Source organism: Paraburkholderia sp. BGA-UO-ETr-F12 (genome assembly GCF_059567945.1).
This window is the reverse complement of sequence record NZ_JCAQOZ010000064.1, coordinates 57,363-115,033: the sequence shown is the minus strand read 5'-3', so window position 1 is coordinate 115,033 and position 57,671 is coordinate 57,363. Positions and strand designations below refer to the sequence as shown.

Here is a 57,671-nt window from a genome sequence, read left to right as displayed (position 1 = left end):
CGCCCATCACGACCATCGTGCCGAGTACGACCAGCGTCAGGACGATGTTGAACCAGAAGTTTTTCGGCCGGCGCAAGGCTTGCTCCTCCGGCGTCAGCTTGCGCTCCGGCATCGGTATCGAAGCGCTCGCGGCGCTAAGACCCAGGCGCTTTTCCTCGCGCCGCCCGAGCCAGAATGCCACGCCGAAAACGAACACCAGCCCGATCAACTGCACGGGAATCAGCGGATTGAACAGCGCCGAAATCGGCAGATGCAGCGACGCCGACGCGCGGATCATCGGCCCGGTCCACGGCAGAAAGTTGATACCGGCAGCCATCGAAACGGCCGCGGCCAGCACGCGCCGGTCCATTTTCAGACGATCGTAGAGCGGCAGCATCGCGGGAATCGTGACGAGAAAGCACACTGCGCCGGAGCCGTCCAGGTGAATCAGCAGCGCGAGCAAGGTGGTGCCCATCACGATTCGCGTGGGCCGCGTACCGACCGCGCGCAGGATGCGGTCGATGATCGGATCGAGCGTGCCGGCGTCGGTGATGGTGCCGAAGTAGAGAATCGCGAAGACGAACATGCCGACCACGGGCGCGAGGCTCTTGAGCCCGTCGATCACGAACTTGCTGGTCTGAAAGCCGAAGCCGCCGATGAGCGACGCCGCAATCGGCACGATGATGAGCGCCACCAGCGGCGACATCCGTTTCGACAGAATCGCGCCGAGCAGCACGACGATGGTAGCCAGCCCCAGTAGTGGCAGCATGTGCTTGTCTCCTATGTTGTTTTTTACTGCGATCGAGCGTAAGTTCGGGGCAACAATAAATCAATTGAAATGAATTGATCGCAGCAATCACAAACCATTATGGATCTGAATCTTCGGGACATCCGCGCGTTCATCGCCGTCGCGCAAACGGGCAGCTTCACGCGTGCGGCGGCACGCTTGCACCTGTCACAGCCGGCCTTGACGGTGCAGATCCGCCGGCTCGAGGAAACCGTCGGCATGCGCCTGTTCGACCGCAACAGCCGCAATGTCGCGCTGACGCCGACCGGCCGCGAACTGCTGCCGCTGCTGCAAAAGTCACTGCACGATATGGAACATGTGCTGATCGACGCACGTGCGCTCGGCGAGGGAACCAGCGGTACGGTGCGCATTGCGTGCCTGCCGACTTTCGCGGCCAGCGTCCTGCCCGAATTCGTACAGGACATGAAGAAAGCCGTGCCGCGCGTGAGCTTCCATGTGCGCGACGTGGTGGCCAGCGTGGTCAATACGCTGGTGCGCAACGAGGAGGTCGATATCGGCCTGACTGGCGGCGCGCTGGACGATAGCGCCTTCGAGGTACTGCATGCGGGTATCGATCGTCTGGTGGCGGTTTTTCCGAAGCGCCATGCGCTGGCGCGGCGTCGGCGCATCACGCTGGCCGACCTCGCCGCGGTGCCGCTCGTGCTGACGGCCGCAGGCACGAGCGTGCGGGCCGTGGTCGACAGCGCCTTTGCCAACGCCCGCTGCGCGCCGGAGATCGCCTGTGAGCCGACCTACATGATGAGCGCCGTCGCGATGGTGCGCGCCGGGCTCGGTGTGACCATCCTGCCGGCTTCGGCTCGCGAGGTCAGAGCGGAGCCCGAGTTGGTGGTTCGTCCGGTTGACGATCCCGCCTTCACCCGTCCGATCGCCCTCATCAAGAAACGCGGCCGAACCCTGCCGCCCGTCACGGAAACCTTCGTCAGCATCTTGCTCGACAGGCTCGATTGACCCCCATGCGTATTCAATGATTCAATCGACCATGCAACCGGACTGAGACAAAGTCCTATGCCGCACGCCGGCTCTGAACCGGCCATCCAGGGGGAGTCAGGCACGTGTCGAATGGACAGGTTCTTAGCTTGCGGTACCGCTCGGCCAGATGGTTTGGGGGGACCCGCAAATGGATCGCCTGGACGATCGGCCGGCATCCCCTGTTGGCTGGCCTGTCCGGCATGCTTGCCGCCACCGTCATGGCCGCTCTGACTTTCGTCGCGCTCTATAACAGCCGCGAAGACGAATTCCGCCACGCCATGGACAATTCGCGCAACCTCGTCGCGATTATCAGCCGCGACCTTGCGCGCAATGTCGCGCTGTACGACATGTCGTTGCGCGGCGTGGCGTCGGACGCCGAGCGCCCGGAAACGTGGACCCTATCGCCCTACCTGCGCCAGCGCGTACTGTTCGATCGTGGACTGGGTTCGCCGATCTCCGGCGACGCTTATGTTCTCGATGCGCAAGGCCGTGTCAAAGCGTCGAAAAGCGGCAACACCTACCCCGGGCTGTCGTTCGCCGACCGCGACTACTTCACCGTGCAGCGGAACAACCCCTCCGTGGGCCTCTACATTTCGCATCCCTATCCGTCGCAGGTCCGCGGCGGCGCGCTGGCGGTTGGACTGTCAAGGCGTATCGACACGGCCCAGGGCGCATTCGACGGCATTGCTCTCGTCAGCATCCGGATCGAGTACTTCGAACATCTGCTCGACAATATCGATCTCGGCCCCAACGGCGGCGGCTTTATCGTGCTCGACAACGGTACGCTCCTCGCGAGCCAGCCGCCGGCGCGCCGCGGCATCGGCTCGAACTATGCGGGTACGGCAAATTTCGCCGGCATCGCGAACCACCCGTCCGGCAGCTTCGTCTCGGACGGTTCGCTGGATGGCGTCTCGCGCCTGTACACCTATGCCCACGTGCCGGGCACACCCCTGATCGTCGGCATCGCGCCCGCCGTGGAAGATGTGCTGACCGACTGGCGCAAACGCAACATGCTGGCCGGCGCGATGACGGTTCTGTTCGGCGGCGCTTACGTGATCGTGGCGTGGCTGTTTGCCTTCGCGCTGCGCGACAAGGTGCGCGCCGAGGCCGAATTGCAGCGTATCGCCGAAACCGATGCGTTGACCGGCTTGAGCAATCGCCGCGCTTTCGACCAGCGGCTCGCGCAGGAATGGCTGCGTGCGCAGCGCGAGCAAACGCCGCTCTCGCTGCTGTTCATCGACATCGATCACTTCAAACGCCTGAACGATACCTACGGCCACGCGACGGGCGACGAGGTGTTGGCCGAGGTAGCCGCGCGCATCATGTCGGGCACCCGGCGCGCAGTGGATGTTGCCGCACGCTATGGCGGCGAGGAGTTCGCGGTGGTGTTGCCGAATACATCGCTCGACGGCGCGGTCAAGGTCGCGGAAACGATCCGTGAGCGCATCGAGGCGGCAGGGCTTGCGAACAAGGACACTGAACGCGGCCACGTGACGATCAGCGTGGGCTGCGCATCATGCATGCCGCCCGGGGGCGGCAGCGCGGCCGCTCTGCTTGCCGCGGCCGATACCCAGTTGTACGCCGCAAAGGCCGCTGGACGCAACCGCGTGGCATGGCAGCCAGGTGCTGAATAATATCCGGCTTGAATATCGCTGATTTTCCGGCAGGCGATCTTTCATTTTCAAATAGAACCCGAATCGCCTCGCTATTCGTTTGTTTTAATCGAACAGACTCAAGCTAGTATTAACATCGCGTGGACGCGAGGATAACGTTCGCGCGCATTTTCCAAAAATCGCCGAAGACCAAAAAATGATAATCAGTCAATTTCGAATGCTCGTGGTGGCCACTGCCTCATTCGCCGCGGTCGTTCCAGCATACGCAGGGTTGGGCGGCGCGCCGACCTACCCCGTCACCGCCAGCAGTACCAGTGCAGGGGCACTGAGCCTGGGCGACGCCGCCGTGGCGCGCTACGCGGCAAGCGGCAATACGGCCGCGCCGGCTTACACCGTGAGTCAGACCACGCTGCCGTCGGGCACGGTGGTGAACGAGTACATCACGGCGGCCAATACCGTATTCGCGTTGAGCTGGGAAGGCCCGACCATGCCGCCGCTCAAGACGCTGCTCGCCACTTACTTCCCGTCTTACGTGCAGGGCCTCACCGACGCACATGCCGTGCAAGGCGGCGGCTACGGAGCAGCCGTCGTGCATCAGTCGGCGCTGGTCGTGGAGACCGGCGGCCATATGGGCTCCTTCGTTGGGCGAGCCTATCTCCCGCAAGCGTTGCCGCAAGGCGTGAGCGCTGACGACATCAAGTAAGTCTATTAAAAATCAATCGAGAGAATAAAAGTGCGCAAAATCGCATGGATCATTGCCGCGGCGCTCGGGCTCAGTCTGGCTGCCTGCGGTGGCGGCGGGGGCGGCAGCAGCGGTAACAGCAACACGGCGGCAAACGCACCGGCCGCCGCCAGTTCGCCCGCCCCGACGAACACCGTCAATTCGACACCCAACGTCCTCGCGGCGGACGCTTCGGCGGTGCCTACCCTCGTCGGCCCCGGCAATACGATCGGGGTGACCGTCAGCAAAACGGGCATCCACAATCAGCCCATGGTCACCGTCACGCTCTGCACCCCAGGAACCAACGCCAGCGGAAACTGCGTGAGGATTCCGAATGTGATCGTCGATACCGCGTCGTTCGGGCTGCGTCTGGTCAGCTCCGCGATTCAGTCATCCACCTTCAGCACGTTGACGCCTGAAGTCGTGGGTGGCCAACCGCTCGCCGAATGCGCGCTGTTCGGCAGCGGCTACGCGTGGGGGACGGTCCATTACGCGGACGTGTCGCTTTCGGGTGAAACCGCCCAGAACGTGCCGATCCAGGTGATCGGCGACAGCACACTGACGACCGCCGCCCCGTCCGAGTGTCAGGTTGGCCGTCCGCTGGTCACCACGGCCGATCTCGGCGCGAACGGCATTCTCGGCATTGGCGTGAGCCCGAACGACTGTGGCCTCGCGTGCCAGCAAGGACCGGTGTCGACGTTCTATTACACCAACGCCGGCGTCGGCACTGCGGTGCCCATCAACGGACAGGTCACCAATCCGGTCTCGATGTTCGCGCAGGACAACAACGGCGTGATTCTCGAGATGGCGCAGGTGTCCGACACCGGCAGCCCGAACGCTCAGGGTACGCTGGTGTTCGGCATCGACACCCAGGCCAACAACGCGTTGGCCGGCACGAGCGCCACATTGATGCGGACGAATGGAAACGGCGACTTCACGTCGATGTACAACGGAACCGCGCAAACCAAGACGTTCTTCGATTCCGGCTCGACGGTCATGTTCTTCCCGGACCTGAGCATCCCGATCGACAGCGCGAGCGGCTATTACGCCCCCACGACGACGGTGGGCCGAACCTCGATACTGGTGGGAGCCAGCCCGGCGAGCACGGTGCTCGGTTTCAATATTGCAAACGGCGTGACGCTGAATGCGTCGGGAAATAACGCGTTCAACAATCTCGGCATCTATATGACGCGGCAGTTCGACTTCGGCATGCCGTTTTTCTATGGCCGGCACGTGTACTACGGGATTTCGGGCAAGGGATCCACGGGTGGCGGCACGGGGCCGTATGTCGCGTACGTTTCGAGCTGAGGAGTAGTGCTTCTGCGCGATGGATATCGGTGCTGATTCTGACATCCATCGCGCGAATCCGCAGTTGACCCGGCGTTCTCAAGTTCTTCATTTTCCTGCCGATATGAATGCCGGGGCGCAGAATCATTTACGCAGCGCCGGCCTCTTCACCACTCGAATATGAAAATGAAGAACACCGCAAGCCGACGCGCAGCAGCCGTCGTTGCCGCATTGTGCATGAGCGCGTGCGCGCATAATCCGACGCCGGTCTCCACGGCGGCAAAAAATACAACAACCGCTCCGCAGTCCGGGCCGTCCGCGAACATCACCGCGAATGTGCCGCCGGACGTGCTCGCCACCTGCCAACACAGTGCGGGTGAAATGGCTGCAGGTCATCTGGCGGAGGCCGCACGTCTCGCGAACGAATGCCTTGCTTCGCACAGCCTGCCGGTCGCGATGCGGACGCAAATGCTGCAAGCGCTAACGTTCATCAATATCGGGCTTCGGGACAACCAGGCCGCGCTCGATTCGCAGCTTGCCGCGATCGAACTGACACCGGTCCCGAGCGATCAGCAACTCGTGCTGCTCGCGCATCTATATGGAATCAATCAGCGCAACGACGAGAGCCGCGCAACGCTTGAGCGGGTCCGGATAGCACACGAGGCCAAGCACGACCTCGATCAGACGGTTGGCGCGCCCTACTATCAGGAACTCGGCTCCGCGTTGGCCGCGGAGAAACGTTTTCAGGAATCCATCGACGCGTTCTCCAAGGCCGTCTCACTTGAACCCGCTCTCGCAGAGATATATCGCAGACGCGCCGCCGTTCGCGAGGCATCGGGCGACGCCGTTGGAGCGCGGACGGACTACGTGCAGTTCGCGCGTTGGGCACTCGACCAGGAAATCGATTCACCAATGCGCGCCAAACTGACTTCACTCGGCATCAACCCCGCTAGCGAGCGACACCATCCGTTCGGCGACGCCAATCCGCTGCGCGAGATGAACGCTGAACTGCTCGAGCAGGGTCGGCAGTCGTTGAAAGCCGCTACCACGCCCCAGTCGAAGGCCGAGGCATACGGCGACATTTCCGCGTTCCTGGACGACACCGGCCAGCATGCCGAGGCACTGACGGCGATCGACAAAGCGATCGCATTCGCACCGGACAATACAAGCTATAAGCAATCGAAAGTCACGACCCTCGTTTCGCTGAATCGCATCGACGACGCGCTGAGATTGGCCGCACCGATTCGCAAGCAGGCGCATGAAGAAGCCGCAACGGCGACCACCCCGTTCGCGGTCTACAAAAAATACGGCGAGGTCTCGGGCTCGGCCGCAGTGGCCTATATCCAGCAGGGAAAATGGTCCGATGCGATCGACGCGCTGGTCGATCGCGCCAAGGGTGCGGAGGTCTACGATCAGGACTACATGGCGACGATGTACCTTTACGTACGAGCAAAAAGCGCAGGGGTAGCGCCCGCTAGTCCCTACTTCGATGACTACATTCGGCGCGCCGCGCAACCGGTAATCGGAAATTATCGCCGCGAGCTACTGCTGTACATGCAGGGCAGGCTCACGATCGACCAGGTATATATCCAGGTCGTCTCGCTCGGCAATCAGGCCACTATCCAGAATGCGCTTGCCGAAATCTGGTTCATGGCCGCCGGCTATGCGCGGTACGTGAAACACGACGACGACGCAGCGCGCGCTTTTGTCGGCCGCCTGAACGACCTGCAACCCTATGGCACCAACGAGTGGATGCTGGCCCGGCGAGGCGGTGCGTGAGATTCGCGTTCGTCAGCCGGTTTCATCGCGCGCCGCCACCCCTTCCGGGCATGTTTTCGGTGCTTTTGTCGCTCGCGCTAACCGCGGCCGTGACGCCGATAGTCGCAAGCGCCATGCCGCTGATTGTTCAGGACGCCGGCCGGCCGACGTTTTCGTTCGCGAGCACACCGTCCACCTCGTTCAGCGATCCAACGACGCCTTGCGTACTGCGCTTCGGCGCGGGCCAGGAGTGGGCCGCCTCACCGCTCGCGAAGCCCGAGCAACTACTCGCAATGTGTCGTGCAGATGCCGCCGCCGGTAATCCGGATGCGCGCATTGTCTACGGACAGATGGTGCTGTTCGGCTTCGCGATGCGGCCCAACGACGTCGGTCTGGCCATTTTGAAGCAGACCGCGGTGGACGGCTCCGCAGCCGCGCAACGCGTCGTCGGCTCGCTTTACCGCGACGGCTTGCGCGTGCCGAAGGACTATGCCGCAGCCCGGCACTGGCTCGCGCTCGCCGCGGACAACGGCGACGGCGCCGCAGCCGATACGCTCGGTCTGATGGACTACAACGGTGAAGGCCGTGCGGTCGATCCGGCCTCCGCGTACGCGGAGTTTGTGCGTGCCGCTGGACACGGCGACCCGCATGGCGCAACCAATGCCGGCCGACTGCTGATTAGCGGCCGGCCAGGCGTGTCGCGCGACGTCCAGGGCGGCGTTACGTGGTTCATGCAAGGCGCGGCGCACGGCGACCCCGACGGAGAATTTCTGCTCGGCACCTCGCTATTGCGCGGCTGGGGTGTTGCGCAGGATACGCACAACGCAGCCGGTTGGCTCAACGCGGCAGTCGCGCAGGACCATATCGAAGCGCGTGCCGCACTCGCCGATCTGTATCTGACCGGCACGGGCGTCCCACGTGATCCCCAACGCGGCTTTGCCTTGATGTCGACTGCGGCTCGCCGCGGGTCGATCTACGCACAACGCCGGCTTGGAGAGCTGTACGCGAGCGGCGCCGGTATCACGCGCAGTGCAGCGTTGGCACGCGCATGGCATCGAAAGGCCGCGCTCGAGGGCGATGCCATGGCGCAATTCGAACTGGCGGTCGAGTATCGCTTCGGGCTTGGCGGCCCCATCGACCTGGATGCTGCAATCGGCTGGATGCGGGGCGCCGCGCGGGCAGGCGTTGCCCCGGCGCAAAACGATCTCGGCGTCATGCTGCAGCATGGCGAGGGCGAAACGCGCAATCTCGTTGAAGCAAAACAGTGGTACGAACGCGCGTCCGCGCAGGGACTCGGGGTCGCGTCGTTCAATCTCGCGTCGCTCGCCGACGCTGGGCTCGGCATGCCGAGAGACCCGGCGCTCGCCTTCCAGCTCGCGCGTACGGGCGCGGACCGCGGCTATGCGCCGGCCGCAGTGATGGTGGGCAGAATGCTGTTCTCCGGCGACGGCGTGCCCGCCGACAAAGCGCAAGCGTTGATTTGGTATCGCAAGGCGGCCGATCTCGGCAACATCGAGGGCGAACGCGTAACGGGATGGCAGTACCTGTACGCTATCGGCACACCGCGCGACGATGCACTTGCCGAGCATTATCTGGAACTCGCCGCGCAAGCCGGCGACCCACAGGCACAGACGATGCTCGGCGTGGCTCTCCTCAATCGTCCGTCGCCGGTCAGCAAGGGCTCCGGCAAGGCATGGCTGGTCAAGGCGGTCGCGCAAAAATTCGGCCCGGCTTACGCCGCAATGGGAAGTCTCTACGCCAGGGGCGAAGGCATGACGCCCGATCAGGCGAGCGCGGTCAAATGGTTCACACGTGGCGCGGAGTCAAACGATCTCGTATCGCAGCGTGTGTTGTGTCTCACCTACGCGAACGGCGCGGGTGTCGCGCGCGATGCGCCGATGGCGCAGCGCTGGTGCCGCGCTGCCGCGCAGGCGGGCGATGCAATCGCGATGCGTCAGTTGGCTGCAGGCATCACACCCGACCGCGACACAGCAGCCCGCGAGCGGGTCTACTGGCAATGGCGCCTCGCCAGTACCGGTGACGCCGTCTATGAATCGATCCTCGGCGACTCGTACGACCGGGGCTACGGCGTCACGGCTGACTTCGGTGCGGCGATGTACTGGCTGCGCCGCTCGGCAGCGCAGGGCAACGCCGCGGCGCAGGCCTCGCTCGCGTGGCACCTCTTCACCGGACTCGGCGGTGAACGGGACGAGCAAGAGGCCTTTGCGTCAGCGAGCCGTGCAACGGCCGGCAGTTCGGCTGCGATGGAAATGGTGGGAAAGGCGTATCTCACCGGACACGGCGTTGCGCGAGATGCGACCCTTGCACGCGCATGGCTCGAGAAGGCTGCGGCCGCCGGCTCGTGTGAAGCGGCGAGCGACCTCGCGAATCTGCACGAGACCGGCACCGGTGTGCCGCTTGACGACACGCTGGCGCTAAGCTGGCATCGCAAAGCCGCTGCATTGGGATGCGATGAGGCGACGATCGCGCTCGCCCTGCGTGCTCAGGCGGCAGGAGAGACACGTTCGCTCAATCAACGATCGACGTACTGGCTCGCGCTAACCACCGACGAGACACGGTGGAGTGCGGGCAGCGGCTTGCAGACATCTGCTGCAGACAATAGCGAAGCCACCTGGAACGCACTCTCGACCCTCACCGAAGCGTTGGAGGGCGAGCCATTGCGGCAATACGAAACTGGTATCCGCTACCTTTCGGGCGACGGTGTGACGCGCGACAAAGCACTCGGCGACGCGTGGCTTCAGCGCGCGCAGGCGAGCTTTGCTGCCAAACCTGGCTTGCGTGCCTATGCTGACGCCACTCGCGTTGTCGAGCAGCGCGTCGGCGCGAGTCTCACTGCGGCAGAGAAGGAGCGAGCTCAACAGTTGGCGTGCCATCTGATCGCGACGGTTCCTGCTAGTCTGACCGGGTTGGAGACTCACTGAAATCGAAATCGCAGTCGGCCGGTCACGTTGACACCGCCCGAGCGCCGTCCAGGCGCGAAAATTCGTAGCTTTGTTGATTTTCTGATGGCGTCACAGGCAACGTGACCGAACTTTCAGTTACCGAACTCACCGGGAAGGCACCCTTCATGGAATTCCACGACGACGACCTCGCCCATTTCGAAGCCCATGGCGCTGCCCCGCTGCCGGTTTCGAACAGCCAAGGCCACATCGAGCACGAAGGCGCGCGAATCTGGTACGCGTCATATGGGACCGGCAAACCGGTGATCCTGCTGCACGGCGGTCTGGGGCACAGCGGCAACTGGGGCTACCAGGTCCCGGCGCTGGTTGGCGCGGGGCATCGCGTGGTGGTGATCGACAGCCGCGGCCATGGCCGTAGCACCCGCGACGCACGCCCCTATAAATACGAGCTGATGGCCACCGACGTTCTGGCCGTGATGGACGCGCTGCAACTCGAGCGCGCCGCGATGGTCGGCTGGAGTGACGGCGCCTGCGTCGCGATGGTGCTGGGCAGCCGGGCTTCCGAGCGGGTTGCGGGGGTATTCTTCTTCGGCTGCAACATGGATCCGAGCGGGACCAAAGAATTCGTGCCGACGCCGATCATCGACCGGTGTTTCGCGAGGCATGCCAAGGACTACGCGCAGCTCTCGGCCACGCCCGACGACTTCGATGCCTTCGTTGGCGCGGTCAGCGAAATGATGCGAACCGAGCCCAACTATTCCGCGCGCGATCTGGCCGCGATTCGCGTGCCGGTTGCCATCGTGCAAAGCGAGCACGACGAATTCATCAAACCGGACCACGCCGACTATCTCGCCCGCAGCATTCCCGGCGCGGCGCTGATTCTCCTGCCCGGCGTGAGCCATTTCGCCCCGCTGCAACGGCCGGCGCAATTCAATCACGTAATGCTCGCTTTTCTGAAGCGCGTGCTTCCCTGAACCGGGCGATCAGGCGCGACGTTTGGCTGTGCGGCGAATGCATGGCGCCCCACTATGTGGCCAACACGCAAAAATTTCACGATGTGGCATGAGCCCTTGCTTCGTAAAAAATCGTGGTGCGTGGCACAAATTTGCCATTTCGCAATGTCGCCTCACGTTGCACATCGCGAAATGTAGAACCTAACCATATATTTTTAAACGATATTCTTTTATCGAGAGAACCGTCTAACACACTCTTGCGCCACGACCTGCTGACGTAGACTCTTTTACAAGAGCCGACGCTTCAAAGGACGCAGCGAAAAGGGTGCAGCGAAAGACGGGACGAAAGCGCAGTCGCAGCGAGTCCCCTGCCCCTACCTGAAGCCGCCACGGCATCGCGGTTTTTAATTGGCAATTGGGAGACTAAAAATGAAAGGCTTTCGCTTTGGATCGACCCAGGGAGCGTTCTACATTTTGCCGGGCCAAGGTGGCTGGGAGGCCATTTACGGCAACGAGACGCTTGGTGAGTTTTCCTGCCCGGAAAAGGCCGCCGACGAAGTCGCACGCGGCCTCACCTGCCCGCAACTGACCGAAGTCGACACGTCGACACTCGAAATTCCTGAGAAGCTCAGCGATTGGGAAATCGTTCACGTGTGAAGGCAGGCATGACCGATTCGGCACGCGTAGAAACGACGATGGCGCTCCTGAAGAGCGCCATCGTCTTGCTTACGGCTTATTTCCGTACTCGTCTCGCCACCGTGAGCGGCGGTTTCAGTACCGCATTCAGCACGTCATTCAATATCTTAAGCAATCGCGTCCACGATCTTGTTCAGCGTCGCGCTCGGGCGCATGGCCTTGCTCGTCAGTTCGACATTCGGACGGTAGTAACCGCCGATATCCACCGGCTTGCCTTGCGCCGCACCCAGCTCTTCGATGATCTTCGCTTCGTTGTCGGCCATCGCCTTGGCCACGCCGGCGAACTGCGCCTGCAAGGCTGCGTCTTCGGTTTGCGCAGCGAGCGCCTCAGCCCAGTACATGGCCAGGTAGAAGTGGCTGCCGCGGTTGTCGATACCGCCAACCTTGCGCGCCGGCGACTTGTCGTTGTCGAGGAACTTGCCCGTTGCCTGATCCAGCGTCTTGGCCAGCACCTGCGCCTTCGGGTTGTGATACGCACCGCTCAGGTGTTCGAGCGAAGCCGCCAGTGCCAAGAATTCGCCGAGCGAATCCCAACGCAGGAAGCCCTCTTCAACCAGTTGCTGAACGTGCTTCGGCGCCGAACCGCCCGCGCCGGTTTCGAACATGCCGCCACCTGCCATCAGCGGAACGATCGACAGCATCTTCGCGCTGGTGCCCAGTTCCATGATCGGGAACAGGTCGGTGAGGTAGTCGCGCAGCACGTTGCCGGTGACCGAGATCGTGTCCTTGCCCGCGCGGATGCGCTCGAGCGAGAACTTCGTGGCTTCGACCGGCGTCATGACGCGAATGTCCAGACCGCTGGTGTCGTGGTCCTTCAGGTATTGCTCGACCTTCTTGATGATCTGCGCGTCGTGCGCACGTGCCGCGTCGAGCCAGAAAATAGCCGGCGCGCCGGTGGCGCGAGCGCGGTTGACCGCGAGCTTGACCCAGTCCTGGACCGGTGCGTCTTTGGTCTGGCACATGCGCCAGATGTCGCCGGCTTCAACCGCCTGCTCGATCAGCACCTTGCCGGCTGCATCGGTTACGCGAACCACGCCGCTCGCCGGGATCTGGAACGTCTTGTCGTGTGAACCGTATTCTTCAGCGGCTTGCGCCATCAGGCCGACGTTCGGCACCGTGCCCATCGTGACCGGGTCGAATGCGCCATTCTTTTTGCAATCTTCGATCACCGCCTGGTAGACGCCGGCATAGCAACGATCCGGAATCACCGCCTTGGCGTCGTGCAGCGCGCCGTCCGCGCCCCACATCTTGCCCGACTCGCGAATCATGGCCGGCATGGAGGCGTCGACGATGACGTCGCTCGGCACGTGCAGGCTGGTGATGCCCTTGTCCGAGTTGACCATGGCCAGTTGCGGACGTTGCGCGTACTGCGCCTTGATGTCGGCTTCGATCGCTTCACGCGTTTCGGCCGGCAGATCCTTCAAGCGCGCGTACAGATCGCCGATCCCGTTGTTCGGATTGAAACCGGCTTGCGCCAGCGCATCGGCGTGCTTGGTCAGCACGTCTTTGTAGAACACCGAGACGACGTGACCGAAGATGATCGGATCCGACACCTTCATCATGGTCGCTTTCAGGTGCACCGAGAACAGCACGCCCTTGGCCTTCGCGTCGGCGATTTCCGCTTCAATGAAGTTGCGCAGCGCGTTCTTGCTCAGCACCGATGCGTCGATGATCTCGCCCGCTTGCACGGCCGTCTTTTCTTTCAGGACCCTGGTCGCGCCGTCGGCGGTGGTCAGTTCGATCTTCACGGTGCCGGCTGCTGCGATCAGCGCCGATTTTTCGCTGCCGTAGAAATCGCCGCCGCTCATGTGAGCCACGTGCGACTTCGAGTCCGCGCTCCACTTGCCCATCTTGTGCGGATGCTTGCGCGCGTAGTTCTTCACCGACAGCGGCGCGCGGCGATCCGAATTGCCTTCACGCAGCACCGGGTTCACCGCGCTGCCCTTGATCTTGTCGTAGCGCGCCTTGACGTCTTTCTCTTCGTCGGTCTTCGCTTCGTCCGGATAGGACGGCAGCTTGAAGCCCTGATCGCGCAGTTCGGCAATCGCCGCCTTCAGTTGCGGCACCGAAGCGCTGATGTTCGGCAGCTTGATGATGTTCGCTTCCGGACGCGTGGTGAGTCCACCCAGTTCCGCCAGATCGTCGGAACCCTTCTGTTCCGCGCTCAGGTAGTCCGGGAATGCAGCAATGATCCGGCCGGCGAGCGAGATATCGCGCGTTTCAACGATCACGTCGGACGAGCGCGTGAACGCCTTGACGATCGGCAACAGCGAATAAGTCGCCAGAGCAGGCGCTTCGTCGGTCAGGGTGTAGATGATCTTCGGCGATGTGGACATGTTTGATGCTTTGCTTGGTGAAGTGTTAGACAGAGCGTTGGTGGCGCTGAGCCGCGAGATGGCGGCAAAGCAGCAGGAACGCAGCGCGACCCACGGCACTACTTTTTACGGCCCGACCGTGAGTATATGCGTGTTTTCCAGTACTCGCTGCTAAACAAACATATCGCCGAACCGGTGCGGACAGGGTCGAGCCCCACCAGACAAGGCTTACAACCAATTCGCCTATGTCTTAAGACAGATGTCTTATAGAGGACTTGAGAGACAATCATATTGTTAATGCGAATCAGATGCATTACTATTCATGCGCAGTCGAAGTCTGGACCATCCGTTTAATCATTACTCGCCGAACGATGCCGTCGCGCACATTTCTGGTGCGTTGCGCCGTCCTGCCCAACCGTCCTGCCCAACTCAAACAATATGCAGAATCTTCTCGTCGCCAGCCGCCCAGCGCGGCCAACGCTGATGCGCGGCCATCGCCGCATACCGTCTCTCCTCAGTGCGGGGCTGTTCGTCAGCGTCGGATTATCGTTATCCACGCTATCGTCATCGGGATGGGCGCAGGCCGCGGCAAGCGAAGCCGGCGGCACGCTGCCCGCCGTAAGCGTCTCCGCCGCGAAAGACACTGCCGTGGCACAGGCCGATACGGTCAGCACCGGCGCGCTGGGTACGCGCAAGGCAGTGGACACGCCGTTTTCGACTCGCACCGTGACGAGCGAGGAAGGCAAGGACCTGTTCGCGACGACCGCCAACGATCTCTTCAAGTACGACCCGGCCGTGTCGGTCAGCAGCGAGAACGCGGTCGCCGAGAACTCGATGTTCCAGGTGCGCGGCATGCCGATCGACACACTGAACAGCATCAAGGTGGATGGCCAGACTTTCCCGTCGTGGGACACCGACCTTTCGCTCGAACCATTCGAGCAGGTGGAATTGTTGAAGGGCCTATCCGGTTTCATGTACGGCTTCGGCTCGCCGGGCGGCATCGTCAACTACGTGCTGAAGCGCCCGACCGACGATCCATACCGCAGCATTTCGGTCGGCTACAGATCGGCCGGGGTGTTCACCGAGGCGATCGATCTGGGCGGCCGCTTCGGTAACGACAACCGTTTCGGCTATCGCCTGAACCTCGTCAACGAAGACGGCAACACCGCCGAGCAGAACGGTCATATTCGCCGCCAGGTCGCGTCGCTCGCGTTGGACTTCCGCATCACGCCGGACCTGACCTGGACGGTCGACGCCTTCTATCAGAAGCGTAAAACCAACGGCACGCTGTTTGGCCTCGGCTTCGGCAGCGGTCTGGGGATTCCCGACGCGAGCACCGTCACCCACGCGCTGACGCAGCCGCAGAATTACTATCAGACCGAGATGGCCTCGTTCGGCACGGGCCTCGATTACCGCCTCTCCGAGAACTGGCATGCGAGCGTGAAGTATCGCTTTGCCAAGGAGAATCGCACCAACTCGGATAGCTTCCTGTACGTCACCGACGCCGCCGGCAACTATTCGAACACGCTTTATGCGGCGATGACGCGCTACTTCTATCAGAACGTCGACGCGATGGTGGAGGGCAAGTTCAACACCGGCAGCATCAAGCATGACGTCGTAGCCGGCGCGAGCTACCAGACGCAAACCGCCGAGTACAGCAACAGCACCGGTTGGAACAACGGCTATTTCCTCGGCACCGGCAATCTGTACAACAGCACCTTGCTGACCAACGACGAAGTCAGCATCGGCTCGGATCTCTATCGTCAGCAACGCATCACGCAGGCGGCGTTGTACGCCAGCGATACCGTGCAATTGACGTCGCGTCTGTCCGCGCTGGCCGGTGTGCGTTACACGCAATTCCGCCAGCACCAGTACGATCCGTCGAGCGCCGTCACGTCGCAATACAGTGCGAATCCGGTCACGCCGACCTTCGCGCTCATGTACAAGACCGATCCGTATTCGACGGTCTATGCGAGCTATGTGCAGTCACTCGAACAGGGCGGCGCCGCGTCGAACACCAACCTCAACTATCCGGCCACGTATGGACCGTTGAGGAGCAAGCAGTACGAAATCGGCTTCAAGACGGATCACGCGAAATGGGGCGCCAATCTCGCGCTGTTCCGCGTCGACCAGGGCTACTACTACACGAACACGGCCAACCTGTTCGTGCAGGACGGCACCAAGCGCTACACCGGTATCGACGCGAGCGGCTGGCTCGCGTTGACGAGCGAATGGCGCGTGATGGGCGGCATGATGTGGCTCGATACGAAGGCCGTCGACATCGACGACCCGGCTATCGAAGGCAAGCGCATTTACGGCGCGCCGCGCTTTACCTTCACGGGACGCATCGAGTACAACCCGTCGTATCTGCGTCCGCTGACGCTGGCGTTCGGCGGCAAGTATGTCGGCAACCAGGCCGTGGATGCAGCCAACACGCAGTTCGTGCCCGCCTATACCACCTTCGATCTGAGCGGCCGGTATGAGACGAAGATCGCCGGCAAGGACGTGACATTGCGCGCGGGCATCAACAACATGTTCAACCGCCGCTACTGGACCACCGCGTGGGGCTCATTTGTCTCGCCTTCCCCGGCCCGCACGGCCGTGGCTAGCGCGACGATGCAGTTCTAACCACTACGCGCGAGGCAGGGCGTCCACGCTGGGCGCCCTGACCATGGCGGGAATCTCGGCCACCAGCGCATCGATCGCACAGCGCGTTTTCAAGGGCAGATACCGGCTCTTCGGCCACACTACGTTGATGTCCTGCGAGGGTCGAAAACAGTTCTCCATGACCGCGACCAGTTGGCCCGTCTGCACATAACGTGTCAGCAACCAGCACGGCAGCCACGCCAGACCGAAGCCGGCAATCGCGGCGTCCACGATTCCCTGCATGTCGTCAAAGCCAAGTTGCGGCTCGACCTGCGCGCGGCGGATTTGCCCGTCGACATCGACCACATCCCATGGCTGCACGACGCCGGCCCGCAGGTAGGCGACGCTCGTGTGGCCACGCAATTCGTCCACGTTGCGTGGCATGCCGCGTTGCGCGAGATAGGACGGCGCAGCGCCAATGCTCGCGTACTGCACACCCAGCCGACGCGCCGCGAGACTCGCGCTGTCGGGCAGCGGTCCGATCCGCACGACCAGATCGAAACCCTCCTCCACCATGTCCACGAAGCGATCGCTGATCGAAATTTCGACTTTCAGTTGCGGATGTCTGCGCGCCAGGCCGAGCAGAACCGGCGCGACGCAATAATGGCCAAAGGCTTGCGGCACGCTTACCCGTAGACGTCCCTTCGGTTCGCGCCGGCCTGAATCCAGATCGGCTTCGGCCGCCTCGAGTTCGGCCAATGCCCGCACGCAGCGGTCGTAATAGGCTTGCCCGTCTTCGGTGAGACTCTGGCTGCGCGTGGTGCGGTTGAGCAGGCGCACGCCGAGGCGTTTTTCGAGCCGCACGATCACCTTGCCGACAGCCGAGCGCGTCAGATTCATGCGCTCCGCCGCCAATGCAAAACTGCCCGTTTCGACCACGCGCACGAAGGTCGTTACGCCATCAAGCATGTCGCTCATAGCCTCACCTAATTGGTTCCTTCAAAGACACATTCATTGGATTGAAAGGCGTCAATAGGGACAGGAATTCCCTTCTATATTACACACTCTCTGGTGGCCCAGGCCATCGACAATCGAGGTGAATTCCTATGTCCAGATATCGGAACGCGTCGCCACGGCACGACGAACCGCCGCGCGCCGGTGGCACGGCGGCCACAACAGCCACCACGACGGCCGCAGCCGCCGCCGGTTCCACCACGCGGCAATCGTGCGCCGACCGGCCCACGTCCAACGAAGCGGCGCAAAAAACCCGCTTCTCCGTCCGCAAGAACACGCTGGCGTTAGGCGCCGTGTGTCTTGCCTCACTGATGTTCAGCCTCGAAATCTCGAGTGTGCCGGTGATCCTGCCCACTCTCGAGCGCGTGCTGCACGGCGACTTCAAGGGCATGCAATGGATCATGAACGCCTACACGCTTGCGGTAACCACGGTCCTGATGGCGACCGGCACGCTGGCGGACCGCTTCGGCCGCCGGCGGATTTTCGTCATTGGCATTGCGCTGTTTGGCCTGACTTCGTTGATATGCGGGCTTGCGCAGAGCGTGCCGACGCTGATCGTCGGGCGTTTGTTGCAAGGCGCGAGTGGCGGCGCGATGCTGATCTGTCAGGTCGCCGTGCTCTCGCACCAGTTCAACGAGGGGCCTGAGCGCGCCCGGGCATTCAGCGCGTGGGGCATTGTTCTCGGCATCGGCTTGGGCTTTGGGCCGATCATTGGCGGGATGATCGTGGCGGTGTCGGGATGGCAATGGGTCTTCTGGGTACATGCGCTGCTCGCCATCGCGACCTTGGCGCTAGTCTTTGGCGGCGTGCAGGAATCGCGCGATCCGCACGCGCATACGTTCGACGTGGCGGGCATGGTCACGTTGTCGCTGGCGGTTTTTGGCCTGGTGTATTTCATCACCCAGGGCCCCGCCCTTGGCTTTACCAGTTCGCGTGCGATTTTCATTCTCGTGGCGACGGTGCTTGCCTTCGTGGCATTCCTGTACGCGGAGCGATTCAGCGCACGCCCAATGTTTGATTTTTCGGTATTCAGGATTCCGCAGTTTTCCGGCGCGTTGATGGGTTCCGCCGGCATGAACTTCAGTTTCTGGCCTTTCATGATTTACATTCCGATCTACTTCCAGATCGGACTTGGCTACGACAGCGTGACTGCGGGGCTGGCCTTGCTTGCATACACGCTGCCGACGTTGCTGTTTCCTCCGCTGGGTGAGCGACTTATTTTGCGCTACGGCTCGGGAATCGCGATTCCCGGGGGGCTCTTCGTCATCGGCCTTGGTTTCATGTTGATGAAGTACGGCAGCAGCGTTGCGCATCCGAGCGCGCTGACGATGCTGCCTGGCTGCCTACTCGCCGGGGCCGGTCTTGGCTTGACGAATACACCCGTAACTAACACGACAACGGGTGCCGTTCCTGTGGAGCGAGCCGGCATGGCATCTGGCATTGACATGAGTGCGCGGATGATTACGCTCGCGATCAACATTGCGTTGATGGGTGCGATCCTGATTGCCGGCATCCTGTTCCACCTGAAGGCGAGATTGCCTGCAACGATCGACGCGGGCCTGCTTGCCCGACTTGCCGAGAAGGTTGCCGCGGGGGATGCTGAAGCTGTCAAAGCGGGAATACCGGTGCTAGCGCAAATCGATCCCACGGGAACAGCGGTTCACGCCGCATTAATCGACGGCTTTGGCTGGGTGATGCTATACGGCGGCGCTGGCGTATGGGTGCTCGCGGTGCTGAGTTTTGTGATTTCGGGCAGCGCATCGAGGCGGCCAGGAAAAGTAGCAACCCGTCCTGCGCAACAAGTCGCCCGCTGCGATTCGTGCTGAAGCATCAGACTGACAGACCGCCGAGGTTCATCCGATGACGGCAACACATGGCCCCAAAGAGGTCGAGACCTGAATCGAGATCGGCGGTAAGAAATGAGCGTCGGCGCGCGCAGCGCCGCCGGAAGTATGACTGCCTTGTCACTGAGGCGGAATGTGCGAGGAGACAGATTCCAGATGCACCACTGCCGTGGCTGCGCGGGGGACCCGCTTAAAAATTAGCGGTGTGAGCCGCTTTCTTTTGCCTACTTTTCTTTGCGGCAGGCAAAGAAAAGTAGGTGCCGCCCCGCACAGGGGCAACGCTAATAGACCACTAACAAATCAAGGAAAGGCCACCCCCATCAGCGCACAAAAAAAAAGCACCGCGCACGCCAAACAAACCCTCACCCGGCCAACACAGCCAACCCCTCCTTCAAAGCCGGAAACAAACTGCGATTAAAATTATTCCACCGTAGTTCAAGAATAGTGTCGTCCTCATCGATCTCGGTATTGAGCACATCATGAATCACCTCCCCCGAATCGATCCCTTCATCGACGTAATGAAACGACGCCCCCGTAAGATAAAGCGGCTCCACAGCCACAGTCTCCATGGTCTTCCAGTTCACCACCTTCTTCCCCCGCGCCCCATACAAAGCATCGAGCGTCGCATAAGCTCCACGCCGTTCATACGGCGATTCTTCGCGCGTCACTCCCGGGTGAATATTCACGATCTTGCGATGGAACGGCGCTCCGGGCCGCACCAGCTCATCGAGAATAATCAACAACCCATCCAGCACGACAACATCAGCCTTAAGCTCAATCAAGGTATCGAGCAGATGCTTCTCAAAACGGCTCTTCCCGGCAACCCGCCCCTCCGCCCCAAGCGGCTCACGCCGATACGTAGAGGGAATTGCGAGCAATAGCGCATTGACAGCCTTCCCTTGCACCTGCAAATCCGGCGGATAGAACCACCGCTTGCCAGGTTCGTAGGAAAACCCATACTCCTTGAGCTTCTCGCGATCGAGCGCAGAACCAGCATCATCGTCGTAGATCACTTTCTCAAGCGAGTACTGCTCACCGAGTTCGGTATCGTTAAGCGCTTCCACGAGCGACTCCAGCACCGACTTCATGTAGCGCGTGCCGCTCCTGTAAGCGATATCCTGCCCCGCCTTATCGGCGGCCGCGTTTCTAAGAGACCAGATATAAACGAGCTTTTTCTTCGGCATAGTCGATTCGAACACGTATCAGTAGTTGCAAATGAGATAAAAAAACCAGCGGCGTTCGAACGGCACGTGAAAAGCAGCCCAATCCGTCGCGAACGCCTTCCGCTTACCAGTCGTACTTCGCCGTCGCGATCACCGAGAAATTACGCGTCACGTTACCCACGCCGCTCAGTTCGATGCCGCGCGAGCGCACCTCGCCCGTCTGCACCGACGTGCTGCCTGTCGGATCGAGCGCAAGGTCGGGCGTGACGACGTTGGTCTGGTTGATCTGATAAATCGCCGCGTTCAGCATCAGATTCCTCCTGCCTGTTGCCCACTTCATCTCTCGATGCTCCAGGTTGTGATGCGCCCAACCGGCCGCGCTTTATCAAAGAGCGAACACCATGCGACCCTTGCTCGTCCCGTTTTCTTCTGTTTGTGTCGTCCGGCTGGCCGACCGGCCTTGTGAGGTGTGGTGAGCAAGCGATGCGGCGATCTCGTCGGAGCGCAGCGCGAGAACCGACAGCAACGTGTCGGAGAGCCCGTGGCTGTCTTCACAGCAGCCTTGCAGGTAAATGCGCGGCTTGAAACTCGCGGGTGTGGCGAGCCGGTAATCGCGTTCGACGTTGCCTTGCGCAAGCGCGTCGCCCAGATGCGGCGCAAGACCTTCGAGCAATTCAAAATGCGTGTCGCGGCGATACCCCGTCGCCAGCACGAGCGCATCGAACTGCTCGGCGCGCGCGTGGCCGCTCAAGCGATCGCGCAGCGTGAGTTCGATCTCGCCACTGGCCGTGCGCATCGCCGTCTCGATACCCGTATTCGCCAGCAGCCGGTGGCGCGGTTCCGCGGACACGTTCTGCATATAGAGCATTTCGTAGATCTGCTCGATCAACGGACGGTCGACCACCGCATAGTTGGTATCGCGAAAGCGCTCGATCAACGAACGGCGGCCGTCTCTCGGCTGCGCGTAGACGATGTCGGTAAAAGCCGGGCTGAAAATTTCGTTGACGAACGGGCTGTCGTCGGCGGGCTTGAGCGCGCTCGAACGGATCACGAGGCTCGCGTCGACGTGCGGATAGCGGCGCGTCAGATCGACGAATACTTCGGCCGCGCTCTGCCCCGCGCCGATCACGGCCACCCGTTTGCGCGGACCGCCGGCGTCGCCCACCACGCGGTCGATCGAAGTCAGATACTTGGACGAGTGCACGATATTGTGCGAACCGAGCGCGGCAAAGGCCTCCGGCACGTGTGCGCCACCGCCGATACCAACCGACAGCGCGCGCGTCACGCGCTGCCACTCGCGGCCCTCTTCGTCGCGCGAGAATACACGTAGCGCTTCGACCTCGTTCACGTTACCGATTGCCTTAACCGCTTCGATACCGATCACCGTCTGGCCGTAATGCACGCGTTCATCGAACGATGCGGCCACCCAACTGAGGTAATCGTGAAACTCGACACGCGTCGGGTAGAAGCTCTTCAGGTTCACGAAATCCGCGAGACGTCCCCGCTCGAACAAATAGTTGATGAACGTGAAGCGGCTGGTCGGATCGCGCAGCGTGACAAGATCCTTGAGAAAAGAAATCTGCATCCGGCAATCGTCGAGCAGCATGCCGCGGTGCCAGCCGAACTCCGGCTGCCGTTCGATGAAGCAGTGGGCGATGTCCGCGTGGCGTCCCTTGCCGGCCTCCTCGGCGAGGCGCACGGCAAGCGCCAGATTCGACGGCCCGAAGCCGATGCCGATCAGATCAAATACGGTATCTCTGTGCATGTCGCAGGTCCTTATCGGTGTGAGCCGGCGCGCCGTGGGGCTGGCCGGAGAAAAATGCTGGTCGGGCGGCGCGGGCTTTAGCCGGCATCCCGCGCCTCGATAGCAGCCGATGCCGCCGCCACGATCCGCGCACTCAGACCAGCGAAAGTCGGCGCAGCGAACACGTCGGCAATCGAGAGCGCGTGCCCCGCCGCCTGCGCCGCGTCGACGAAACGCACGACGTCGAACGACGTCGCACCGGCTTCGAACAGATCGTCGTGATGAGCAGGCGTGTTGCCTTCGAAGAGATCGCTCCAGACGCGCTCAAGCGCCTCCGCGTGTCGGGCCGCTTCGTTGTGCAACGCGCCGCGGACGTTCATGTCGGCAAAAACGCCGGGCGTGGCAAGTGCAAAGCGCGCCGGCGACTCACCGAGCGCTTCATGCGGCGCCTCGAGGAACTGCCGCACAACGTTGAGATAGTCAGCGGCCAACGCCTCGACGAAGCGGCCGTCGACCAGCTCGTCCGCATACGAAAACGCCCCCGTCACGCGACCATCCGGATGCTCGACCACGTCGAGTTCCAGTTCGAATACAACGCGATGCCGCACGTCGTTGAAATCGTCGAGCGTCAGGCCGGCCCAGTCGTGTGCCTTGGCGCCAGCCGGGCGCAGATAGTTGAACATCACCGAGAAGAGCGGATTGCCGGGTTCCGGGCGCGGCGCGCGCAACGCGGCGACCACGTCGGCAAAGGGCGTGTCCGCGTGCGAATAGGCGGCGAGGGCGGCGTCGCGAACGTCAGCCAGCAGCGCGGCGGGGGTGTCCGTTTCAGCGAGCCGGGTGCGCACGACCACCGCGTTGATAAAGAGCCCGAGTGCGCGGCGCGCGGCCTCACCCGTCAATTCGCGGGTCGACGCGAGCACGCCGACCGGCTGATCGGTCGCGCCGGTCGCGCGATAGAACGCGACGTTCAACGCAGCGTGCAGCAGCATCGGCAGGGTTGCGTGGACGTCGAGCGCCATTGCGCGGGCGCGCCGCACGACGTCTGGGGAGAAGACAAAAGCGAAGCGGCCTGCGCTCCAGCGCGGCGCCATGGAACGGCCGGACGTCGGCGGGGGTAAAACGTGCGAGGGCGCGTCGGCCAGCACGTCGCGCCAGAATGACAGACGCGCGCGTGGCGCCGCGACCGGCAAAATCAACGCTTGAGGCAAGGACGATGACCGACCCGGCGCTGCCGGTGACGCACCACGCACGATGGCCACATAAATCGTGCGGACTTCCTCGAGCCACAGATCGATCGAATGGCCATCCGACACGATGTGGTGCACGACCAGCGACAACACATGATCGTGTTCGTCGAGACGCAATAGCCGCGCGCGCCAGAGTGGCGCGTCGTCGATCAGGTCGAATGGGGTCAGCGCGTCTTCGTCCGTGAGCGCAACAGCGGCAGACTCTCGTGCGGCGGCCGTCGCTTCGCGCGAAAGCAGATCGATCACCGGCATTTCGAACGGCGTCAGCGCCGCGATCCGTTGGCCCGGCAACGCCCCGTTGCGTTCGACAAGGCGCGTGCGCAACGCCGGATGCCGCGCAGCGGCGCCGGCAAACGCTTCGCGCAATGCGCCGAGATCGAGCGGTCCGCGCAGACGCAGCGCGACAGGAATGTTATAGGCCGCGCTGTGCGGTTGCGCGCGCCATAGAAACCACAGACTCAATTGCGCCGCGGACAGCGGCAACACACCTTGCGCATCGGCCAGCACGCGCGGATGATGCGTCGCTGCTTCGTTTCCGGATCCCGCCTGTCCACCGGACTCGAGATTCGCTTCAACCACCGTCTCACTCGGCGCCGCGGCCATCACCCGCTGCGCGTACTGAGCCAGGACCGGCGCTTCGAAAAGCGCGCGCACCGGTACGTCGCGTGCGAGCCGCTCGGCCACGCGCGTCGCCACTCGCACCGCCGCGAGCGAGTGCCCACCGAGTTCGAAGAAATGATCGCCACGACCGACGCGTTCCACGTCCAGCACTTCGCAGAAAATCGTCGCAAGTGCCGTTTCGAGTCCGGCGGCGGGCGCCTGATAGGTCCGCGCGACGCGCTGCGGCTCCGGCAATGCGGCGCGGTCCACCTTGCTGTTCGTGTTGCGCGGCAACGCATCGAGCACGACGATATGCGCGGGCACCATGTAATCGGGCAACGTGTGACGTAGATGCGCGTCGAGTTCGGCAGCATCCGCACGCGTGGTGCGCTTGCCGGCCTCCGCGCTCAATTCGACATACGCCACCAGCGCCGCTTGTGCCCCCTTGCCGTGCACGATCGCCACCGCTTCGCGCACGTCGTCATGCGCGGCGAGTTGCGCCTCGATCTCGCCCAACTCGATACGCAAGCCGCGTAGTTTCACCTGATGATCGACACGGCCGATAAAGTCGAATACGCCGTCCGCGCGCCGCTTGACGAGGTCACCCGTACTATAGAGCCGCGCTCCCGGCGCCCCGAACGGATCCGGCACGAAGCGCCCGGCAGTAAGCGCGGGCCGATCGAGATAGCCACGGGCAACGCCCACGCCTTCGCCACCCAGATACAGTTCGCCGATCACCCCCACCGGCAGCGGATTCAGCCGGGTGTCGAGCACATGCGCGGAGCGCGCGCCGACCAGCGTGCCGATCGGCAGATACGCACTGTCGGCGAGCTTCGCGACATCCTCCGTGGGATAGAACATCCACAGCATCGGCGTGATGACGGTTTCCGTCGGTCCGTAACCGTTGACGATGCGCGCGTTCGGAAACGCGCGGCGCATCAGCGCGAAGGCCTCGCGCGAAGTCGCCTCGCCGCCGACCGTCAGCGACCGCAGCGTTGGCGGCGCGCCGTGCGCGAGTGCCCATTCAGCAAGCTGCGTCGCACAACCGGGCGGCACATAGGTCATCGTCACGCCCTGGCGGACCATCATCCGGCAGGTTTGCGCGGGCGGCCATAGCGTATCGGCAGTGATCGCCACCGCGGCGCCGGACATGTACTGCGAGAACCATCCCTCGTGTGCGCCGTCGAAATTGACCGACTGGAACAGCAGGAAGACATCGCTTTCCCCTGCGCCGTAACGCTCGGCAATCGCCGCACAATGCCGCGCGAACGACCCGTGATCGACTACCACGCCCTTCGGCTTGCCGGTCGAACCCGAGGTGTAAATCACATAGGCCGCCTGATACGGCGATACGGCCGGCAACGCGATCGGTGTAAGCGAATGATCGTCACGCTGCGGCTCTTCGTCGATCAGCCAGAGATGCAAGCGATCGGACGCCGGCAACGCGGCCAGACTGGCGCGCTCGGTAATGACGTGAGTGATTCGGGCGTCGTCGAGAATCTGGGCGAGGCGTTCGCGCGGATGGCCCGGATCGAGGGGCACGAATGCGCCGCCTGATTTCAACACGGCGATCAGGCCGACCAGCAGATCGACCGAGCGGCTCAACGCCACCCCAACGCGCATCTCCGCGCTCACGCCGGCGGCGACAAGCCGTTGTGCCAGCCGTGTGGCGCGCGCGTCCACCTCGCCGCGTGTGAGCGAGCGTTCGAGATCCGCAACGCCGCGTGCATCCGGTCGTGCGTGAGCATGATCGGCCACGCGCTGATGAACCGGTCTGAAAGCATCCTGACGATCGACCGCTGTGTCGTTGTTCCACGCATCCAGTTGAGCGCGCTCGGCGTCTGGCAGCCATTGCAAATCGCCAACCGGCGTTGCGGGCGCCGCAGTCGCATTCGACAGCAACGTGACGAAACGCGCGGCTAGCCGCTCAATCGCATCCGCCTCGAAAATGTCGAGCGCGTAGATAAAGCAGGCATCCATGGAGCCATCGTCGCGTTCCTCGAAACCCAGCGTTAGATCGAACTTGGCGAACGGCATCCCGGACGGCAATTCGGTCATGCGAACGTCGGCAAGCGAAGGCAAACGACGACGCGCGCCATAGGCTGCCATCACCTGAAACAAGGGATGATGGCTGGCGCTGCGCACCACGCCGAGCGCTTCAACCACGTGTTCGAACGGCACGTCCTGATGCGATTGGGCGTCGATGAGCGTTTGCTGGGTCGCATCGACCAAGGCGGCGAACGATTGCGTGGCGGGAACGGGCGTCGCGAGCGTCAGAGTGTTGACGAAGAAGCCGACAAGGCCGGCCGTTTCACCGCGCTCGCGATTCGCGGCGGGCACGCCGATCTGAATCTGCGCTTCGCCCGAGGAACGCGCGAGCAGGGCATTGAGCGCCGCAAGCAGCACCGCGAACGGCGTGGCACGCCGGGTATTCGCGAGCGCCCTGGCCTGTTTGACAAGCTCGACGTTCAGCACGAAGCGGTGCCGCGCACCACGCGCGCTCCGTCGTGCCGGACGCGGTGCGGCGCCCGGCAGTATCAGCACATCGCGGCCCGCGTCCAGCCGCTCGCGCCAGAATGCCAGTTGGCGCTCCCGTTCACCTGCATCGAGCCAGCGGCGCTGCCATAGCGCGTAGTCCGCATACTGGATCGGCAAGGACGCCAGCGATACCGCTTCATTCTTCGCGTACGCGTGATAGAACGACGCCAGCTCCGCGAGCAGCACGTCCGCCGACCAGCCGTCCGACACGATGTGATGCGTCGTCAGCGCGAGCCAATGTGTCGTCGCATCGAGCCGGATCAGATGCACGCGCATCAGCGGACCGAGCGACAGATCGAAAGCCTGCGCTTCATCTGCTTGCGCGATGGTGGCCGCGCGCGCCGCCCGCTCGTGCGCCGGCAATGTGCTCACGTCGCTCGCATGCCACGGGCAGCGCGACGGCGCATGCACGGTCTGCAACACCCCGTCCGCGCCCTCGGCGAAGGTCGTGCGTAACGCCTCATGGCGCGCGATCAATGCGTCGCATGAAAGACGCAGTGCGTTCGCATCGAGCGCGCCGTCGAGCCGCAGACGCTCGGTGATGTGATACGCCGCCGGTTCGTCGATCATGCGCGCGTGCAGCCACAACCGCGTTTGCGCGAACGAAGCCGGCGCGCTGGCAGCCCGGTCGGCGCGCGGCGGAATCGGCAGCACGCGAAAATCGATGCCGGCGGCGTCGAGCTTCGTGAGAAAAGCCTTGCGCTGCGCGTCCGGCAGGAGCGCGAAGCGGGTCGCGAGGGAAAGCAGGTCCGGTTTGGCTGTCGTCATGCTGGGTGGTCTCAGTGCTCAGTGCTCAGTGCTCAGTGCTCAGTGCTCAGTGCTCAGTGCTCAGTGCGGGCAGGCGGGCGTGATGCGTGATGGCGGGGCGCAGGTTCGCTCATTGCAGTTCGAGTTCACCGAGGAGTGCGTCGATCGCACTCGCGGTGTCCCCGCCGGTGCTCGCATCGCGTTCGGCCAGCGCACGATCGATCGCGGCGGCACAGCGTTGCAGCGTGCGTTCGTCGAATAGCGTGCGCAGCGGCAGAACCAGCGTCCACTGCAGATTGGCCTGCGCGTTGGCCTGCGTGGCCAGCAGCGAGTGGCCGCCGAGGGCGAAGAAGTCGTCGTCGCGGCCGACCGATTCGAGACGCAGTACGCGCGCCCAGATCGCAGCGAGTTCGCGTTCCGTGCCGGTTTGCAAAGACGTTGCCGCCTCTTCCCCAGAAGACTGGCGACGAACTGGCGCCGGCAGTGCATGCCGATCGCACTTGCCGTTCGGCGTCACCGGCAGCACCGCCAGGTCGATCAGTTGCGCGGGTACCATGTACGCGGGCAATTGAGCACGCAGCGTATCGAGCAAGGCATCCGTGTCGATCATATGGTCCGCCCCTCGCGCAACGTAGCCGATCAGTTGCTCGTCACGCACGACCACCACCGCGTCGTGCACACCTTGCTGCGCACGCAGCAAGGCTTCGATTTCACCCGGTTCAATGCGCTGGCCGCGCAGCTTCACTTGTGTGTCGATACGACCGAGATAGTCGAGCGCGCCATCCGCGCGACGGCGTGCGAGGTCGCCGGTTCGATAGAGACGTGCGCCCTGCACGAAAGGATCGGGGATGAACCGCTCCGCCGTCAGCGCGGTACGGCCGAGATAGCCGCGCGCGAGTCCCACGCCGCCCAGATACAGTTCACCGACAGCGCCTGGCGGCAACGGCTGCAGCGCCTCATCGAGTACATGCAGTTGCAGATTCGCAATCGGATGGCCGATCGGCACGGATGCCGCGCGTGCATCGCGTGCGTCGCAGGTCCAGTGCGAGACGTCGATGGCGGCTTCGGTCGGGCCGTACAGGTTGTAGAGCCGCGCATTCGGCAAGTGTTGCGCGACACGTGCCACCAGTTCCGGTGCGAGCGCTTCGCCGCTTGCCACGATCCGCTCGATGCTCGCGCAACGCGCCGCCGCTTTGAAATCTTCCAGATGGGCGACAAACGCGGCAAGCATCGACGGCACGAAATGCAGCGTCGTGACGCGATGCGTTTCGATTGCCGCGACCAGCCGCGCCGGATCGCGATGGTCGCCCGGCGGCGCGATCGCGAGTTTCGCGCCGACCGTGAGCGGCCAGACAAACTCCCATACGGATACGTCGAAGCCGAACGGCGTCTTGTGCAGCACGACGTCGTTCGCATCGAGCCGATACGCGTCCTGCATCCACGCGATCCGGTTCGCGAGCGCACGATGCGTATTGCCCGCGCCCTTCGGTTTGCCGGTCGAACCCGATGTGTAGATCAGATAGGCCAGCTGTTCCGGCGCCACTTCCATCGCCGCGGCGAGCGCGACCTCGCTGCCCAGCAGTTCGTCGACGGTCAGCGTCTTGACGTCGACATGCTCGACCGCGGCGATCACACGGTCCCGCAGATGCGGCTGCGTCAACACGACTGCCGGTTTGGCGTCGTTGAGCAGATACGCGATACGCTCGGCCGGATAGTCCGGGTCGACAGGCAGATAGGCTGCCCCTGCTTTCAGCACGCCGAGCAGCGCGATCACCATGTCGAACGAACGCTCGGCGCACAACGCGACCGCCGTATCCGGCCGAACGCCCGCTTCGATAAGCGCGGCCGCGACCCGATTGGCGTTCGCATCGAGCGCGCCGTAGGTCATCTGCTGCACGCGTCCTTGAGGATCGGTGAATTCGAGCGCGATGGCGTCAGCGTGCGCGACGGCCGTCTGCGCGAATTGCCGGTGCAGGGGTTGTTGCCGCGCTTGCGGCCAGGATCGAGTGGTCGCATTGGCGCTCGCCTGCGTCGCGAGATCGTCAGCGGTCGCAATCGAGATCGTGCCCAGCAGCGCGTGTGGATCGGCGATCAGAGCGCTCAGGCAATTGGCAAATGCGCGATGCAAAGTGGCCACGCGCGCTGCATCGAGTTGTGCGGCGTCGTAGCCATAGTCGATCGTGAGCGTTGCGCCAGCCTCGATCACCAGGGTGAGCGCGAAGTCGGTTGCTTCGATATTGCGCAACTCACGCAGCTTGAGCGCGCGTTCGTCGCGTCCTTGCCAGGCTTCATCGACTGGATAGTTTTCGAACACGACCAGCGTGTCGAACAGCGCCCCGCCACCCTGGCCTGCCCACTGCTGGATTTCGTAGAGCGGCGTATGCGCGTGCTCCGCTGCCGCGGCATTGTCGCGCTGCAGTTCCTGAAGCCATGTCGATGCAGAACGTTGCGGCAACGGTGCCGTGATGACCGGCAGCGTGTTGATGAACAGGCCCAGTACCGTGCCGGCGTCCGGCAGCGCGTCGGGCCGGCCAGCCACGGTCGCCCCGAATGAGACAGTCCTGTGATGCGTCATGCGTTGCAGCGCGAGCGCCCATGCTCCCTGCACCACGGTGTTGACGGTGACTTTCAGGCGGCGCGCCGTTTCAGTGAGACGTGCCGTGGTATCGGCATCAAAGGATTCACGCCGCGTGAGGTGTTGCGGCGCGTGCGGGTTTTCCGGTTCGCCGTTGTGATTGGACTCACGGTCGGCGATCAGAGTCGGCTCGTCGATAAGCGCGAGACGCTCCATCCAGAACGCACGCTCCCCTTCGGTGTCGCGTGCCGCGAGCCATGCGATGAAATCGCGGTAGCGCGTTTTCGCCGGCGCGGCGAACGGTTGCGGACGCCGCGGCTCAATATAGTCGCGCAACACGTCGGCAAAAAAGCGTGCCGTGCTCCAGCCGTCGAGCAGCAGATGGTGACGGGTCCAGACAAGATGCCATGCCTGATCGGTCACCCGGATCAGCGCGACGCGCATCAAAGGCGGTGACGTCAGATCGAAACCACGCGTGCGGTCTTCCGCGAGCCATGTTTCAAATGCATCGAGTGCCGCGGCGCCTCGATCGCGCCAATCGAGGATCTCGACCGGCATGCGCGCCTGGCGGTGCACGATCTGCATCGGCGCGGCTTCATCCGGCGTAAATCCGGTGCGAAGAATATCGTGACGCGGCACCGCACCCTCGAACGCGGTGCGCAAACGCTCGACGTCCGGTTCGATCAACGTCGCGACCAGTTGATTCACATACGTCGATTGCTCTGGCGCGAACAGCGAGTGAAACAGGATGCCGTGCTGCATCGGCGAGAGCGGGTAAATATCGTCAACGGTGCGCAGATCGAGCGGCAAACGCTCCAATGCAGCCTGCGTGAGCCCCCCAGCGCGCGCGAGCGGATAGTCACCCGGCGTTGCCCCGCCGCCGCGTTGCACAAGACGCGCCGCGCATGCGGTGGTCAACTCGCCCAGCGCCGTTTCGAAACGCTCGGCGAGCGCTTCGATCGTCGCGCGCTCGAACTGCGTCGCGCCATACACCCAATGGATTTTCAGCGTGCGCGCGGTATCGCCATCGACATACGCGTGAATCGCCAGAGCGTTACCGATCGGACCGGCCGGATCGCGCTCGCAACCCACGCCGCCGAAGCGCGGCACCAGCGCAGCCTCGCGCGATGCATCGAACTGGCCGAGGTAGTTGAAGGTCACGCGCGGCCGCGGCACGGCGGCGAGCGCAGCGCGCACGGTCGCGTCGCCGTAGTGGCGCAGCACACCGAAACCAAGCCCCTTGTTCGGCACCGCGCGCAGCGCATCCTTGACCACGCCGAGCGTCGCCGCCGGCGTGCTTTCGACAGTGAACTGCAGCGGATAGTGGCTCGTCAGCCAGCCGGGCGTGCGGCTCACGTCGACGTCGTCGAACAATGCCTCGCGGCCATGGCCCTCGAGCTCGATACGGCAGCGAGGCAAACCGAGCGACTGTGCCAAAGCGGCGATCAGCAGTTCGAGCATCTGTGTGCGGTAGGCCGCGTTTGCCTCCGTCAAGGCGGCGCGCGTCAAATCCGCGCTAATCGTCTGAATGACAGTTTGTGCGTCTGCGTTCGTCGCCCTGGCTTGTGGATGGTCAAGCGGCAGATCGTCGTAAGGCGCCGTCAGTGCCGCCCAATACGGCACTTCGGCGGTAAATGGCGAGTTCGCGACGTCGAGCGCGGCACGAGCGAGCCGCGCCGCCCAGTCCTGCGCGCGTGTGCCCGTCGACGCCAAACGTACCGTGCGGCGCTCGCGCGCGGCGCGATAAGCGGCGTCGAGATCGTCCAGCAACACGCGCCACGATACGCCGTCGACAATCAGATGGTGAATCGCCAGATAGAGCCTCGTCGTCCCATCGGGCAGCAGCGCGGCGAGCGCGCACACGAGCGGACCGTGCGTGAGATCGAGCGTGCTTTGCAGCGCGTCGAACTGGGCGAGCGCGTCGTTCTCGTCACCTGCGCAAGCGACTGCGAGCGGGAGGGTTTCGAACGCGCGTGGGGCAAATGTGAGTTGCCATTCTCCACTGGGACCACTCGGGGCGAAACGGTGACGGAAGATCTCGTGATGCGTCAGCAGCGTTTCGAATGCGCGGGCGAACGCATCGGAATCGAACGGCGCCTCGGCATCGAGTTCGATCGATTGATTCCAGTGACCACGTTGCGCAATATCCAGCGCGAAGAAGCGCAGTTGCGCGGGCGTAAGGGTCGTGCCTTGTTCGGTCTGTGACGACGCCGCTTGTGCTTTAACTGTGGAGGCCATGGCGTGCGTCGCCGGCGCAGCCGCATCCACCGTTGTCGCAACGCAGGCGAGTTGTGCCGGCGTCGGCGCGTCGAATAGCTGTTTCGGCGTAAAGCGCACACCGCGTTTGCGTGAACGCGCGATCACCTGCAATACCAGAATCGAATCTCCACCCAATTCGAAGAAGTTGTCGTCGCGGCCGACGCGTTCGGCTTTGAGCACTTCCTTCCAGACCGCGGCAAGCGCCTCTTCCGTTGCCCCTTGCGGCGCGCCGCCTTCGGCAACGGCCGGCGCCGGCGCGGCGGCAAGCGCGCGCAATGCGGCACGGTCGACTTTGCCGTTCGCGGTCACAGGCAGCGCGGCAACGATCAGCATTACTGCCGGCACCATGTAATCCGGCAGACGCGCGGCCAACGCCGCATGCAATGCGGGCTCATCGAGACGCGCACCATCGGACGGAGCGACGAACGATGCAAGCCGCAAGCGCCCTTCATGCTCCACGGCAAGCGTTTCCGCCTGAGCGACGCCTTCGAGCGCGCGCAGCGCGGCGCTGACCTCGCCAGGTTCGACCCGATAGCCGCGAATTTTCACCTGGTCGTCGAGCCGGCCAAGAAACGCTAGTCGACGGTCAGCGCGCAATTTCACGCGGTCGCCCGTTCTGTAGAGACGTTCGCCCGGCGCGCACGGATGCGGTACGAAACGCTCCGCGGTCGCGGCGGCGCGGTTCAGATAGCCCCGTGCGAGCCCCGGACCGCCGAGATACAGTTCGCCGATCCCACCTGGCGGCACACCCGCACCGTGGCTGTCGAGCACGCACGCGTAGGCGTTGGGCAGCGGCAAGCCCAGCGGCACCGACTGCATGATCTGCGCGATCCGCACAGGTTGCGTGGCCGTGTGCACTTGCGCGGGGCGAGCTTCCGGAAAACGCAAGGCAGCGTGTGACGGAGCAGACGTGTCGAAGATCAACGCACCGACGGTCGCTTCGGTCGGACCGTAGTGATTGATCACGCGGCACGCCGGCTTAAGCGCCGCGATCCGCTCGACCAGCGACCACGGCAGCGTTTCGCCGCCCGTGACCAGTGCATGCGCAGGCAGTACGTCAGCCGCTTGCTGTGCGTCGAGCAGCGCATGCAGATGGCTCGGCACGATCTTCAATACGCCGACCTTGCGCGCGCGCATCTCGTGTGCGAAACGATCGGGATCAAACGCGCATTGAGCCGGCAACAGATGTAGCGTGCGGCCCGAACACAGCGCACCGAACAGCGTCGTGTGACCGAGGTCGGCGCCGACGGTTGAGACCATCGCCATCGAGGCATCGGTGGCAAAGGCGAGTTCGTCCAGCATGCCTGCGACGTAATCGGCCAGCGCGCGATGCGAGATCACAACGCCCTTGGGCGTGCCGGTCGACCCTGAGGTGAAGATCAGATACGCGGCCTGGTCAGGCAGCGGTGCCGGACGGATGGCGTGAGTGCTCGTGTTCGCGTTGGCGCTAACGGCAACATCCGTCTGCGCTAACGAATCAATATCGAGCGTCGTGGCATTACCCGACGCTGACGCGGCCACCGCACCACCCGCGCTCAGCATCCATTGCGCGCCGCAGGCATCCACGGCGGCCGCCAGTCGCTCGTGTGGCGCAGCCGGATCGAGCGGCACCGCGCAGGCCCCCGACTTCATCACGCCGAGCAGCGCCACCGCGAAACGCACCGAGCGCTCAATGCAGATCGCGACCGGCTGCTCCGCGCCGATGTTGCGTTGCTGCAAGGTGAGTGCAATGCGCCCGGCCGCGTCGTCGAGTTCGGCGAACGTAAGCTGCGTATCGGCGTCCGCAAGCGCGATGCGATGCGGCGTTTCACTCGTGTGACGTGCGAACAGCGCGAGCACGCTATCCGCCTCCGGCTGAAGCGCTCGCCCCTGCCGGGCCGCGTCGTATTCCGGCCCATCCGCGCAATCAAGTTCGGCGATCACGCATTGCGGATCACGCACCGCGTCGGCAACCAGCGCGGCGTAACTATTCAGCCAGGCCTGCGCGGTCGCGTCATCAATACCGTCGAGCGCATACGCGATCACCAGTTCAATGCCACGCGGGTCGTCCGTGAAATCGAGTGCGAGGTCGAAGCGGGCGGCAAGATCGAGCCCCGGCGACATCCGCACCGACGCGCCCGGCAATTCAGCCGTCAATTCCAGATCGAACTGCTGCGCGAATTTGACCTTGAGCCATTCTTCGCCACGCCGCACCGGCGGCTTGATGGCGTCGAGCACCTGATCGAACGGCACGTCCTGATGCGCGAAGGCATCGAAAGCAACGCGGCGCACGCCGTCGAGCAACGCCGCGAACGACTGGTCTGGCGCAACACGCGCGCGCAAAGCCAGCGTGTTGAGGAACAGGCCGACTAGCGGCGCGACTTCCGCGCGTTGCCGATGCGCAATCGGCGCGGCGACCACGATGTCGGTTGCACCGGTCAGGCGATACAGCCACGCGTCGAATGCCGCCAGCAGCACGGTAAACGGCGAGGCTTGGGCGCGCCGCGCGGCTTCGCGCACCGCGGCGGAGACCGTTTGCGGCAGCCGCAATGCGAGCCGGCCGCCGCGATAGTCGCGTTGCGGCGCACGCGGCCGGTCGAGTGGCAAGGCAAGCGGTTCGGGCGCGGAGCGCAACGCATTGCGCCAATAGGCAAGCTGACGCTCGCCTTCGCCCGCGGCGAGCCAGTCGCGCTGCCACTGCGCATAGTCCGCGTACTGGACGGGCAGCGCAGGCAACTGCGGCGTGCGTCCTGTCACAAACGCTGAGTAAGCCGCCTGCAGTTCGTCGAACGCGCAACGCGAGCTCCAGCCGTCGCTGATGGCATGATGGGTCGTCAACAGGAAACGTTGCGCGTTGTGGCTGAGCGTAATGAGCGTGGCACGCACGAGCGGGCCATTCGATAGATCGAACGACGCGCCGACGTGTTGCTCCGTCAACTCCGCGAGCCGCAACACGCGCTCGGCCTCATCGCAGGTATGCAGGTCAATTTCCGCAATCCGCACCGGCAACGCTGCGTGAATGCGCTGCATGACGATGCCATCGTCGGTTTCGACGAGTGTCGTGCGCCAGGCTTCCTGACGCGCGATCAGACTATCAAGCGCGCGTTGCAGGGTCGTGAGATCGAGCGCGCCCCGCACGTCCCATTGCACGGCGACGTGATAGGCCGAGCCGGCATCGCGCGTTTGCGCCAGCACCCAGAAACGCTGCTGGGCGAACGAAGCAGCCCGGTCGGCGAACACAGCGGCCGAAGGCTGCAGCACCGTGATCTGCTGGTGCCGGCTCACCGTCGATTCCGTCTCGCCGGTGTCGATCAGCACCGCGAGTGTTTCGAGCGGCTGATCGTCGAACAACGTATCGAGCCGCAAATTCACGCCCCATTCGATCCGGATCGCGGCCTGCAATTGCATGGCCGCGAGGGAATCGCCGCCGCGTGCGAAGAACCGGTCGGTACGGCCAATCGGTGTGGGATCGTTCAGGAGTGTTTGCCAGATATCGGCAAGACGTTGCTCAGTGACCGTTGCGGGCGCGGCATAATCGGCGCCGGCCGCAACCGGCAGCGCCGCCACGGCGTCGCGCAATGCGGCGCGGTCGAGCTTGCCGTTCAGCGTGTAAGGCAGGCGTTCAAAGCGCGCGAAACGATGCGGCAGCCACGCCTGTGGCACATGCGCGCCGAGATGCGCCTGCAATGCTGCGTCGTCAAGTGCTTCTTTCAGCACCACGCAGGCAATCAGTTGCGTCCTGCCTGCCGTCGCATCGGCGATCACACCCGCATCGGCAACCACCGGATGCGTCAGCAGACAGGCCGCGATCTCGCCGGGCTCCACGCGAACGCCGCGCACTTGCACCTGATCGTCGATGCGGCCGAGATAATCGAACGAGCCGTCCGCGCGTTCGCGCGCGAGGTCGCCGGTACGGTAGATCCGCTCCCCCGGTTCGCCGCTTGCGTCCGGCAAGAAGCGTTCGGCGGTAAGCGCCGCGCGCCCATGATAACCACGCGCGAGACACACGCCGCCGAGCAGCAATTCGCCGGCCTCGCCGCGCCGCACTGCGCCGTCGATACGCGCCGCACGACGTCCGATCGGCCAGCCGATCGGCAGCGAGGCGTAACCGTTACCCGCTTCGAGCATCGGCGTCGTATCCGGGTCGACCGGCCACAACATCGGCGAAATCACCGCCTCGGTCGGTCCATAGCCATTGACGAGCCTGACCGACGGGAATACGCGGCGAATCTCGTCGAAGCTGTCCTGTGACATCGCTTCGCCGCCGAACAGCAGCACGCGCAGCGATGGCGGTACGCCGAGGCGCTCGCAAACGTTCGCGAATTCGCGTAGATAAGCGGGCGGCAAGGTGGTGTTGGTCACCCCTTCACGCAGCATGAAGGCGTGCGTGGCTTCCGGCGGAAACGGCGGCGGGTCGCTGATCACCACACTGCCGCCCACGGCGAGAGGCACCAGCCACGCTTCGATCGAGACATCGAAATTCACCGAGGCGAAATGCAATACGCGATCGGTCGCGCCAATCAGCAACGACTCAGCGAGCGCGTCGCCGTGCGCGGCGAGCGGCCCGTGTTCGACGGCAACCGCTTTCGGCGTGCCGGTCGAACCCGATGTGTAGATCATGTACGCGGCTGCGCGCGGATGCACCGGTTCGTCGTCGCCATCGAAACGCGGTGCGGCGGCGTCTGCCAAAGCATCGTTTGCCACGTCGAAGCATTGCGCGAAACGTGCGCGCATGACCGCATCGGCCGAAGCATCGACAATGCCGTGAGCGAGACCCGCGTCCTGGGCGACCCAGTCGAGGCGTGCCGCCGGATGACGCGGATCGAGCGCGACAAACACGCCGCCCGCCTTCAGCACGGCGAGCAAGGCGACAAACAGATCGCAAGAACGCGCAACACATACGCCAACGCGCACCTCCGTCGTCACGCCCGCTTCACGCAACTGTGCGGCGAGTCGCGCCGCGCGGCTGTCCAGTTCGCCGCGCGTCAGTCGCACGGTATGCGGCATGAACGACGCCAACGCGGGCGCATCGGGTTCGACACGCGCCAAAGCGCGGATTCGGTGGTGCAACGCAATCGGGAAGCTCGTCATGGGCGTGAAATCCGTTAGAACTGGCCGCGTCGGCCAAGTCGCAGGCCGCAATGGGCCGCTTCATTGGTGTGACGATCCGCGCTTGCAAATCTTTACCGTCACCGTCAAATTATTCGGACTGCCTCACTTTGATGAGACAACTCGCGCCGGACGGTAAATGTTTGCAGCGGCCATTCGTCTATCAGGCGAGGGGCGTGTCTTTGCGCCCCGTTGATTTGCCGCCGGCATTTGCTGCCCGCATTTGCTGCCCGAATTTGTCTCCACATTTGTCACCGCGTTTGTCACCGCATTTGCCACCTGAATGCGCTGCATTTCACCGATCCATTGCGACCCACTGCGACACACTGCCGATGACCGCTGCCAACGAGCGCTACGACGCGCCCCCCTCCTCTTCTCCCTCAACCGCCGCGCGTGCCGCCGGCAAACCGGCCATGCGGCTGATCATTGCGTTGCTCAAGCGCTCGCGAGGCGCCTTCGCGATCGCACTCACCGCCTGCGTGCTGAACGGCATCGCCAGCGTGCTGCTCGTCGCGACCTTGAGCCGCGCGCTGTCGCAACCCGGCGCCGCCGACATGTCGCTTGCGATGCGATTTGCGTTATGCGCGGTGATCGCGCTCGTCACGCGCGTCATCACCGGCGTGCTGTTCGCGCGACTCTCGCAGGACACGATGGCGCAGTTGCGCGAGCACGTCGCGCGGCGGGTCGCCGAGGCAGAACTGCGCGACGTCGAACGGATTGGCGCCGCGCCCGTGCAGTCGGTACTGACCGACGACGCCACCAACGTGTCGATGCTGTTCTTCGCGCTGCCCAATCTCGTGATGCACGGCTCGATCGTATTCGGCTGCCTCGGCTATCTGGCGTGGCTCTCCTGGCCGGTTTGTCTGCTCGCGCTCGCCGCCATCCTGGTCGGCTCACTCGGCTATCACGCGGGCGACAAGCGGGCGATTGCCTCGCTCGAAGCCGCCGGCCGCTCGCAGGACAAACTGTTCGGCTATCTCGGCGCGCTGTTCACCGGCGCGAAAGAGCTGAAGCTGCACCAGGCCCGCTCGCGTCAATTCGTCGACGGTCAACTCGGCTCGGCGATCGACGAAGTGCGCGACCACCGGCGCCATGCGTTCAGCGCCTATGCGGTCGGGGTCGGCTGGATCGTGTTCCTGTTCTACGTGTTTCTGGGCGTGGCCGCGTTCTGGCCGGCGCTCGGCGTGCATGCCGATGCGCCGTCCGCATCGGGCTACGTCGTGGTGTTTCTGTTCATGCTGCTGCCGCTGGACGGCTTGCTGAACAACGTCCCGACGCTGAATGCCGCGCGCGTGTCGCTCGATCGCATCGAAAAGGTGATGAGCGAGTTCGGCGCGCTGCGCACCGCGCCGCCGCCGGATGAAAACGCATCGCACGCGCCGTACCAGACCCTGACATTACGCGACGTCACGCACGCGTATTTCCACGAGCGCGACGAACGGATGTTCCGCGTCGGCCCCGTCAATCTGACTTTCAGGCCAGGCGAACTGGTGTTTATCGTCGGCGGCAACGGCAGCGGCAAGACCACGCTCGCGAAGGTGCTCACGGGTCTGTACGAACCGGAAGGCGGCACGATCGAACTGGACGGCAAGCCGATTGGCCTCGCCGAACGCGCCGCGTACCGGCAGCGTTTTACCGCCGTATTCAACGATTTTCATCTGTTCGACGCGCTGCTGGGCATCGTCGATCCGAACGCTGCGTCGCGCTCGCAAGCCGACGCCCGCGCGAACGCACTGGTCGCGAAACTGGCGCTCGACCACAAGGTGCAAGTGGTGAACGGCGCATTCTCGACGCGTGAGCTTTCCACCGGCCAGCGCAAACGTCTGGCGCTGGTCATCGCGTATCTGGAAGACCGGCCGTTCTATCTGTTCGACGAATGGGCCGCCGATCAGGACCCGCAGTTCAAGGCGGTGTTCTATGAGCAACTGCTGCCGGAACTGCGCTCGCGCGGCAAGACGGTACTCGTGATCAGTCACGACGATCGCTACTTCCATCTCGCGGACCGTGTGTTGAAGCTGGATAACGGCAGTATCGTCAGCGAGACAGTCGGCACTGCGCAAGCCGTGGAGAACACCGCCGTCGCAAACGGCACGCTGGGATAACTTAAGTCAGGTGAAGTTCATGCTGGGCGTGTCGACGCGAACGCCGAGCGCTGAGCGCGCACCACGGATGAAGCGGGCCGGCCGGCGACTAGCGGTCTTCAGCCGCCTGGCTAGCCGCCAACCTGGCCGCTTACTTGCTGGCGGGCGGCGCCGGAAGAGCGAGCAGTGTCTCCGTCATCGTATCGGCCATCCGCAGCGCGGACATCGGCCCGCCAAAACCCCAGATATTCCGTTCGACGAGGCCCACACGCCCCGCGCTGCGAGCCGGCACGAAGCGCCAGATCGGCGAATCGAGTTTGCTCGCGAGCGGCACACCGGGCTCGGTCGCGCTGACGAACATCACCGTGAGCTTCGGCTGTTTCAGTAGATCTTCCGACGTAACATACGACGTGCCTTCGTGCGTGGGTGCGGCGGGCCACAACTCGAGGCCAAGCGCCTGCGCGACGCCGGCCGCCGTGCTGTTACCGGTAAATGCCCAGTAACGGTCGGGCAGACCCAGCTCCTGCAACCACGCAACCTGTTCGCCCTGGCGGCCCGCTTGCGCGAGGCGTTGCGCGTCACGCGCAAAACCCGCGTCGACCTTAGCCTCGACTGCGTGCGCTGCCGCCTCGCGACCGGTCAGGCAGCCGATGGTGCGGAGAATTTTTCGGCTCCAGTCGAGCTGGGTCACGCGGGCGCCGTCTTCGGTGAAGTTCGGGCCGTATTTGAACAGCACGGTCGGCGCGATTCGCTCCAGCGCCGCAAAGATCGGCGCATGCCGCAAGCCGACGCCAAGGATCAGATCCGGTTTTGCCGCCGCAATGGCTTCGAGGCTCGGCTCCTGGCGCGTGCCGATGTCCGGTACCGAGGCGAGGCGCGCTTCGTCGTAGCCGATCCACACCGAGTAGTACCCGGGGTCCGCCATGCCGACGGGCGTGAGGCCGAGCGCGGCGAGGTCTTCGGCAAACATGAATTCAAGCACGACAATGCGCGTGGGCTGCGTGGGCAACGACGGACTGGCTTGCGAGACGATCGGGTTGTCGGCGAGTGGTGTACAGCTTGACCGTGCGTGCGCGGCGGCGCGAACGGCCGTGGCTTCGCTGTTCTGTGCGAACGCGTGGGTGTGGGCGAGCAAGACAGCCGCCGCCGCGATGGCCGCGCCAACCCGCTTGAACCGTTGCGGTGACCTTGCGCGGCTCGTCAATGCGAAGCCTCCTGCAAGGCGATTTCCGCGTCGCTCATGGTTAACAGCAAGGGGCAGCGTCCACACAGTTGCGTCTCTCCAGGAATTTCATAACGTACGCAGCACACGCGCCGTGCGCTAAACGGGTTCGGCAGGCTTGCAGCGCGGGGCGTGACTTGCCGCACCGGCATGCGCAGAGGATTGGCCTCGCCATTGGCGGCGAGCGGGCCGAAGAGCCAGGCGGCATCGCTGGTCAAATCGAATTGCGACGCGCAGTGTTCGAACAGGTAATCCAGCAGATTGCCGGCATTGCTCCACAACACTCGCGGTGCGATTTTCGTCATCGCACTGAGCGTCGCGATCACCGCGTCCAGATGATCGACGAGCGGTGCGTAGCGGTCTGCCGGGTCGGTTGCGGGCGCTTGCAATGCGTCCTGCGCGAGATAGAGCGCGACGGGCAGGCCGCCCCGCAGCACCAGATGTGTCCTTTCCGGCGACAGATCGAGCGGACGGCCCAGCAACGCCGCGGCCACAAAGCCGGCGGTCGCCGCGAACCCAAAGTAATACTTGCTCCATTGCGAAAGCAAGGCACGTGCATGCGTTTCACGCTCACCGCCGTAGACCTGATGCATGGCATCGAGCAGGTCGGCGCGATAGTGCGCCAGGTCCGTTACGGCGATGACGACGGGCTCGCCGGTTTCGTCCTGCGCCAACGCCGATTCGCCACTCGCGTCGGGTACGCCGAGCCAAACATGCTCCAGATAGTGTGCGATCGATTCCGGCGCATGGGCCGCGAAGCACTGTGCGCGGAAATCGTCGCTCGATGTGGCGCTTAACGAATGCGCCGCTGGCCGTCTCACCGCTTGCCGTCTCACCGCTTACCCCGCTTCTCGCGCCGAGCCTCCCCGATCAGCAACGCAAGCAGATAAGGCGCGCCGATCAACGCTGTCAGCACACCAGCGGGAATTTCGCGCGGTGCCAGCAGTGTGCGCGCCGCGAGATCGGCGGCGACCAGCACCAGCGCACCGCATATGGCGGCGAGCCACAAACGCGTGCGATGCGTACGCGCCCCCAGCATGGATGCAAGATGCGGCGCCATCAAGCCGATAAAGCCGACCGGCCCGACCGCAGCCACCGCGGCGCATGCGGCCAGCGTCGCCACTGTCAGCACCAGCGGGCGCAGCACGCCAATCGGCAAACCGAGCGCGGCGGCCTGGTCATCGCCTAGTGCAAGCAGATCGAGCGGCCGCGCAAGCAGCGCGAACACCGGCGCGGCCAGCACGCACCACGGCAGGAGCGCCGTCACTTCGCCCCAACTGCGTCCGTACGTGCCGCCGACCAGCCACACCACGAACCGTGCGGGTTGCACGCTTTGTTGCGTGATGAGCCATTGAGACAGCGTGGTCCAAAGCGTGCCGATGACGATGCCGGTCAGGGCGACAGCCAGCGGCGCGTAGCGATGCCGCCGATTGAGCAGGAGCGTGAGCGCCAGCGTCACGCCGCCGCCCGCAAGCGAGGCAAACGCCAACGTCGAATGTCCAGCGAGCGGCCACGCGACGAGCGCCGTAAGCGTGGCGAGGCCCGCACCTTGCGTCACGCCTAGCACTTCCGGCCCGGCAAGCGGATTGCGCACGATGCTCTGCATCAGCACGCCGCTCGCCGCCAGCAATGCTCCGGCGAGCAACGCACAGACGAGCCGCGGCAGGCGTAAATCGAGCAGCATGCGCGCGAGTTCATCACGCTGATCCAGCACGGCTAACCAGCGATGCACATCGATCGTGGTCGGTCCGAACGACGCACCGGCGCAGACGACGAGGACGCCGAACATCAGCAAGACCGCCGCCGTCAGCGGCCATGGCCAGGCATCGAGCATCCGCACAAAGCGCGTCCCGGCGCGCACGGCGGCGCGGTCCTGGCCGGCATGCAACGCACCCGACCACGCCGCGCCGCTGCGAATCATCGCCAGCATCAATGGCGTGCCGACGAAAGCGATCGCGACACCAGTCGAGAGAGTCGTGTCGAGATCGAGCGCCAGCACCGCGCTATCGGTGCACAGCACGAGCGCGCCGCCCACCAGCGCGGACAACGGCACGAGCACGGCCAGGCGCGAGGCCTTCGCGCCACGCACCTCGCGCAGCAGATTCGGCGCGATCAGGCCGACATACGACAGCGGTCCCGCCACGCTCACCGCAACGCTCGCGAAACCCACCGCCACGACCATCGCCGCGAACCGGGTCGCGTCGACGCGCACGCCCGCCGACGCGGCAGCGTCGTCGCCGAGTGCGAGCGGGTCGAGCGGACGGATCACGAAGGGCAGCGCAGCGAGCGGCAACACGAGCCAGGCGGCCGCGATCTTCAAACCCGCCGCGCCCGGTTGATAGAGACTGCCGCTCGCCCACAGCGACATGCCGACAATGCTTTGCTCGAAAAACGCGAGAATCAGCGTGGTGAGCGCGGAGAACAGCAGCATGCAGACGCTGCCGGCAAGCACGAGCCGCAACGGCGTCGCACGCCAGCCGCCGGCCGCGGCGGCCACGCACGCGGCGGCCAGGAGGCCGCAAACGAACAGGAGCGGCACCGACGCCACGCCCGCCAGCGACGGCACGAGCAGCGCGGCCAGCAAGCCGAGTTGAGCGCCTGCGGTGATCCCCAGCAGATCCGGCGAAGCCAGCGGATTACGCGTCAGTGACTGAAACAATGTGCCAGCCACGGCGAGGCAGCCACCTGCGATCAACGCCGCCAGAATGCGCGGCGCGCTCAGGTCGAACAGCAGAATGCCGGCGAGTTGCGCGGCGTCGCTGCCCGCGGGCGCGGCGAGCCACGTGCGAAAACCGGGTGCGAGGCGCAACGCGGCCACCACGACGATCAACACGGCGAGCGCGCCGCCGATCATTCCTGCGCGGTTTTTTAAGGGCGCGCGCCAGCCGTCGATTGAAGACTCGTGGCGGCGCAGCCGTTTGCGCGCTGCAAGCGTGGTCATGCGGCGAGGTCCTTGCCCGTCGACGCGGCATCGCTCAGGACCTCGTCGTCGAAGCCAGCGCTAACCATATCCGCGGTGTTGTCCTCGTATGCCGGCACGCACATCGGCGCACCCGTCTGCGGATGGGCGATCTTGAGCATCGGCACACTGAAGGTGTCGTTCAGATGACGTGGGTCGAGCATCGCATCGGGAGAACCATGGGCGATGATGCGGCCCGCTCGCATCAGCACGATTTCGTCGCTGTAGGCCGCCGCCTGATTCAGGTCGTGCAGCACCCAGACGATGGTAAGCCCGCGTTCGCGATTCAGGCGCCGCAACTCCCGCAGAATGTCCAGTTGATGATGGATGTCGAGGTACGTGGTGGGCTCGTCGAGCAACACGATCGGCGCCTGCTGCGCGAGCGCCATTGCAATCCATGCCCGCTGGCGTTCGCCGCCCGAGAGCGTGGCGACGTCGCGCGCGGCGTCGTCGGCGAGTCCGCTCGCGACGAGCGCTTCGTCGATGGCCGCATGGTCCGTGCGCGAAAGTCCACGCAGCCAGCCACCATATGCATAACGGCCGTACGCGACCAGCTCGCGTATGGTGAGCCCGGAAGGAATCTGGTTGAACTGCGCAAGCATCGTCAGCGTGCGCGCCAACGCTCGGCGCCGGTATGAAGCGAGCGGCTTGCCGTCGACTTCAACGCTGCCGGAAAGCGCCGGCTGCAAACCGGCGAGCGTGCGCAGCAAGGTGCTTTTCCCGCAGCCGTTCGGTCCGCACAAGGCGGTGACGCGGCCGGCCGCGATTGTCAGGTTCAAACCGTGGAGCACGACATGATCGCGGTAGCCGACCGTCAGCGAATGCGCCGCGAGTGCCGCGCCCTGCGTTTTCGTCATGGCGCGGCCATCCGCTGCCCGCCTTCGATCCAGTCCGAACCCGCGTCTTTGCCGTGGCCTTCGCTATAGCTCTGCGCCATCGCCACGACCACCTTGCGCGGCCCCTCGAACGGATCGCGGGCGTGCGCCGTCAGCATGTTGTCGAGCATCAGCACGTCGCCCGTCAGCCATGGAAATACGATGCGCTGCTGATCGAGCACACCGCGGATCTCCGCGAGCGCATCCGCTTCGAGCGGCTCGCCGTCGCCGTAATAGACGTTGCGCGGTACGTTTTCAAGTCCCACCGAATCGATCAACGCTTCCTGCATGTCTTCATCGAGCGACGAGAGATGGAACAGATTCGCCTGGTTGAACCAGACCCTGTCGCCGGTGCGCGGATGACGCGCCACCGCCTGACAGCGCTCACGCGTACGCAACAGCCGTTCGCCGTCTTCACTGTCGCGCCATTCGCAATCGATGCCACGTGTGCGGCAAATCCGTTCGACCACGCTCGGGTCGTCCGAACCGAAGGCCTGTTCCCACGGCAGATCGAGCCCTTGCCCGAAGTTGCGGATGTACAGCAACTCGCGCTTCGCAAAGCGCTCGACGAGCGCCGGATCGAGTGCGCGATAGATCGCGCGGCTGTCCGCAATCGGTGTCGCGCCGCCCGAACGCGCGGCGAGCACGCAGTGGAACCAGATGCGCAACGGCCACTCGCGCGTATACGACTGCTCGTTATGCAGCGGAATCGACCGATGCGGCGGATATTCCGTCGACGTGTACACCGCGCCCTCGACCTGACTCCGTGGCGTCGAGGCAAATTCATAACCGATCAACGGATGCCCGAACGAACCGGCAAAGCGCTGGAAGGCCTCGATCGAGGCTACGCGAAAACCGGTGAACAGCACGCCGCCAGCCCGTTCGAGCGTGTCGTCAACGATCGCATGCAGCAGCGTCACCGCCTCTTCCAGTGAAATGTCCGCGCCGGCGCGCGGTGAGACGACAGTCGGCAGTCCCGGCTCGATCGACAAATCGGCGAGCGTGGGCAACGGTATCGAAAGCGTGGTCATGCGAATTCCTCTTGCAGAAGCGACTTGCCCCAGTGCGTATCCAGGCCGTCCCGATTACGATGCGCTCGCCTTCGAGGCGGTCCCGTCCATGTGACGACGCAAGCTGGCCGGACGCATGTCGGTCCACACAGCGTCGATATGCGCGAGACAAGCAGCCTTCGGACCGCTCACGCCCACTTCGCGCCAACCGGCCGGCACGGCGCGAAAGGTCGGCCAGATCGAGTACTGCTCTTCGTCATTGATGACGACCGTATAGACGAGATCGTCCGCCTCGCCGGCGGCGGAAGGAGTTTGCTGTGCTTGCGTCATGATGAATGGCTCGGTCGAAGAATGGTCAGGAAGCTTCAGCGAAGCGCTGATGAACTACCCGGAACAGCGGCGGCGGCATCTCGCTCACCCTCCGCCTCTACTCAATTGACGTTTGACGTGCGCACTTTTTTACCGCCGCCGCGAGCGGCCGCTGCAGAACGCGGGACCCGCCACGCCGCGATTGCAGGCGTCGAGACAGTCGGCGCAATGCTTTTCGGCGTCCCGCACCATGAAATGGACGAGCGTTTGCGAAACATCGAGGGCGCGTGCGGTGCTTTGCAGCGTTTCCTCGCGCAAGCGCACCATCTCGAACGCCGCGCGGCTGCGCGGCGGCAATTGCTCGAGTGCGTTGTAGACGTGCCGCAGCGTGTCGCGCACGAGCAGCGCCGCTTCAGGCGAAGGCTCCGGTGAGGGCACATGCAGGCCGTCGTCTTCGTCAGCGTGATAGGTGTTTTCGAGGCTCTGACGGCGGAACGCATCAATCGACGCGTTGCGCACCATGCGGGTCACGTAGGCCACCGGTTGCCGCACGGCCTCCTGATCCGGGAAGTCGACCAGCTTGATAAAGACGTCGTGCACTACGTCCTCCGCCAGACTCGCGCAACCCACAAAGCCACGCGCGAGATTGACAAGCATTGGGCGGTTGGCGATCAGCACGTCGAGCAGCGCGCCCTTCTCCCGATCGACGGAACGGGCGTGACCGCGAGACCGCCGCGGACCCGGAGGACGGGCGTCGCCGATACTGAGGACAGGCATCGGTATCGTTGTTGAAGGCTCCTGCCGGACGAGCACCTCAGCCATAGATTCGCTCCGCATTTCTCAAGGAAGAGCGTCAATCTAACGTAAACGCGAATCATTCTCAATCAAGAATCGGAATAACCTTACAATCTCGATAGATTTGTCTGATGAAACGGTGGAGTTGCCTCAAGGGACACGGCTCCTGCGGAGTGCGGCGTTGACTGCGGGCAGTCGGACGGTCAGAAGGTCCGTGCCCGGTGCAGAACATCACGCGGCCAGTGATCGTCAGATAGTCCGGGCCGCTCATGAAACGAAATTAACTTAGGCATCCATATCTTCTGTCAGAGCACGCGAAACGGAACACAGTCGCGCAATAGTGGAAATCCCTCCCCACGCCAACTCATCTCGGTCGACATTCTCTTCGTCACAACGCTTGACACTTTTCGCGACGCATCATAAAGTTTGCCTGCAGATCTAGATAAGAGACTATCTGTAAGATGGTCTCTTGCGCGTGAGCGAAACGTAATCGCAAACGCACTCGCGATTTGCTCCGCGAACAGCATCGGCCTCTTACAGAAAAACTAAAGGAGACCGATTGTGCAAACGATCGCGATTAAGATTCGTGGCATTGACGATGTCATTTCATTCATCGATTCATGTTCAGGCATTCCCGGTAGAGCCGGCGTTATCTGGTGGCTCGCACTCGGTGGCCTGTTTCTAGACGCATTCTCCAATTCGGCTTTGAGCGCGGGCCTCGGGCCCATGACGCGGGATCTCCATCTCGGCGCGCCTCAAATTGCGCTCATGACGTCGTTTGCGTCGTGGGTTGCCATTGCCTTTAATCCCATTGGCGGCTGGATGGCCGATCGCTGGGGGCGCATCCGTCCATTAGTGCTAGCCAAATTGCTCGCGGTGATCGGCGCCGTGCTGGTGGTGTTCGCACCGGGCTTCGAAGTCATTCTGGCAGGCCGCTTCTTTGTCGGCATGGCCTATGGGATCGACTTCGCGATTGCGATGGCGATGCTCGCCGAGTTCACACCGGTCAAACTGAAGAGCCGCCTGAATGCATGGCAGGGCATGTGGTACACCGCCGTCTGCTCCAACCTGCTGCTCGCACTGCTGTTTCAATCTTGGCACGTCGGCGACTCGATCTGGCGCTATTCGGTGGCGGCAACGGCCCTGTTCGGCGCCGCGATCCTCGTGCTGCAACTGGTGTTTCTGGTCGAGAGCCCGATCTGGCTCGCGCGCAAGGAACGTCTGGTGGAAGCCGCCACTGCGATGAGCCGCATCTACGGGCGCCCCTTCTCTGCCGCGCCCGTCGAAGAGCGCGTGCCGGTGCTGAATCAGGCCACCCGTGGGCTCGCCAACGTCGCCCTGATCTTTCGCGGCATCTATCTGCCACGCACCCTGCTCGCCGCTACCGTTCAGGTCGGCCAGTCGATCCAGTACTTCGCGATCGGCTGGTATTTGCCGTTGATCAGCGCGGCGTTGTTCGGCAAGGATTTCGTCTATGCCACGCTCGGCGCATTGCTCTTCAACGTGTTCGGCATCTTCGGCGGCTTCATGTCGCCGGTCATCGGCAAGCGATTCGGCTTGCGGCGCGCGTCCGCATTCGGCTTCGCCGCGGTCTTCGTAATGCTGGTGGTACTCGGCCTGTTCGGTTCGAAAATGCCATTGTGGCTCGCGGTGATCGTGCCGTCGCTGTTCATTCTGTTTCACTCTTCAGGGCCCGGCGCGAACGGCAAGAGTCTTTCTTCGCTGTCGTTTCGCAGCGAGATTCGCGCGGGCGCCAACGGCGTGATCGGCGCGTTGGGGTCGATCGGCGCCGCGCTGGGCCTGCTGGTGTTCCCGCTGTTCCGTGAGCGCTACGGCCTCGACACCACCTTCCTGATCCTGGCCATCGTGCCGCTGGTGGCGAGCGTGATCTGCTTTGTCATCAAGTGGGACCCGACGCGCACCACCATCACCCCCGACAACGAACCCAACGCGCCGCAATTCAAAGGCGACGCTGAGCAAGCATCCGCATTCATGACCCCGGCAATCGAGAAATCCCAGCAATGACCCGTAATCGAAACGTTATTCTCGCCATCGACGAGGGGACGTCCGGCACGCGCGCGGCAGTCGTCGACGCAGACGGACAGGTCTCCTGTCTGGAGTATCTGCCGCTCAGTGTCGACAGCCCGCGGCCGGGCGTCGTCGAGCAGGACGCGAACGCCATCCTCGAGAAAACCCTCGCCGTGTGCCGCGCGACGCTGGCTCGCGCGGCAAGCGAGCAGTTGAACGTGGTCGCGTTGGCCATTGCGACGCAACGCGCCACCGCCGTGCTGTGGGACACCCACACCGGCCGCGCGCTGGTGCCCGCGATGGTGTGGCAGGACACACGCCACGCAAGCGAACTGGACCGGTTGGCCGCGAAGTGGGACAGCACATTGATTGAACGCGTGGGACGCCCTGCCGGCGTGCGCTCGCCCTATCTGTGGGCAACCCATCACCTGCAAACGACGCCCTCAGTCGTCCTCGCCCAGCGCGAGCGGCGCCTCGCGTTCGGCACCATCGACACGTGGCTGCTCTGGCATCTGTCGAACGAACGCGTTTGTGTGACGACGCCGACTAATGCGACCTCGGCGAGCGCCTACCTGCTGGCCGAGCACCGCTATTGTCTCGACTGGATCGATGCGCTCGGCTTCCCGCAGACCCTGTTGCCGGAACTTCGTCAGGATGCCGATGAATTCGGCCGAACTCGCCCTGAGGTGCTCGGCATCGACGTGCCGATTCTCGCCTGTGCGGGCGATCAGCTTGCGGGCGCCGTGGGACTGGGCTGTCTCGATCGCGGCCAGTCGATGTGTGTCCACGGCACCGGCAGTTTCGTCGATCTGCTGGTGGGCACGCAGATTCCTCCCGTAACAGGGACCTCGCACGACGGCACGCTGACCATGACCGCGCGCCGCCAGCACAACGTCTCGCATTACTCGCTCGAAACCTTCGTCGCGACTACGGGCTCGGCGCTGAACTGGATCTGCGAGAAATTGCACTGGTTCGACAACCCCGCTCAGATCAGCGCGCTCGCCGCGACGGTGAACTCGGCGCGCGGCGTGACCTTCCTGCCCGCGTTGACCGGTCTGCGCGTACCGCAATTACAACCGAATGCGCGCGCTTCGCTGTGCGGCATTTCCATCGCGACGACACAAGCCGAAATCGCCTACGCGATTCTCGAAGGCATCGCGCATTCGGTGGCGTTGTGCATCGACGCGAACCAGGCGATCGCGGACGTCGAAGCCTCCGAACTGGTAGTCGGCGGCGGCCTGTCGGGCAGCGACACCCTGTTGCAGATTCAGGCCGATCTGAGCGGCATGCCGGTACGGCGCATGCATGAAAGCGATCGCGCGAGCCTGCGCGGCATCGCGTTTCTCGCGGGTTCGTCGGGCTTGCTGTGGGATTCGTTGCAGCAGGCCCGCGCCACTATTGGCACCGACGCGGTGTTCGAGCCGTCAGCGGACTCAGGCGCGCGCGCGAAGCGGCGCGCCTCGTGGCAGGCAAGGGTCGAGGCCGAGCTTGCTCACGCAAGCGCATTTGATAATGGTTGCGGGGACTGAGACACATGTTGTTTATTCCATCCAGAAAGGCCTCGAAAGAACGCGCCGAAATGACCGGCACCGAGCCCCTGCGCATAGTGCGCGGCGAGCAGCTCGACCGCCTCGGCAGTGAAACCTTCGACATCGTGATCGTGGGCGGCGGCGTAACCGGCACCTACGCGGCACTCGACGCCAGCTTGCGCGGCTATCGTGTAGCGCTGCTGGAAAAGAGCGATTTCGCCTCGGGCACCTCGTCGAAGTCATCGAAGATGGTGCACGGCGGCCTGCGTTATATCGAGCAGGGCAATCTCGGGCTGGTACGCCACTCGTTACTCGAACGGCAGCGTCTGCGCAGAAACGCACGGCACCTGGTGCAACGTCTGCCCTTCCTGTTTCCCGTCATGGAAAAAGACGGCGTGTTCGACAAGCGCCTCGCCAAAGCATTCGAAAGTCTGCTGTGGACCTACGACATTGCCGGCGGCTGGCGCGAAGGCATCCTGCACCAGAAGCTCAGCAAGGCGGAAGTGCTGTCGCACTGCCCCACCTTCAACGAAGAGAACCTCACCGGCGGCTTCATGTATTTCGACGCGCGCGTGGACGATGCGCGCCTCACGTTGAATCTCGCGCGCACGGCGGCGTTTCATGGCGCGGCCGTGGTCAATCACGCGAAGGTCGTCGAGATTACGCGCAACGGACACGGCAGCGTCGACGGCGTGATCGTGCATGCGGACGAGCGCGCAATTCGCGTGCGTGGCGGCGTGGTGGTGATGGCTACCGGCGTCTGGCTGCGCGACTGGAACGGCCGCAAAAAAGACGATCCGGCAGCTTTGCAAATCCGCCCTGCGAAGGGCGTGCACGTCGCGATTCCGTGGCTGAAGATTCGCAACGACTGCACGGTGACGATTCCCGTACCGGGCCGCAGCCGACGCGCGACGATCACGCGCTGGGGCAACGTGTCCTATCTCGGCACCACCGACGAAGACTATCAAGGCAATTTAGACGATGTCTGCTGCACGCGCCAGGAGCTCGACTTCCTGATCGAAGGCGCGCGCTCCGCGTTGAAGACCGATCTGCAGGCCGAGGATGTGGTGGGCAGCATCGCCGGTTGCCGGCCGCTGGTCGGGCCGCCTGGCGGAAAGACACTGGAAATGAAGCGCAATCACGAGATTCACACCGCACCGGATGGACTCGTCACGATCGTGGGCGGCAAGCTCACGACCTCGCGACACATGGCTGAACAGACCATCGACGCCGCGCAGAAGGTGATCGGGAAACGCGCGAAATGCCGTACGAAGTCCGCGTACCTGCTTGGCGCGGCGGGCTACGACGCGCAAGCAATCGTCGCGTCCGGCGGATTGTCCGCGCAACTGGGCGAACGCTACGGCACGGAAGCACGCTTCGTCACCGACATTCTCGAAGGCGATTCGAGCTTGCTGAAGCCGATTGTCGAAGGTCTGCCGTACACCGAAGCAGAGGTGCTCTACGCCGTCAGACACGAACTCGCAAGCAACGTGGATGACGTGCTGTCGCGCCGCATCCGCGCACGCCTGATGGCACGCGATGCATCGGCACGCGCCGCCGTGCGCGTGGGTGAAATTTTGCAGACGGAGCTCGGCTTGTCCGCGGCGGCCGTCGCAAAGCAGGTGAGCGACTACGTCGCCGCCGTCGAACACGAAAAGTCTGTTCTTATGGGAGAAACCGAATGATCAGCAAGGAAGCAATCAAGCGTGGCTATAACCGTGGCAACTATATCGTCGGCGCGCATACTCCGCCGGCTTACGCCGCCACGCTCAAGGACACAGTCAAAGACAGCACCACCGAAGCCGGTCTGCAACGCGATCCGGTCAAGGTCAGCGAACAGCAGATCGGCGCACTGCGCGAGGTAGCCGACGAAGTGCTCACGCTCGCACCCGACGTCGTCGCGTGGACGCGCGACTGGTGGGCCGCCTCGATGGTGACGGAAACCGCCGGCAAACCGGCTACGCCGCACGCGGTCATCGTGCGCGTCTCGAAGGTCGAGCAGGTTCAGGCTGTCATGCGTATCGCCCATGCAGCGTCGATTCCGGTAACGGTGTCCGCGGGGCGCAGCAATGTGACCGGTGCGGCGCTGCCCGTGCGCGGCGGCATCGTGCTGGACGTGTGCGAACTGAATCGCCTCGTCGGCTTTGACCGCGAAAGCCAGATCGTCGAAGTCGAAGCCGGCATGTTCGGCGACATCTTCGAAGAAACCATTCAGCGCGACTACGGCATGACGATGGGCCATTGGCCGTCGTCGTACGCAATCAGTACAGTCGGCGGATGGGTGGCGTGCCGCGGCGCGGGTCAACTCTCGACGCGTTACGGCAAGATCGAAGACATGGTGTCCGGCATGGACGTGGTGCTTGCCGACGGCAGTCTGATCAGCGTGGGCGGTTATTCGCGCGCGGCGGTCGGCCCCGATCTGCAGCAGCTTTTCATCGGCTCCGAAGGCACGCTTGGCGTAATCGTGCGCGTGCGGTTGAAGCTGCATCGTCTGCCGGATTACGGCCGGGCAATTGCCTATGGCTTCAAGACCTTCGCGATCGGTCTCGAAGCATGCCGCCAGATCATGCAACAAGGCGCGAACCCGGCTGCCCTGCGCCTATATGACGAACTCGAAAGCGGCGTGCAATTCGGGCTGCCGGAATCGAACGTGCTGCTGATCGCCGACGAGGGTCCGCGCGAAATGGTCGAAGCGGTGCTGACGATCAGCGAACGTGTCTGCAAGGAACTGGGCGAGCAACTGGACGACAAGGTCATCTTCGAGAAGTGGCTCGACACGCGTTACCTCACCGGCAAGAGCGCGGAAGGTTTCAAACGCAGCCCGGGTTTTGTGGCCGATACGCTGGAAATGGTCGGCCCGTGGAAAGACCTGCCGGGCATCTATGCCGACGTAGTGGCCGCCATCAATGCAGTACCCGGCACTTTGGCCGGTTCGGCGCACCAGTCGCATGCGTATGTGGACGGTGCGTGTCTGTACTTCTCGTTGCGCGGCGAAGTCGAAGTCGAGCATCGTGCGAAGTGGTATCGCGCGGCATGGGACGCCGCCAATGCCGTCCTCATCAAATACAATGCAACGTTGAGCCACCATCACGGCGTCGGCCTGTTGCGCGCACCGTATATGAGCGAATCGCTCGGTAGTGCATTCCCGGTTCTGCAGGCAATCAAGCGCACGCTCGACCCGAAGAACATTCTCAATCCCGGCAAGCTTGGCCTGACTGACGAGCAAGCTCAAGACACGAAGCAGTAATCACATGGATAAGTCACTTGGGGCGCGCCTTACGCGCCACCCGGTCATTGCAACGCTGTTCGGCGTCGAGCAGATCGACATCTTTCTGAAAAGCGCCGCGGAAATCTCGATCGTCGCGAATGTCGAATTACGCAAACTGCATCCGGTGGTCGCGGCGCTGACGAAAGCCGGCAAGTATGTCATCGTCAATATCGATAGTTGCGATGGGCTTTCGCAAGACAAAGGCGGCGTGGAGTATCTGGCGGACATCGGCGTCACCAGCCTCGTCTCGACCCGGGTGGCGACTATCCAGCGCGGCAATCGGGCCGGTCTCGTCACGATGCAGAAAGTATTCGTGACGGACCGCTCGACCTGGCCGCGCAGCGTAAAGGCATTGGAGCAAAGCGATCCGAATCTGGTACAACTGATGCCGGCGCCGATGCTCTCGCATCTGTCCGAGCAGGACCGCAAGGCTTTGCCGCCGATCGTCGCCTCGGGCTTTGTCTGCAATAAAGGCGACGTGTTCGCTGCGCTGAAGAAAGGCGCAGTCGCGGTCTCCACCAGCGACAGCGAATTGTGGAATCTGGATCCCGAACGTTGAAGGTCCCATCTTGTTGGAGTAACCGATGGCAAATGCTTACCTGCAGGTGATCGCGCATTATTTCGCCAAACCGGGCAACGGCGACGCGATTGTGCAACCCCTCACGGAACTCGCGGCGGCGACCCGCGCAGAGCCCAAGAACCTCTACTACGAATTCTTCCGCTCGCCGGTCGATCCCGATCACTTCGTGATTCTCGAACAGTACAACGACGCCGACGGCCTCAGCGTGCATCGCGATACACCGCACTTCCAGCGGCTCGGCTTCGGCACGATCATTCCGCTGCTCGAGCGGCGTGAAGTCACGAGCCATATGGTGCCTGGAGACGCAGCATGATGAACGCATTCCGGTTTCAAACCGTGCCGACCATGGTCGTCGAATTCGGCGCGGCGCGCCGTCTCGGCGCTCTGTTGCGTGCGCAGTTTCCGTCACTTACGCGCCTGTGCGTGGTGACGGACGGTTTTCTTCACAAGAGCGGGCTGCTGAATCCGGCCCTCGCCGATCTCGCGGCGCACGGCTGGAACACCACCGTGATCGACGACGTGATCGCCGATCCGCCGGAGCACATCGTGCTCGAAGCGACGTCTTTCGCGCGCGAAGCCGGCGCGGAAATCGTGCTGGGACTCGGCGGCGGTTCGTCGATGGACGTGGCGAAGCTGATCGCCGTGCTGGCGCCGCAACAGGAGCAGGCGCTCAGCGAGATGTACGGCGTGAACAAGGTCACGGTATCGCGCCTGCCGCTCGTGCAGATGCCGACCACCGCGGGCACCGGCTCCGAAGTCACGGCTGTGTCGATCGTGACGGTGGGTGAGGCGAAGAAGATGGGCGTGGTCGCGCCGCAACTGGTTGCCGATCTGGCCATTCTCGACGCGGAACTCACGCTCGGCCTGCCGGTCGCCGCAACGGCGGCAACCGGCGTCGACGCCATGGTTCACGCGATCGAGGCCTACACCTCCGCGCATTTGAAGAACCCGGTGTCCGACATGCTGGCGGTGAAAGCGCTTGAACTGCTGTCGCGCAATCTGTTGCCTGCCTGCGAGAACGGTCAGAACCGCACGGCGCGCGAAGCGATGTTGCTCGGCGCGGCGTTCGCCGGGCAGGCGTTCGCCAATTCGCCGGTGGCCGCTGTGCATGCGCTCGCTTATCCGATCGGCGGCATTTACCACGTCCCGCACGGTCTCTCGAATGCGCTCGTGCTGCCGCATGTGCTGCGGTTCAACGCCCAGGCCGCGGCGCACCTGTACGCGGAACTCGCGGACGTGATCGTGCCGGGTCTGGCGGGCAGCGCGGAGAGCAAGACGCAGGCGTTGATCGAACGGCTCGAGCAGATGATTGCCGCGACCGCGATTCCGTCCCGATTGCGCGACGTCGGTATTGACCGAAGCGGGCTCGAGCGGATGGCGAGCGACGCGATGCTGCAAACGCGGCTTCTGGTGAATAACCCCCGGCCCGTTACCGAGGCCGATGCGCTGGCAATTTATACCGCTGCGTTTTAATCGGCGAGCTGGGCGCGAGCGTGTGCGGGAGTCGCCCTGCGCAGCGTTTGATGACAGCTCAGCGCCGTTACGCCAACGGGGCACGTTACGTAGCATGGGCGCGGAACACGGTCGATGTGTTTTAGTTGAGAACGGGTTTTCTACGCGATAAATTCTTCAAATTTAAAATTTCTCGACTATATATTTTATTAATAGTTGAAATAGCGCGATAAGTGGCATTTGGCGTGTAATTTGCAGTGATAACCCGATCAATAGTCGTTCAACGGGGACATCATGCAAAAATTCGCCGGTCGGACAGTTATCGCTGTCGCGACATCAACATTACTCGCGCTCTACGGTTGTGGATCGACCATTACCAACCCCGGCAGTGGCCTTGGCGGCGGTGGACTGGGAGGCACTTCGGGGTCGAGTTCGGGAGGTAGCTCGGGCGGCTCTTCAGGTGCCAGCTCGGGCGGCAGTAGCTCCGGCACCAGCAGCTCAGGTACCAGTAGCTCAGGCACCAGCAGCTCGGGCACCAGCAGCTCGGGCACCAGCAGCTCAGGCACCAGCAGCTCGGGCACCAGCAGCTCGGGCACCAGCAGCTCCGGCACCAGCAGCTCAGGCACCAGCAGCTCAGGCACCAGCAGCTCAGGCACCAGCAGCTCAGGCACCAGCAGCTCAGGCACCAGCAGCTCGGGCACCAGCAGCTCAGGCACCAGCAGCTCGGGCACCAGCAGCTCCGGTACGAGCTCGGGCACCAGCTCCGGCACCTCCGGCGCCTCCTCCACCCCAATCGGCAACGTCGTCACCCAGGGCGGCAATCTCATCACGGCCGTGGGCACCACCGTCGCCGATACGGGTTCCAAGATCACCGGTACCTCGATCCCCGGCGTCAACGGCGCAACGACTTCGAATCTCGGTGCTGCAATCACCGATCTCGGCAACGGCGTCAAGGTGCTCGGCAACGGCACGGCCGCGGGTCTCGGCACGCTGGGCAGCTCGACCAATCCGCTTGGACCGACTCTGACCTCCGCGTCGGGTCTCGTCAGCAATACGGGTGCCGCCGTTACCGCGGTCGGCGGTGTGGTGACGAGTCTCGGAACTGGGCCGCTCGCGCCCCTCGCCCCCGTCACGTCGACCTTGGGTGCGGTTGTCGGCGGCGTGGGTGAGGGTGTCGTCAAAGTTGGCGCCGGCTTGAATTCGGCACTGACCAGCGGGCCGGTTCAACAGGTCGAGACCCAATTGAGCACGGCCATCAACCCGATCACCCTGGTGGTCTCGAATACGACACAAACAATCGGCAACGCCACGGGCCTCGGCGCGCCGCTCAACGGCTTGCTGGGCACCATCGGCAACGGACTCGATTCGGCCGGCAAGAAAGTGTCGGGCGCGACGGGCGATCAGGTGGGTAAAGACGTCGGCGGCATCGTGAGCCAGTTGGGCAAGACGGTTACCAGCACGGGTGGACTGCTAACGGGCGCGACGACCAATCCGTTGGCGCCGATCGCCGGCCTGCTGGGCCCGCTTGGTGGACTGGGCGGGCTGGGCGGATCGAGCGGCACCGGTAGCGGCATCGGCATCCCGCCGCTGACCGGCCTGATCGGCAACCTGGGTTCGCTGGGCGGAACCGGAAGCTCCGGCAACCCGCTCGCGCCGATCACCGGACTCCTCGGCGGTTTGAGTTCGGGCGGCACCTCCGGCGCAGGCGGCCCGCTTGCACCGGTCACAGGTCTGCTCGGCAACCTCGGTTCGCTTGGCGGCTCCTCGAGTTCCGGCGGTCCGCTCGCACCGGTCACCGGCCTCGTGTCGACGCTGACGTCGACACTAAGCGGTGCTGCGGGCCAAAGCTCGCCGCTCGCGCCCGTCACCGGCCTCGTCACAACGCTGACTTCGACACTGAGCGGCGCATCCGGCAAGACCACGCCGCTAGCACCGGTCACGGGCATCGTGAGCGGCCTGACCGGTGGCACGGCTAGTACGGGTAGCGGCTCGACGGGCAGCGGGAATCTGCTGGCGCCGGTGACGAATCTTGTCACCGGATTGCTTGGCGGCGCCGCCCCCGCTAAATAACCCGCAGTAAGTAAACAGCATTAATCAGCATCAAGCGGCAATTCTGCACAGCGGCCGGGACTTAAAAA

33 protein-coding genes and 1 pseudogene (1 of these 34 only partly in view) are annotated in these 57,671 nt (G+C 63.8%); 19 read left to right on the top strand and 15 right to left on the bottom strand.

Translation table 11 applies throughout. The features are described 5' to 3' along the window. Positions 1 to 748, bottom strand: the 5' portion of a protein-coding gene (locus AC57B6_RS32250; protein WP_178370879.1) for a CitMHS family transporter. The gene continues 557 nt to the left of window position 1, outside the view; the window shows 748 of its 1,305 coding nt (coding positions 1–748); it begins with the start codon at positions 746 to 748; its stop codon lies off the left edge, out of view. 99 nt (positions 749 to 847) lie between these two features. Between AC57B6_RS32250 and AC57B6_RS32245 the strand changes: the two genes are divergently transcribed. The 8 genes from AC57B6_RS32245 to AC57B6_RS32210 all read left to right on the top strand — a co-directional run bounded on the left by AC57B6_RS32245 (position 848) and on the right by AC57B6_RS32210 (position 11,666). Beyond that, positions 848 to 1,735, top strand: coding sequence for a LysR family transcriptional regulator (locus tag AC57B6_RS32245; protein ID WP_496422845.1), 888 nt, complete (start codon positions 848 to 850; stop codon positions 1,733 to 1,735). A gap of 203 nt (positions 1,736 to 1,938) precedes the next feature. Next, positions 1,939 to 3,390 carry a sensor domain-containing diguanylate cyclase gene (locus tag AC57B6_RS32240; RefSeq protein ID WP_496422844.1) on the top strand — a complete coding sequence of 484 codons (1,452 nt, stop codon included), beginning with the start codon at positions 1,939 to 1,941 and terminating at the stop codon, positions 3,388 to 3,390. A gap of 175 nt (positions 3,391 to 3,565) precedes the next feature. Next, complete coding sequence (locus AC57B6_RS32235; protein ID WP_244207574.1) at positions 3,566 to 4,072, top strand: DUF2844 domain-containing protein; 507 nt, start codon at positions 3,566 to 3,568, stop codon at positions 4,070 to 4,072. 30 nt (positions 4,073 to 4,102) lie between these two features. Continuing rightward, positions 4,103 to 5,398, top strand: coding sequence for a DUF3443 family protein (locus tag AC57B6_RS32230; protein WP_496422843.1), 1,296 nt, complete (start codon positions 4,103 to 4,105; stop codon positions 5,396 to 5,398). Positions 5,399 to 5,563: 165 nt separating this feature from the next. Then, positions 5,564 to 7,156 carry a tetratricopeptide repeat protein gene (locus AC57B6_RS32225; RefSeq protein ID WP_496422842.1) on the top strand — a complete coding sequence of 531 codons (1,593 nt, stop codon included), beginning with the start codon at positions 5,564 to 5,566 and terminating at the stop codon, positions 7,154 to 7,156. Next, positions 7,153 to 10,077, top strand: coding sequence for an SEL1-like repeat protein (locus AC57B6_RS32220; RefSeq protein ID WP_496422841.1), 2,925 nt, complete (start codon positions 7,153 to 7,155; stop codon positions 10,075 to 10,077). The genes AC57B6_RS32225 and AC57B6_RS32220 overlap by 4 nt, the downstream gene beginning before the upstream one ends. Before the next feature lie 146 nt (positions 10,078 to 10,223). Next, positions 10,224 to 11,030 carry an alpha/beta fold hydrolase gene (locus AC57B6_RS32215; protein WP_046572538.1) on the top strand — a complete coding sequence of 269 codons (807 nt, stop codon included), beginning with the start codon at positions 10,224 to 10,226 and terminating at the stop codon, positions 11,028 to 11,030. Positions 11,031 to 11,438: 408 nt separating this feature from the next. Continuing rightward, positions 11,439 to 11,666, top strand: a complete 228-nt coding sequence (locus AC57B6_RS32210; RefSeq protein WP_025496652.1) for a hypothetical protein — start codon at positions 11,439 to 11,441, stop codon at positions 11,664 to 11,666. A 146-nt stretch (positions 11,667 to 11,812) separates the two neighbouring features. Here the strand turns inward: AC57B6_RS32210 and AC57B6_RS32205 are convergent, their stop codons facing one another. Continuing rightward, positions 11,813 to 14,041: an NADP-dependent isocitrate dehydrogenase gene (locus AC57B6_RS32205; protein WP_474631437.1), complete on the bottom strand. Its 2,229-nt coding sequence runs from the start codon at positions 14,039 to 14,041 to the stop codon at positions 11,813 to 11,815. 417 nt (positions 14,042 to 14,458) lie between these two features. Between AC57B6_RS32205 and AC57B6_RS32200 the strand changes: the two genes are divergently transcribed. Then, entirely contained in the window at positions 14,459 to 16,648 is a 2,190-nt protein-coding gene (locus AC57B6_RS32200) for a TonB-dependent siderophore receptor (RefSeq protein ID WP_496422840.1), read from the top strand. A gap of 3 nt (positions 16,649 to 16,651) precedes the next feature. On the opposite strand, the gene AC57B6_RS32195 is transcribed toward AC57B6_RS32200, so the two are convergent. Next, positions 16,652 to 17,584 (bottom strand): LysR family transcriptional regulator, encoded by a 933-nt coding sequence (locus AC57B6_RS32195; RefSeq protein WP_046572536.1) that lies wholly within the window; start codon positions 17,582 to 17,584, stop codon positions 16,652 to 16,654. A gap of 128 nt (positions 17,585 to 17,712) precedes the next feature. Between AC57B6_RS32195 and AC57B6_RS32190 the strand changes: the two genes are divergently transcribed. Beyond that, positions 17,713 to 19,446 carry an MFS transporter gene (locus AC57B6_RS32190; protein ID WP_496422839.1) on the top strand — a complete coding sequence of 578 codons (1,734 nt, stop codon included), beginning with the start codon at positions 17,713 to 17,715 and terminating at the stop codon, positions 19,444 to 19,446. A gap of 380 nt (positions 19,447 to 19,826) precedes the next feature. Here the strand turns inward: AC57B6_RS32190 and AC57B6_RS32185 are convergent, their stop codons facing one another. From AC57B6_RS32185 to AC57B6_RS32165, 5 genes and pseudogenes are all read right to left on the bottom strand, one after another. Further along, positions 19,827 to 20,648: a formyltransferase family protein gene (locus tag AC57B6_RS32185; RefSeq protein ID WP_474631435.1), complete on the bottom strand. Its 822-nt coding sequence runs from the start codon at positions 20,646 to 20,648 to the stop codon at positions 19,827 to 19,829. Between the two features lie 112 nt (positions 20,649 to 20,760). Next, positions 20,761 to 20,952, bottom strand: a pseudogene (locus AC57B6_RS32180) (TonB-dependent receptor domain-containing protein); the annotation flags it as partial. A 60-nt stretch (positions 20,953 to 21,012) separates the two neighbouring features. Next, positions 21,013 to 22,392, bottom strand: a complete 1,380-nt coding sequence (locus AC57B6_RS32175) for a lysine N(6)-hydroxylase/L-ornithine N(5)-oxygenase family protein (RefSeq protein ID WP_496422838.1) — start codon at positions 22,390 to 22,392, stop codon at positions 21,013 to 21,015. A gap of 77 nt (positions 22,393 to 22,469) precedes the next feature. Further along, positions 22,470 to 27,524 (bottom strand): amino acid adenylation domain-containing protein, encoded by a 5,055-nt coding sequence (locus AC57B6_RS32170; protein ID WP_496422837.1) that lies wholly within the window; start codon positions 27,522 to 27,524, stop codon positions 22,470 to 22,472. A 109-nt stretch (positions 27,525 to 27,633) separates the two neighbouring features. Next, complete coding sequence (locus tag AC57B6_RS32165) at positions 27,634 to 37,407, bottom strand: amino acid adenylation domain-containing protein (RefSeq protein ID WP_496422836.1); 9,774 nt, start codon at positions 37,405 to 37,407, stop codon at positions 27,634 to 27,636. A 350-nt stretch (positions 37,408 to 37,757) separates the two neighbouring features. On the opposite strand from AC57B6_RS32165, the gene AC57B6_RS32160 reads away from it, so the two are divergent. Beyond that, positions 37,758 to 39,527 (top strand): cyclic peptide export ABC transporter, encoded by a 1,770-nt coding sequence (locus AC57B6_RS32160; RefSeq protein ID WP_496422835.1) that lies wholly within the window; start codon positions 37,758 to 37,760, stop codon positions 39,525 to 39,527. A gap of 130 nt (positions 39,528 to 39,657) precedes the next feature. On the opposite strand, the gene AC57B6_RS32155 is transcribed toward AC57B6_RS32160, so the two are convergent. The 7 genes from AC57B6_RS32155 to AC57B6_RS32125 form a co-directional block, all read right to left on the bottom strand. After that, entirely contained in the window at positions 39,658 to 40,710 is a 1,053-nt protein-coding gene (locus tag AC57B6_RS32155; RefSeq protein ID WP_496422834.1) for an ABC transporter substrate-binding protein, read from the bottom strand. Beyond that, the gene (gene fhuF / locus AC57B6_RS32150) at positions 40,707 to 41,549 is read right to left on the bottom strand and encodes a siderophore-iron reductase FhuF (protein ID WP_496422833.1); all 843 of its coding nucleotides are present in this window, start codon (positions 41,547 to 41,549) and stop codon (positions 40,707 to 40,709) included. Before fhuF ends, AC57B6_RS32155 begins: the two co-directional genes overlap by 4 nt. An 11-nt stretch (positions 41,550 to 41,560) precedes the next feature. Then, on the bottom strand, positions 41,561 to 43,669 hold the full coding sequence (gene fhuB / locus AC57B6_RS32145; RefSeq protein ID WP_496422832.1) for a Fe(3+)-hydroxamate ABC transporter permease FhuB: 2,109 nt from the start codon (positions 43,667 to 43,669) through the stop codon (positions 41,561 to 41,563). Further along, on the bottom strand, positions 43,666 to 44,544 hold the full coding sequence (locus AC57B6_RS32140) for an ABC transporter ATP-binding protein (RefSeq protein ID WP_454807084.1): 879 nt from the start codon (positions 44,542 to 44,544) through the stop codon (positions 43,666 to 43,668). Before AC57B6_RS32140 ends, fhuB begins: the two co-directional genes overlap by 4 nt. Further along, on the bottom strand, positions 44,541 to 45,593 hold the full coding sequence (locus AC57B6_RS32135; protein WP_496422831.1) for a TauD/TfdA family dioxygenase: 1,053 nt from the start codon (positions 45,591 to 45,593) through the stop codon (positions 44,541 to 44,543). Before AC57B6_RS32135 ends, AC57B6_RS32140 begins: the two co-directional genes overlap by 4 nt. 54 nt (positions 45,594 to 45,647) lie before the next feature. Then, positions 45,648 to 45,902, bottom strand: a complete 255-nt coding sequence (locus AC57B6_RS32130) for an MbtH family protein (protein ID WP_028195023.1) — start codon at positions 45,900 to 45,902, stop codon at positions 45,648 to 45,650. Between the two features lie 129 nt (positions 45,903 to 46,031). Then, positions 46,032 to 46,703, bottom strand: coding sequence for an RNA polymerase factor sigma-70 (locus AC57B6_RS32125; protein ID WP_081832957.1), 672 nt, complete (start codon positions 46,701 to 46,703; stop codon positions 46,032 to 46,034). Positions 46,704 to 47,237: 534 nt separating this feature from the next. Between AC57B6_RS32125 and AC57B6_RS32120 the strand changes: the two genes are divergently transcribed. The 8 genes from AC57B6_RS32120 to AC57B6_RS32085 all read left to right on the top strand — a co-directional run bounded on the left by AC57B6_RS32120 (position 47,238) and on the right by AC57B6_RS32085 (position 57,603). Continuing rightward, positions 47,238 to 48,701 (top strand): MFS transporter, encoded by a 1,464-nt coding sequence (locus AC57B6_RS32120; RefSeq protein ID WP_028195024.1) that lies wholly within the window; start codon positions 47,238 to 47,240, stop codon positions 48,699 to 48,701. Next, positions 48,698 to 50,233, top strand: coding sequence for an FGGY family carbohydrate kinase (locus AC57B6_RS32115; protein WP_496422830.1), 1,536 nt, complete (start codon positions 48,698 to 48,700; stop codon positions 50,231 to 50,233). The genes AC57B6_RS32120 and AC57B6_RS32115 overlap by 4 nt, the downstream gene beginning before the upstream one ends. 5 nt (positions 50,234 to 50,238) lie before the next feature. Further along, positions 50,239 to 51,918 carry a glycerol-3-phosphate dehydrogenase/oxidase gene (locus AC57B6_RS32110; RefSeq protein WP_496422829.1) on the top strand — a complete coding sequence of 560 codons (1,680 nt, stop codon included), beginning with the start codon at positions 50,239 to 50,241 and terminating at the stop codon, positions 51,916 to 51,918. Then, entirely contained in the window at positions 51,915 to 53,480 is a 1,566-nt protein-coding gene (locus tag AC57B6_RS32105; protein ID WP_496422828.1) for an FAD-binding oxidoreductase, read from the top strand. The genes AC57B6_RS32110 and AC57B6_RS32105 overlap by 4 nt, the downstream gene beginning before the upstream one ends. A gap of 4 nt (positions 53,481 to 53,484) precedes the next feature. Next, on the top strand, positions 53,485 to 54,060 hold the full coding sequence (locus AC57B6_RS32100) for a glycerol-3-phosphate responsive antiterminator (RefSeq protein ID WP_496422827.1): 576 nt from the start codon (positions 53,485 to 53,487) through the stop codon (positions 54,058 to 54,060). Positions 54,061 to 54,085: 25 nt separating this feature from the next. Next, complete coding sequence (locus AC57B6_RS32095; protein WP_216751156.1) at positions 54,086 to 54,394, top strand: putative quinol monooxygenase; 309 nt, start codon at positions 54,086 to 54,088, stop codon at positions 54,392 to 54,394. After that, positions 54,394 to 55,554, top strand: coding sequence for an iron-containing alcohol dehydrogenase (locus AC57B6_RS32090; protein WP_496422882.1), 1,161 nt, complete (start codon positions 54,394 to 54,396; stop codon positions 55,552 to 55,554). The genes AC57B6_RS32095 and AC57B6_RS32090 overlap by 1 nt, the downstream gene beginning before the upstream one ends. Positions 55,555 to 55,827: 273 nt before the next feature. After that, on the top strand, positions 55,828 to 57,603 hold the full coding sequence (locus AC57B6_RS32085; RefSeq protein WP_496422826.1) for a collagen-like triple helix repeat-containing protein: 1,776 nt from the start codon (positions 55,828 to 55,830) through the stop codon (positions 57,601 to 57,603). Positions 57,604 to 57,671: the final 68 nt, after the last annotated feature.

Bases quoted from the DNA above. Each gene is read 5' to 3' on its own strand.
- AC57B6_RS32100 (WP_496422827.1), top strand. From the start codon at position 53,485: ATGGATAAGTCACTTGGGGCGCGCCTTACGCGCCACCCGGTCATTGCA.
- AC57B6_RS32200 (WP_496422840.1), top strand. From the start codon at position 14,459: ATGCAGAATCTTCTCGTCGCCAGCCGCCCAGCGCGGCCAACGCTGATG.
- fhuB (WP_496422832.1), bottom strand. From the start codon at position 43,669: ATGACCACGCTTGCAGCGCGCAAACGGCTGCGCCGCCACGAGTCTTCA.
- AC57B6_RS32135 (WP_496422831.1), bottom strand. From the start codon at position 45,593: ATGACCACGCTTTCGATACCGTTGCCCACGCTCGCCGATTTGTCGATC.
- AC57B6_RS32140 (WP_454807084.1), bottom strand. From the start codon at position 44,544: ATGACGAAAACGCAGGGCGCGGCACTCGCGGCGCATTCGCTGACGGTC.
- AC57B6_RS32165 (WP_496422836.1), bottom strand. From the start codon at position 37,407: ATGACGAGCTTCCCGATTGCGTTGCACCACCGAATCCGCGCTTTGGCG.
- AC57B6_RS32085 (WP_496422826.1), top strand. From the start codon at position 55,828: ATGCAAAAATTCGCCGGTCGGACAGTTATCGCTGTCGCGACATCAACA.
- AC57B6_RS32215 (WP_046572538.1), top strand. From the start codon at position 10,224: ATGGAATTCCACGACGACGACCTCGCCCATTTCGAAGCCCATGGCGCT.
- AC57B6_RS32205 (WP_474631437.1), bottom strand. From the start codon at position 14,041: ATGTCCACATCGCCGAAGATCATCTACACCCTGACCGACGAAGCGCCT.
- AC57B6_RS32225 (WP_496422842.1), top strand. From the start codon at position 5,564: ATGAAGAACACCGCAAGCCGACGCGCAGCAGCCGTCGTTGCCGCATTG.
- AC57B6_RS32170 (WP_496422837.1), bottom strand. From the start codon at position 27,524: ATGACGACAGCCAAACCGGACCTGCTTTCCCTCGCGACCCGCTTCGCG.
- AC57B6_RS32090 (WP_496422882.1), top strand. From the start codon at position 54,394: ATGAACGCATTCCGGTTTCAAACCGTGCCGACCATGGTCGTCGAATTC.
- AC57B6_RS32105 (WP_496422828.1), top strand. From the start codon at position 51,915: ATGATCAGCAAGGAAGCAATCAAGCGTGGCTATAACCGTGGCAACTAT.
- AC57B6_RS32095 (WP_216751156.1), top strand. From the start codon at position 54,086: ATGGCAAATGCTTACCTGCAGGTGATCGCGCATTATTTCGCCAAACCG.
- AC57B6_RS32190 (WP_496422839.1), top strand. From the start codon at position 17,713: ATGTCCAGATATCGGAACGCGTCGCCACGGCACGACGAACCGCCGCGC.
- AC57B6_RS32210 (WP_025496652.1), top strand. From the start codon at position 11,439: ATGAAAGGCTTTCGCTTTGGATCGACCCAGGGAGCGTTCTACATTTTG.
- AC57B6_RS32110 (WP_496422829.1), top strand. From the start codon at position 50,239: ATGTTGTTTATTCCATCCAGAAAGGCCTCGAAAGAACGCGCCGAAATG.
- AC57B6_RS32185 (WP_474631435.1), bottom strand. From the start codon at position 20,648: ATGCCGAAGAAAAAGCTCGTTTATATCTGGTCTCTTAGAAACGCGGCC.
- AC57B6_RS32115 (WP_496422830.1), top strand. From the start codon at position 48,698: ATGACCCGTAATCGAAACGTTATTCTCGCCATCGACGAGGGGACGTCC.
- AC57B6_RS32130 (WP_028195023.1), bottom strand. From the start codon at position 45,902: ATGACGCAAGCACAGCAAACTCCTTCCGCCGCCGGCGAGGCGGACGAT.
- AC57B6_RS32160 (WP_496422835.1), top strand. From the start codon at position 37,758: ATGACCGCTGCCAACGAGCGCTACGACGCGCCCCCCTCCTCTTCTCCC.
- AC57B6_RS32125 (WP_081832957.1), bottom strand. From the start codon at position 46,703: ATGGCTGAGGTGCTCGTCCGGCAGGAGCCTTCAACAACGATACCGATG.
- AC57B6_RS32195 (WP_046572536.1), bottom strand. From the start codon at position 17,584: ATGAGCGACATGCTTGATGGCGTAACGACCTTCGTGCGCGTGGTCGAA.
- AC57B6_RS32175 (WP_496422838.1), bottom strand. From the start codon at position 22,392: ATGCACAGAGATACCGTATTTGATCTGATCGGCATCGGCTTCGGGCCG.
- AC57B6_RS32245 (WP_496422845.1), top strand. From the start codon at position 848: ATGGATCTGAATCTTCGGGACATCCGCGCGTTCATCGCCGTCGCGCAA.
- AC57B6_RS32235 (WP_244207574.1), top strand. From the start codon at position 3,566: ATGATAATCAGTCAATTTCGAATGCTCGTGGTGGCCACTGCCTCATTC.